Annotated in this window: 48 protein-coding genes and 2 pseudogenes (1 of these 50 only partly in view); 24 read left to right on the forward strand and 26 right to left on the reverse strand. The window is 76.2% G+C overall.

All coding sequences use genetic code 11. The features are described 5' to 3' along the window. Positions 1-1,088: 1,088 nt before the first annotated feature. Both ACI8AD_RS11120 and ACI8AD_RS11125 read right to left on the reverse strand, forming a co-directional pair. The gene (locus ACI8AD_RS11120) at positions 1,089-2,171 is read right to left on the reverse strand and encodes a methyltransferase domain-containing protein (RefSeq protein WP_456870580.1); all 1,083 of its coding nucleotides are present in this window, start codon (positions 2,169-2,171) and stop codon (positions 1,089-1,091) included. Between the two features lie 37 nt (positions 2,172-2,208). Beyond that, complete coding sequence (locus tag ACI8AD_RS11125) at positions 2,209-3,912, reverse strand: LuxR C-terminal-related transcriptional regulator (RefSeq protein WP_456870581.1); 1,704 nt, start codon at positions 3,910-3,912, stop codon at positions 2,209-2,211. 156 nt (positions 3,913-4,068) lie between these two features. Between ACI8AD_RS11125 and ACI8AD_RS11130 the strand changes: the two genes are divergently transcribed. From ACI8AD_RS11130 to ACI8AD_RS11140, 3 genes are all read left to right on the forward strand, one after another. Next, positions 4,069-5,007, forward strand: a complete 939-nt coding sequence (locus ACI8AD_RS11130; protein ID WP_456870582.1) for a LysR family transcriptional regulator — start codon at positions 4,069-4,071, stop codon at positions 5,005-5,007. Between the two features lie 138 nt (positions 5,008-5,145). Further along, entirely contained in the window at positions 5,146-6,129 is a 984-nt protein-coding gene (locus ACI8AD_RS11135; protein WP_456870583.1) for a CPBP family intramembrane glutamic endopeptidase, read from the forward strand. After that, positions 6,126-7,034 (forward strand): dioxygenase family protein, encoded by a 909-nt coding sequence (locus tag ACI8AD_RS11140; RefSeq protein WP_456870584.1) that lies wholly within the window; start codon positions 6,126-6,128, stop codon positions 7,032-7,034. Before ACI8AD_RS11135 ends, ACI8AD_RS11140 begins: the two co-directional genes overlap by 4 nt. A 333-nt stretch (positions 7,035-7,367) precedes the next feature. Here ACI8AD_RS11140 and ACI8AD_RS11145 read toward each other — a convergent pair whose 3' ends face one another. The 3 genes from ACI8AD_RS11145 to ACI8AD_RS11155 form a co-directional block, all read right to left on the reverse strand. Then, positions 7,368-8,276 (reverse strand): universal stress protein, encoded by a 909-nt coding sequence (locus tag ACI8AD_RS11145; protein ID WP_456870585.1) that lies wholly within the window; start codon positions 8,274-8,276, stop codon positions 7,368-7,370. Then, on the reverse strand, positions 8,254-9,366 hold the full coding sequence (locus ACI8AD_RS11150; protein ID WP_456870586.1) for an Acg family FMN-binding oxidoreductase: 1,113 nt from the start codon (positions 9,364-9,366) through the stop codon (positions 8,254-8,256). Before ACI8AD_RS11150 ends, ACI8AD_RS11145 begins: the two co-directional genes overlap by 23 nt. Before the next feature lie 177 nt (positions 9,367-9,543). Continuing rightward, positions 9,544-9,822 (reverse strand): PLD nuclease N-terminal domain-containing protein, encoded by a 279-nt coding sequence (locus tag ACI8AD_RS11155; RefSeq protein ID WP_456870587.1) that lies wholly within the window; start codon positions 9,820-9,822, stop codon positions 9,544-9,546. Between the two features lie 221 nt (positions 9,823-10,043). On the opposite strand from ACI8AD_RS11155, the gene ACI8AD_RS11160 reads away from it, so the two are divergent. Both ACI8AD_RS11160 and ACI8AD_RS11165 read left to right on the forward strand, forming a co-directional pair. Beyond that, positions 10,044-11,078, forward strand: a complete 1,035-nt coding sequence (locus ACI8AD_RS11160; RefSeq protein WP_456870588.1) for an alcohol dehydrogenase catalytic domain-containing protein — start codon at positions 10,044-10,046, stop codon at positions 11,076-11,078. Positions 11,079-11,086: 8 nt separating this feature from the next. Then, positions 11,087-11,509 carry a DUF302 domain-containing protein gene (locus ACI8AD_RS11165; RefSeq protein ID WP_456870589.1) on the forward strand — a complete coding sequence of 141 codons (423 nt, stop codon included), beginning with the start codon at positions 11,087-11,089 and terminating at the stop codon, positions 11,507-11,509. Between the two features lie 208 nt (positions 11,510-11,717). Here the strand turns inward: ACI8AD_RS11165 and ACI8AD_RS11170 are convergent, their stop codons facing one another. Next, complete coding sequence (locus tag ACI8AD_RS11170) at positions 11,718-13,934, reverse strand: SpoIIE family protein phosphatase (RefSeq protein ID WP_456870590.1); 2,217 nt, start codon at positions 13,932-13,934, stop codon at positions 11,718-11,720. Positions 13,935-14,467: 533 nt separating this feature from the next. Between ACI8AD_RS11170 and ACI8AD_RS11175 the strand changes: the two genes are divergently transcribed. Further along, complete coding sequence (locus tag ACI8AD_RS11175; RefSeq protein WP_456870591.1) at positions 14,468-17,452, forward strand: SpoIIE family protein phosphatase; 2,985 nt, start codon at positions 14,468-14,470, stop codon at positions 17,450-17,452. 496 nt (positions 17,453-17,948) lie between these two features. On the opposite strand, the gene ACI8AD_RS11180 is transcribed toward ACI8AD_RS11175, so the two are convergent. After that, the gene (locus ACI8AD_RS11180; protein ID WP_456870592.1) at positions 17,949-18,404 is read right to left on the reverse strand and encodes a DUF6326 family protein; all 456 of its coding nucleotides are present in this window, start codon (positions 18,402-18,404) and stop codon (positions 17,949-17,951) included. 276 nt (positions 18,405-18,680) lie between these two features. Between ACI8AD_RS11180 and ACI8AD_RS11185 the strand changes: the two genes are divergently transcribed. Further along, on the forward strand, positions 18,681-19,814 hold the full coding sequence (locus tag ACI8AD_RS11185) for a sensor histidine kinase (protein ID WP_456870593.1): 1,134 nt from the start codon (positions 18,681-18,683) through the stop codon (positions 19,812-19,814). Beyond that, positions 19,811-20,467: a response regulator gene (locus ACI8AD_RS11190; protein WP_456870594.1), complete on the forward strand. Its 657-nt coding sequence runs from the start codon at positions 19,811-19,813 to the stop codon at positions 20,465-20,467. Before ACI8AD_RS11185 ends, ACI8AD_RS11190 begins: the two co-directional genes overlap by 4 nt. A gap of 75 nt (positions 20,468-20,542) precedes the next feature. Here ACI8AD_RS11190 and ACI8AD_RS11195 read toward each other — a convergent pair whose 3' ends face one another. The 4 genes from ACI8AD_RS11195 to ACI8AD_RS11210 all read right to left on the reverse strand — a co-directional run bounded on the left by ACI8AD_RS11195 (position 20,543) and on the right by ACI8AD_RS11210 (position 24,220). Continuing rightward, positions 20,543-20,671: a hypothetical protein gene (locus ACI8AD_RS11195; protein ID WP_456870595.1), complete on the reverse strand. Its 129-nt coding sequence runs from the start codon at positions 20,669-20,671 to the stop codon at positions 20,543-20,545. 192 nt (positions 20,672-20,863) lie between these two features. Beyond that, positions 20,864-21,880, reverse strand: a complete 1,017-nt coding sequence (locus ACI8AD_RS11200; RefSeq protein WP_456870596.1) for a universal stress protein — start codon at positions 21,878-21,880, stop codon at positions 20,864-20,866. Further along, positions 21,780-22,463, reverse strand: a complete 684-nt coding sequence (locus ACI8AD_RS11205; protein WP_456870597.1) for a CBS domain-containing protein — start codon at positions 22,461-22,463, stop codon at positions 21,780-21,782. Before ACI8AD_RS11205 ends, ACI8AD_RS11200 begins: the two co-directional genes overlap by 101 nt. Before the next feature lie 299 nt (positions 22,464-22,762). Continuing rightward, the gene (locus tag ACI8AD_RS11210) at positions 22,763-24,220 is read right to left on the reverse strand and encodes a serine hydrolase domain-containing protein (RefSeq protein WP_456870598.1); all 1,458 of its coding nucleotides are present in this window, start codon (positions 24,218-24,220) and stop codon (positions 22,763-22,765) included. Positions 24,221-24,376: 156 nt separating this feature from the next. Here ACI8AD_RS11210 and ACI8AD_RS11215 point away from each other — a divergent pair, with 156 nt between their 5' ends. Then, positions 24,377-25,777 (forward strand): wax ester/triacylglycerol synthase family O-acyltransferase, encoded by a 1,401-nt coding sequence (locus ACI8AD_RS11215; protein WP_456870599.1) that lies wholly within the window; start codon positions 24,377-24,379, stop codon positions 25,775-25,777. A 285-nt stretch (positions 25,778-26,062) separates the two neighbouring features. On the opposite strand, the gene ACI8AD_RS11220 is transcribed toward ACI8AD_RS11215, so the two are convergent. From ACI8AD_RS11220 to ACI8AD_RS11240, 5 genes are all read right to left on the reverse strand, one after another. Continuing rightward, entirely contained in the window at positions 26,063-28,486 is a 2,424-nt protein-coding gene (locus ACI8AD_RS11220) for a glycoside hydrolase family 65 protein (RefSeq protein ID WP_456870600.1), read from the reverse strand. Then, positions 28,483-28,848: a DUF5655 domain-containing protein gene (locus ACI8AD_RS11225; RefSeq protein ID WP_456870601.1), complete on the reverse strand. Its 366-nt coding sequence runs from the start codon at positions 28,846-28,848 to the stop codon at positions 28,483-28,485. The genes ACI8AD_RS11220 and ACI8AD_RS11225 overlap by 4 nt, the downstream gene beginning before the upstream one ends. Before the next feature lie 29 nt (positions 28,849-28,877). Next, entirely contained in the window at positions 28,878-29,072 is a 195-nt protein-coding gene (locus ACI8AD_RS11230; RefSeq protein WP_456870602.1) for a hypothetical protein, read from the reverse strand. 122 nt (positions 29,073-29,194) lie between these two features. Next, positions 29,195-30,607 carry a WS/DGAT/MGAT family O-acyltransferase gene (locus ACI8AD_RS11235; protein ID WP_456870603.1) on the reverse strand — a complete coding sequence of 471 codons (1,413 nt, stop codon included), beginning with the start codon at positions 30,605-30,607 and terminating at the stop codon, positions 29,195-29,197. Between the two features lie 34 nt (positions 30,608-30,641). Beyond that, positions 30,642-30,911: a DUF1876 domain-containing protein gene (locus ACI8AD_RS11240; protein WP_456870604.1), complete on the reverse strand. Its 270-nt coding sequence runs from the start codon at positions 30,909-30,911 to the stop codon at positions 30,642-30,644. 202 nt (positions 30,912-31,113) lie between these two features. Between ACI8AD_RS11240 and ACI8AD_RS11245 the strand changes: the two genes are divergently transcribed. Beyond that, positions 31,114-32,640 (forward strand): carboxylesterase/lipase family protein, encoded by a 1,527-nt coding sequence (locus ACI8AD_RS11245; protein ID WP_456870605.1) that lies wholly within the window; start codon positions 31,114-31,116, stop codon positions 32,638-32,640. A 72-nt stretch (positions 32,641-32,712) separates the two neighbouring features. Here the strand turns inward: ACI8AD_RS11245 and ACI8AD_RS11250 are convergent, their stop codons facing one another. Genes ACI8AD_RS11250 through ACI8AD_RS11260 form a run of 3 tightly spaced genes read right to left on the reverse strand, consistent with a single transcriptional unit; the run spans position 32,713 to position 34,210 of the window. After that, positions 32,713-33,279 carry a hypothetical protein gene (locus tag ACI8AD_RS11250; RefSeq protein WP_456870606.1) on the reverse strand — a complete coding sequence of 189 codons (567 nt, stop codon included), beginning with the start codon at positions 33,277-33,279 and terminating at the stop codon, positions 32,713-32,715. Next, complete coding sequence (locus ACI8AD_RS11255) at positions 33,276-33,575, reverse strand: hypothetical protein (RefSeq protein ID WP_456870607.1); 300 nt, start codon at positions 33,573-33,575, stop codon at positions 33,276-33,278. The genes ACI8AD_RS11250 and ACI8AD_RS11255 overlap by 4 nt, the downstream gene beginning before the upstream one ends. A 38-nt stretch (positions 33,576-33,613) precedes the next feature. Continuing rightward, positions 33,614-34,210, reverse strand: a complete 597-nt coding sequence (locus ACI8AD_RS11260; protein WP_456870608.1) for a MarR family winged helix-turn-helix transcriptional regulator — start codon at positions 34,208-34,210, stop codon at positions 33,614-33,616. Between the two features lie 56 nt (positions 34,211-34,266). Here ACI8AD_RS11260 and ACI8AD_RS11265 point away from each other — a divergent pair, with 56 nt between their 5' ends. Next, the gene (locus ACI8AD_RS11265) at positions 34,267-35,250 is read left to right on the forward strand and encodes an ABC transporter ATP-binding protein (protein WP_456870609.1); all 984 of its coding nucleotides are present in this window, start codon (positions 34,267-34,269) and stop codon (positions 35,248-35,250) included. Then, positions 35,247-36,095 carry a hypothetical protein gene (locus ACI8AD_RS11270; RefSeq protein WP_456870610.1) on the forward strand — a complete coding sequence of 283 codons (849 nt, stop codon included), beginning with the start codon at positions 35,247-35,249 and terminating at the stop codon, positions 36,093-36,095. The genes ACI8AD_RS11265 and ACI8AD_RS11270 overlap by 4 nt, the downstream gene beginning before the upstream one ends. Positions 36,096-36,134: 39 nt before the next feature. Here the strand turns inward: ACI8AD_RS11270 and ACI8AD_RS11275 are convergent, their stop codons facing one another. Continuing rightward, entirely contained in the window at positions 36,135-38,717 is a 2,583-nt protein-coding gene (locus ACI8AD_RS11275) for a cation-translocating P-type ATPase (protein ID WP_456870611.1), read from the reverse strand. Continuing rightward, positions 38,714-39,034, reverse strand: a complete 321-nt coding sequence (locus ACI8AD_RS11280) for a 2TM domain-containing protein (protein WP_456870612.1) — start codon at positions 39,032-39,034, stop codon at positions 38,714-38,716. The genes ACI8AD_RS11275 and ACI8AD_RS11280 overlap by 4 nt, the downstream gene beginning before the upstream one ends. Positions 39,035-39,181: 147 nt before the next feature. Here ACI8AD_RS11280 and ACI8AD_RS11285 point away from each other — a divergent pair, with 147 nt between their 5' ends. From ACI8AD_RS11285 to ACI8AD_RS11300, 4 genes and pseudogenes are all read left to right on the forward strand, one after another. After that, positions 39,182-39,610, forward strand: coding sequence for a hypothetical protein (locus tag ACI8AD_RS11285; protein ID WP_456870613.1), 429 nt, complete (start codon positions 39,182-39,184; stop codon positions 39,608-39,610). Positions 39,611-39,933: 323 nt separating this feature from the next. Further along, positions 39,934-41,445, forward strand: a pseudogene (locus ACI8AD_RS11290) (GNAT family N-acetyltransferase); the annotation flags it as partial. Between the two features lie 329 nt (positions 41,446-41,774). Next, positions 41,775-42,461 (forward strand): acetate--CoA ligase family protein, encoded by a 687-nt coding sequence (locus ACI8AD_RS11295; RefSeq protein WP_456870614.1) that lies wholly within the window; start codon positions 41,775-41,777, stop codon positions 42,459-42,461. Then, the gene (locus ACI8AD_RS11300; protein ID WP_456870615.1) at positions 42,458-43,774 is read left to right on the forward strand and encodes a wax ester/triacylglycerol synthase domain-containing protein; all 1,317 of its coding nucleotides are present in this window, start codon (positions 42,458-42,460) and stop codon (positions 43,772-43,774) included. The genes ACI8AD_RS11295 and ACI8AD_RS11300 overlap by 4 nt, the downstream gene beginning before the upstream one ends. Positions 43,775-43,818: 44 nt before the next feature. Here ACI8AD_RS11300 and ACI8AD_RS11305 read toward each other — a convergent pair whose 3' ends face one another. The 3 genes from ACI8AD_RS11305 to ACI8AD_RS11315 all read right to left on the reverse strand — a co-directional run bounded on the left by ACI8AD_RS11305 (position 43,819) and on the right by ACI8AD_RS11315 (position 46,669). Continuing rightward, on the reverse strand, positions 43,819-44,781 hold the full coding sequence (locus tag ACI8AD_RS11305) for a universal stress protein (protein WP_456870616.1): 963 nt from the start codon (positions 44,779-44,781) through the stop codon (positions 43,819-43,821). 454 nt (positions 44,782-45,235) lie between these two features. Further along, positions 45,236-45,667 carry a lipocalin-like domain-containing protein gene (locus ACI8AD_RS11310; protein ID WP_456870617.1) on the reverse strand — a complete coding sequence of 144 codons (432 nt, stop codon included), beginning with the start codon at positions 45,665-45,667 and terminating at the stop codon, positions 45,236-45,238. Positions 45,668-45,769: 102 nt separating this feature from the next. Further along, positions 45,770-46,669, reverse strand: a complete 900-nt coding sequence (locus ACI8AD_RS11315) for an alpha/beta fold hydrolase (RefSeq protein ID WP_456870618.1) — start codon at positions 46,667-46,669, stop codon at positions 45,770-45,772. 362 nt (positions 46,670-47,031) lie between these two features. Between ACI8AD_RS11315 and ACI8AD_RS11320 the strand changes: the two genes are divergently transcribed. The 8 genes and pseudogenes from ACI8AD_RS11320 to ACI8AD_RS11355 all read left to right on the forward strand — a co-directional run. Continuing rightward, positions 47,032-47,850: a DUF6544 family protein gene (locus ACI8AD_RS11320; protein WP_456870619.1), complete on the forward strand. Its 819-nt coding sequence runs from the start codon at positions 47,032-47,034 to the stop codon at positions 47,848-47,850. 5 nt (positions 47,851-47,855) lie between these two features. Next, positions 47,856-48,524 (forward strand): hypothetical protein, encoded by a 669-nt coding sequence (locus tag ACI8AD_RS11325; RefSeq protein ID WP_456870620.1) that lies wholly within the window; start codon positions 47,856-47,858, stop codon positions 48,522-48,524. Next, positions 48,521-49,336: a hypothetical protein gene (locus ACI8AD_RS11330; protein WP_456870621.1), complete on the forward strand. Its 816-nt coding sequence runs from the start codon at positions 48,521-48,523 to the stop codon at positions 49,334-49,336. Before ACI8AD_RS11325 ends, ACI8AD_RS11330 begins: the two co-directional genes overlap by 4 nt. 321 nt (positions 49,337-49,657) lie before the next feature. Then, positions 49,658-50,635 carry a universal stress protein gene (locus ACI8AD_RS11335; RefSeq protein WP_456870622.1) on the forward strand — a complete coding sequence of 326 codons (978 nt, stop codon included), beginning with the start codon at positions 49,658-49,660 and terminating at the stop codon, positions 50,633-50,635. Between the two features lie 131 nt (positions 50,636-50,766). Next, positions 50,767-51,402 carry a hypothetical protein gene (locus ACI8AD_RS11340; RefSeq protein ID WP_456870623.1) on the forward strand — a complete coding sequence of 212 codons (636 nt, stop codon included), beginning with the start codon at positions 50,767-50,769 and terminating at the stop codon, positions 51,400-51,402. Positions 51,403-51,740: 338 nt separating this feature from the next. Next, on the forward strand, positions 51,741-53,243 hold the full coding sequence (locus ACI8AD_RS11345; RefSeq protein WP_456870624.1) for an RIO1 family regulatory kinase/ATPase domain-containing protein: 1,503 nt from the start codon (positions 51,741-51,743) through the stop codon (positions 53,241-53,243). Positions 53,244-53,275: 32 nt separating this feature from the next. Beyond that, the gene (locus tag ACI8AD_RS11350) at positions 53,276-55,663 is read left to right on the forward strand and encodes an HAD-IC family P-type ATPase (protein ID WP_456870625.1); all 2,388 of its coding nucleotides are present in this window, start codon (positions 53,276-53,278) and stop codon (positions 55,661-55,663) included. A gap of 92 nt (positions 55,664-55,755) precedes the next feature. Then, positions 55,756-56,208 (forward strand): annotated as a pseudogene (locus ACI8AD_RS11355) (flavodoxin domain-containing protein); the annotation flags it as partial. A gap of 23 nt (positions 56,209-56,231) precedes the next feature. Here ACI8AD_RS11355 and ACI8AD_RS11360 read toward each other — a convergent pair. Continuing rightward, positions 56,232-57,254 (reverse strand): Acg family FMN-binding oxidoreductase, encoded by a 1,023-nt coding sequence (locus ACI8AD_RS11360; RefSeq protein WP_456870626.1) that lies wholly within the window; start codon positions 57,252-57,254, stop codon positions 56,232-56,234. Next, positions 57,251-57,347, reverse strand: partial view of a hypothetical protein gene (locus ACI8AD_RS11365; RefSeq protein ID WP_456870627.1) — the 3' end only. 143 nt of this gene lie beyond the right edge of the window; 97 of the gene's 240 nt are visible here — the last part of the coding sequence; its start codon lies beyond the right edge, outside the window; its stop codon occupies positions 57,251-57,253. Before ACI8AD_RS11365 ends, ACI8AD_RS11360 begins: the two co-directional genes overlap by 4 nt.

A 57,347-nucleotide genomic window follows, 5' to 3' on the forward strand; every position in this document is an offset into this window, starting at 1 on the left:
ACCTCACCGGCGGACCTGCGAGCTCCCCTCGGCGCCGGTCCCGTCGGTGCACGTCCGCACGCTGCGGTGCGTGGCGGTCCACCCACACACGTCGGTACCGCTCACCAGCACCTCGACCGGGCTGTCGATGAGGAAAGATCGGCGAGCGTGCCGACCCTCCGCATCGCCCAGGACGACGCCGCCGACGAGCTGCTCTCGCGTGACCCGCTCGCGCTGCTCCTCGGCATGCTGTTCGACCAGCAGGTGTCACGAGGAGCAATAGGCGAAGCTGCAAGGGACGTCGCCCGCACGCCGGTGACCGGCCCGAGCGGGACTCGCCGCTGTCGCACGCGCCGGACGGGTGACCAGGGAGGTGGACGACCCGGGACGGTGGTCCCATGAGCAGAAACCGGCGACCGCTGCTCTTCATGGGATGACCCACTGGGGCCGGTGCGCGGCTCGGGTTCGTCGCCAGCGTGAGACCGGTCTGCTGCTGGAGGTCCTCCAGACAGCCGCCGCCGGCATCGAGGTCGTGCTGCCCGCGCGCGGGCCGGCGCGGCGCCTGCTGGACGTCACCGGACTCACCGACGTCCTCCGCGGCAGGAGGCCTCTGCTACCCCGGTGACCGGGACGGGGCGCCGTCGCCGCCGGCCCCTGCAGACCCGTGGACCGTCGGTACGGCCGTCCAGAGTCGTGTCGATGCTCCCGCACGCCACACCGCACGTGGACGAGGTCAAGGACGGTGACCTCCATCTCGCCTCGGTCGACAGTCAGTTCGGCGGAAGGAGTGCCGGCTCTTCCCACTGACCCGAATCACTGCGGTCCGGCGGTGCCCGCCCGCTGACCGACGGTTCATCCCAACCCGCGACGTCGCACGGGGGCGCTCGGGGGCACGCCTGTCGATCGTCCGATGCAGTCCTCCACCGAGGAGGCGAACACGCCTCGCGCCCGCGAGGACGACGCTCCGATCCTGGTCGGCGAGCCCGACGTCGGGGCCCGCCGCGCGGACCTCGGCGAGTACACGGTCGCGTTCCCATCGTTCCGCCGACGTTCACCCGGCCGTGTACCTCCGCGGTCTCTCCACGGACGGTGCGGCGGGTGGTCGGCGGTCAGGCGCGCCTGCGGGCGACGTAGAGGGAGTCGAGCGGGTCGTCGGGGACGTCGTGGACGGTGACGTCGACGAACCCCGCCGCGGCGAGCATCCGCCGGGCCTGCTGCTCGCCCCACAGCGCGCCCAGACCGGCGCCGCCCTCGGCCAGCGAGACGGTCAGGCAGTGCAGCGTGCTGATCCCGTACAGCCACGGTGCCAGCGGGTTGCCGATGTTGTCCTCAAGTGCGCTGGCGGCCCTGATGTCGAGCATGGCGAACACGCCGCCGGGCTCGAGCGCGTCGTGGATGCGGCGCAGCACGCCCGCGGGGTCGGCCTGGTCGTGGATCGCGTCGAAGGCGAAGACGGCGGCGAACGGCGGATCGGTGGGCAGCCGGGTGGCGTCGCACACCTCGAAGGAGGCGTTGGTCAGGCTCCAGTCGGCGGCCTCGGCGCGGGCCCGCTCGATGGCGTCGGCGGCGATGTCGTACCCGGTGAATCGCGACCGGGGGAGGGTGCGGGCGAGCAGGTTGACCGCGTGCCCGGTGCCGCAGCCGACGTCGGCGACGCGGGCGCCGGCCGCCAGCCGGTCGGGCAGCCCGTCGACGAGGGGCACGATGCCCTCCAGCAGCTGGCCGTCGAACAGCCCGCGGGAGGCCTCGTCCATCACGTCGGTCAGCTCCGGCCGGAACGCGCTGTAGGGCACCCCGCCCCCGGTGCGGAAGGCCTCGGCCACCTCGCCGACGTGCCGGGCGAGCAGCGCGGTGACCCGGCTGAGCGGGGCGAGGTTCAGCGATCCCGGCCCGGACAGGCACACGGCGTGCTCCGGCGGCAGCGTGTAGCCGGCCGTGGCGGGGGAGTAGTCGACGATGCCGGCGGTCACCAGCCCGCCCAGGCACTCCCGGACGTAGCGCTCCGCCAGCCCGGCCCGCTCGGCCAGCTCGGCGCTGGTGCCCGAGCCGGCGGCGAGTGCCTCCAGCAGCCCGGTGCGGAAGCCGAGGTCGATCAGCAGCGTGACGACGCTGTCGGTGTAGGTGGCGAGCAGCCGCCCAGCGAATGCCTCGGTCCGGGCCGGGTCGAGCTCGCGCTCCACGGTGGTGGACATCCTCGTCTCCTTCGGTCGTCGGGACGACGAGGGGACGCTAGGAGCGCGGTCGGCTGCCCGGCATCGGACGGGCGCCCCAACTCGCACGGGCTCCCGATGGGTCGTTCGACCCAGCCAGCCCGTGCTCGTGTGCCCAGGCCGCGGCGGCGGTGCGGGTGCCGACGTCCAGCTTGGAGAAGATGTTGGACAGGTGCCGCGCCACGGTCTTGGTGCTGATGACCAGCTGCTCGGCGATCTGGGCGTTGGTCCGCCCGGCGGCCAGGCAGGCGAGGACCTCGGCCTCCCGGTCGGTCAGGCCGCCCGGGAGCGCAGGAGCCCCCCGGAGCCGCGCGACGATGGCGGCGTCGGGTGTGGCCCCGAGCCGCTCGAAGACCTCGGCCGCCGCGGCGAGCTCCAGCTCGGCGGCGTCGGCGTCGTCGAGGTCCCGGTAGGCCGCGGCCAGCAGCACACGGACGCGCGCGCAGTCGTAGGGGGCGTGCAGGTCGCGCCACGACCGGCACGCCGCCGACAGCACCGGGAGCGCCCGGCCAGGGTCCCCGCAGGACAGCAGGAGCGCGCCCCGCCACTGGCGGGCGGACGCGGTGAAGCAGGGGCTGGCGAAGCGCTCGGCGGTGTCGCTCAGCTCGACGACGGCGTGCTCGGCGGTGGCCCGGTCGTCCACGGCCAGGGCGATCTCGGCCTGCCCGGTCAACAGCCGGGCGCGCACCAGCGGGTTCGCTGTCTCGGTCAGCAGCGCGGTCCGCACGGAGGCCGCGGCGGCGTCGAGGCGGCCCTGCTGCAGGCGGAGCAGCGCCAGCCCGGGCTGCGGGTCGCGCCCCAGGTGGTGGGCGCGGCGGTAGGACTGCTCGGCCGCCGTCGCGTGCCCGCGGAGCCGGGCGAGCTCGCCGAGCTGGTAGTGCCCCTCGCCGGCGGCGAGGCAGGCGATGCCGTCGAGGTCGGTGCAGACCCGCGCCGCCTCCGCCTCGCTGCGTTCCCACTCGCCGGCGGCCTGCAGCACCTGGGAGCGGTGGACCCGGCAGATGCCGGTGAACAGCACCGCCGCGGGGAGGGTCGCGAGCCACGCCTCCGTCGCCTGCACCCAGGCCCGGGCGCGACGGAGGTCGCCGAGCTCGTGGCTGGCCGACATCAGGTGGCAGTACATGTCGCCGGCCCAGTCCGGCAGCACCTCGCCGGCGGCGACCGCGGTCATCGCCTGGTCGAACCGGGCCATGCCGTCGCGGACCCGCCCCTGGCGCACCAGGACCCGTCCCTCGCCTACGAGGCCGGCGGCCATGAGCGTGGCGTCGCCCAGCCGCCGGCCCAGGTCGCCGACCCGCCGCGCGGCGGCCAGCACCGGCTCCGGGTCGGGGCCGTCGAGAGCGCCCTGGACCTCGACGAGGTAGGCGAGGAACCCCTGCTCGGCGCACTCCGGCTCCTCGGCGAGCAGCGCGGCCGCCCGGCCGACCCAGCCGGAGCCGGCCACCTCCTCGCCGCGCATCAGGTGGTTGATCCCGACACCCATGGCCGCCATCGCCGCAGGCCGGGGCCGCTGCTCCCGGACGAACGCCTGGAACGCCCGCTCGCCGGCCGCGATCGACTCCTCGACCCGACCCATCCACCAGGCGCAGTCGGCCAGCGCCGCGAGGTCGTCCGCGGACAGCGGCGTCGTGCCGACGGCGGTGAACGCGGCGTGCGCGTCGTCCCACCGCCGCCGGGCGTACGCCGTCCGGGCGGCCGCGAGCCGCGTGCCGGGGTCGTCCATCCCTGGCCTCCGCGGGGTGCGAGGGGACCAGCGTAGTGCGCACCCGGCGGCCTGCGGACCCGTGTCGTGCACCGTCGGCCACCAGGCCTGGGGGCGTGGCCCTGGACCTGCGACGGCCGCCCGCGGCAGGCTCCGGGACACCGTCCCAGGAGGGTGGTGCCTGACACCGTGGACCTGCGCCAGCTGGAGTGCTTCCTCGCCGTCGCCGAGGAAGAGCACTTCGGCCGCGCCGCCCGGCGGCTGCACGTCACGCAGCAGTCGGTCAGCGAGCGGGTGGCCCGGCTGGAGCGCGAGCTGGGCGTCCCGCTGTTCGAGCGCACCAGCCGGCGGGTGCGGCTCACCCCGGCCGGTGAGGCGTTCCGGCCCGAGGCGCGCCGGGTGCTGGCGCAGGTCCGGCACGCCGCGGAGGCGGCCCGGCGAGCCGGTAGCCAGGACGGCGAGCTGCGGCTGGGCTACGCGCCCAACTCCGGGCCCCACCTGAGCCGCGTCCTGCTGCCGGAGCTCGCCCGCCGGGACCCCTCGCTGCGGGTACTGCCGATCCCCGCCTACACCGTGGAGCTGGTCGACCAGTTGCGCGCCGGGCACGTGGACGCGGCACTGGCCTGGCATCCCGAGCTGACCGGCGACCTCGACGGCGCCCCGCTGTTCGGCGTCCCGGTGGCGGTCGCCGTGCCGGCCAGCAGCTCCCTGACCACCCCGGACCGGCTGCCGCACGCCGACGTCGCCGCCCGGCCGCTGGTGGTGCTCGTGCCCCGCGCGGTCCACCCGCGGCTGCACGAGCACCTGCTGGCGCGGATTGCCGAGGGCCCCGACGGCGCCGCCCTGCCGGTGACGGTGGTGGCCGAGGAGCCGTCCATGGACCGCATGCTGCCGCTCGTGGTGGCCGGCGTGGGCCTGGGCATCACCTTCACCAACCTCGTCGACGACCGCGTGTCCGGCGTGGTCTACCGGCGGCTGGAACCACCGGAGCCGACCTCGCGCTGCTGGCTGCTGTGGCGCCGGGAGGAGACCCGACCCGCCGTCGCCGCGCTGGTGCGTGCGGTGCAGGACATGGTCGACGACGGCGTGTTCGACCAGGAGGCCCCGGCGGGCTGACCGGGTGGCCCGCTGCCGGCCGGCCGACCGACCGACAACCCCTGCTTGTCGTCCCACCACGGATCGCTTCTCGATCGGGGACGGCGGCCGGCGTCCAATCGACCGCATCGGCATCCCGCGGCACCCGGAGGTGTCCCCGTGATCTCCTCAGCACCGCCCGTCGACCCCGCCACCCGCGCCGCCGCCCGCAGGGGGGTGGCGCTCTTCCTCACCGTCCTGGTCGCCGTCTCGGCGCTGACCGTGCCGGTCCTGCTCGCCACCGGGAACCCGGCCGTCGGCCTAGTCGCGCTGTGCGCGCCGGCGCTGGCCGCGGTGGGCACCCGGCTGGTCCGCCGCGAGGGCTTCGCCGACGTCTCCTTCCGCCTCGGCGGACGGCGCGGGCGGCGGGCCCTGGTGTGGGCCGTCGTGCTGCCGCTGCTCATCGCCCTGGTCAGCTACGGCGCCGCGTGGGCAGCCGGCTTGGCCGGATTCGACCCGCCCGCCGGCCTCGGCCCGCTCGGCGGCGACGTGACGGACTCGGCCGCCGCGTCGTTCGCCCTGCAAGTCCTCCTGGCGGCCGTCGTCACCGGTCTCGGCCTGTCGATCGTCGCGATCGGCGAGGAGGTCGGCTGGCGCGGCTATCTGCTTCCCCGGCTCATCGACACGGGGCTGCCCCGGCCGGTGCTGGCGCACGGGCTGATCTGGGCGGCTTGGCACCTGCCGCTGGCCCTGGGCGCCGGGTACGCCGCCGGGAGCTCCCTGGTGGTGTCGGTGCCGCTGTTGGTCGTGCAGATCACCGCCGCCGGCTTCGTTCTGGCCTGGCTGCGGCTGTCCAGCGGCAGCGTCTGGCCGGCGGTGCTCTTCCACGGCGTGTGGAACGCCGTCGTCCAGACCGCCTTCGACCCGGCCACCACCGGCGCCGCCGCGACCACCTGGGTCGGGGAGTCCGGCATCCTGACCACGCTGGCCGTCATCGGCGTCGCGGTGCTCCTCTGGCGGCGCTCGCCGACGAGCCGGGCGCAGACCGTCGCCCCCGCTCCGGAGGCCACGCGGACCCCGCTGGGTGTCCGTGACCTGACACGCGCCCCGGTGGTCCCGGCCGCGCGGGGCGCCACGCGACCCGACCAGGAGGTCTCGCGGTGAGCACCGTCGAACGGCTCCGGGGGCACGAGGCCCAGCGCGATCCCGCTGCCGAGCAGATCTTGACCGACGCAGTCGTGGCCAGCTTCGCCGACACCCCGGACCCGCGGCTGCAGCAGGTGCTGCAGGCCGTCGTCGCCGCGGTGCACCGTGTGGCCCGCGAGCTCGGCATCACCGAGTCCGAGCTGCACGCGGCGCTGGACTGGCTCTCCGGCGCCGCCGGGGACGACCGCGCCGCGGCGCTCGTCGAGCTCACCGTGCTCTCTGACGTCACCGGCCTGTCGTCCCTGGTCACGACGATGACCCACGCCGGTGTCGGGACCGCCACCGCCGCCACGGTCGAGGGCCCCTTCCACCGACCCGGCGCTCCCGAACGGGCTCGCGGCGAGTCGATGGCCCTGATCGACGAGGGCGAGCCGCTGGTGCTGTCCGGGAGGGTTTGCTCGACGTCCGGTGAGCCGGTGCCCGGCGCCGTCCTCGACGTCTGGCACAACGCGGCCAACGGCCTCTACGACCTGCAGGACCCCGGCGCACCGCCGTTCAACTGTCGCGGCCGGTACCGCACCGACGGGGCGGGCGCCTTCCGCATCGTCACGGTCCGGCCGGTGGCCTGTCCCGTCCCCGCCGACGGACCGGCCGGAGCGCTGCTCCGCGCCACCTCGCGCAGCCTCCTGCGCACCGCCCACCTCCACGCCATCGTCTCCGCGCGCGGCCACGCGCCGGTCACCACGCACGTCTTCGACGCCGACGACCCCCACCTGCACTCCGACGCCGTCTTCGCCGTCTCCGACGGCCTCGTGCACCGCTTCGTGGCGCACGACGACCCGGTGTCCGCAGCAGCGCTCGGTGTCCGCAACCCTTACACCACCGTCGACGTGGACTTCGTGCTCGCTCCGCTGACCGGCTAATCGGCGGAGGTCCGGTCACGGCCGAGCGTGGTCCGGGTCTGTCACCGGCGACGGCGAGGGCAGACGGCGATGCGGCAGGTCCCGTGCGTGCCGATCCTCGGCATCTCCCAGGACGCCCGTCGCACCGGCGAGCACCCAGCCGCCGCTGCCGCTGCAGCCCACCCGGGAGCAGTTGGCCTTCGCCCGCGCACCGACATCTCCCGGCGGCACCCGGCGCTCCACGGCCTCGACGGGATGACCTGCCGACGGTGCTACGGCCTGTCGCTGCGCCGGTCGCTGACCGTCCGCACCCGTCGATCCCCGCGACGACGACCCGACCCCGCGCCGCCCCGGTCACGGCCGCCGCTGCGCAGGCAGACGGAGGTCCCGGGGCCGGGGGATCCCCGGCACGGGCCCGGCGGGTCGGTGCCCCGGCTGGGGGACGACGAGGACCGGACAGCGGGCCTCGCCGGCGACGGCGTCGACGACAGCCGAGTCGGCGGCGCCGGCTCCGCCGAGGACGAGCAGCCCGGCCTCGCGGGAGAGGTGAACCAGCACGGACGCGGGGTCACCCTCGCGCACGTCGACGGTGACGGGGACCGTCGGCCACCCGTGACGGACCCGTGCGACGTGCTCCTCGACGAACCGCCGCTCGGCCTCGGCGACGGCCTCTGCGACGGCGGGGGAGACGGCGCCCGGGGCGACGCCGCCGGGACGGTGCCACGTGTGGACCACGCGAAGTGCTCTGCCGTGCGTGCCGGCTTCGAGGGCCGCTGTGGCGAGCACCGAGGTGGTACCGGCGGTCCCGTCGACGGCGGCGACCACGTCGCCGCCTCCGGCGCCGTCCGGCGGAACGAGCAGCACCGGGCAGGGTGCGGTGCGCAGCAGGTCCCGGGCCACCGGGCCCGTGGTGCCGGGGACGGTGCCGGCGCCGACGACGAGCAGCGCCGCGCCGGTGGCCTCCTCGCGCAGCACCTCCGCCGGGTGCCCGGCCCGCACGATGCTGCGCACGGGGGTGTCGGGAGCGGACGCGCCGAGGTCCCCGCGCAGCGCGTCGAGGCGGCCCAGCGCCCGATGCCACGGCCCGTCCTGCGCACGGCCGGCGTCGTGCGCGGCCTCCACCGCGGTCACCAGCTCCAGGGGGCGCAGTTCGCGGTGGGCGCGGTCGCGGCGGCCCTCGCCACGTGCCGCGTCGCCCGACCGCCGTCGACACCGGCCACGACCGGCTGCCGGACGGCGGTCACACCCACGTCGTCCCCCCACGGCCGTCGGAGACCGGACGGGCGGCCGGCCGCGGCCAGCCGGTCGCCGTCGGCCTGCCGCGGACCGGGCGCTCGCCGGGGGAGGCGCTGTTCTCGACCACCGTCCCCCTGGGACGGCGCGGCGTCGGTGACGTGGCCGGCGCGCGGCCGATGCGCAGCACCGACTGCGGGTAGGTGTCCCAGGTGAGCGCCGAGCGCAGCTGGGTGCGGGTGACCGGCACCTCGACGGCCTGGGTGAGCGGGCCGGCGACCCAACCGCGCACGGTGAGCTCCAGCAACACCCGCTCGATCGCCTCTCCGCACCGCAGCCAGGCCAGCGGGTCGTCCTGGTACGTCGCCAGCAGCACCAGGGTCTGGGCGGTGCCCGAGCCGGTTTCAGCCGGGAGCTGCCCGGCGCCGATGGTGTCGAAGTCGCGGACGGGCAGCGGGTCGTGCTGGCGGCCGTCGACGTGCGGGACGACGCTGGCCGGCACGCCGTCGCCCGTGCCCGCCTCCCGGTTGGTCCACCGGCGCAGCTCGGCGCGGTAGGCGGGGTCGGCGTTCTGGATGCGGTCCGCCTCCTGCAGGAGCCTCGCGAGGAGGAGGAGGTCCTGCTCGCGGGTCACGGGGACGAGGACGGAGTCCTCGGCGGCGGCCGCGGTGACGAGGACGCGCAGCACGTCGTCGGGGACCCGTCCGGCGTCGTACCGGCGGCGGTTGGTGCGGCGCCGGCGCACGGCGGGGGAGAGGGCGGCCAGCGCGGTGTCCGGGAGGCCGTCGACCGGGCGCAGCACCGCCAGCAGCGACGGGTCGGCGGGGTCGGGCAGCCGGTCGACGCGCACGGCGGCTCCGGCGGCGGCCAGCGCGACGCGGGCGTTGAGCAGCGCCGCGCCGACGCTCTGCGTCAGGGCCCGGCCGGCGGGGTCGAGGACGGTCAGCTGCCGGGTGCGGTCGGCGTGGATCTCCAGCCGGTCGGGGTGCAGCCGGATCCGCCAGGGCTGGGTGTTGTGCACCGAGGGCGCCAGCACCGCGGCGTCGGCGGCCGCCTCCAGCGGGGAGGTCGGTGGGATCCGGGTCGGGAGGCCCTCCGAGGAGGTGGTGCGGCGGGTCATGTCGACTCCTCCCGGACGGTGGATGCCCTGAGCGTCGTCTCCTCGGGCGGCCTCGTCCTGGGCCCCCGGTCACCGGTAGCAGCGACCAACGTCCCCGCCGGACGTGCCCCATCGCCATCGGGTCGGCGGCAGTGCACGGATTCCAGGCCGGTGGCGATGGATCGCGGGCCCGGCCGTTCAGCGGCGGCGGCCCCAGCGGATCCAGGCGAGGGGGCCGATCCAGTTCACGGCGATGACCGCCGCCCAGACCGCCTTCCGGCCGTGGACCTGGTCGGGGCGGCGGCGGGCGAGGTCGGTCCAGGCGGCGACCGCCAGCGACAGCTGGACCGACCCGAGGGCCAGCACCAGACCCTGCTGGCGCGGGCTCAGGTCGGCCCAGCGGCGCGGACGGCGGGACCGCGTCCTCGCCCGGCCGGCGGCGGGTCGACGGGTGCGGGCGCTCCGGGTGGACGTCATGGCCGGGCCTCCTCTGCCGCGGGGTGCGTCCCGTCCAGGCTCCGGGGCGGGCGGTCGTCCGGGCAGGGCCCGAGGCACCACCGGACGGGGCCCTCGGTCCCGCTCGGGCCTCCGGGCGTCGGCAGCGGGCGGTGCGTCCCTGGCAGCGCAGGACGTTCGGCACTCCGGCCCCGCGGGACGGGCGCGCTGGACTGGACGCTCCGACAGCGGGAGGAGAGGTCATGGAGGCGCTCGTCTACCACGGTCCGGGCAAGCGGTCGTGGGAGGTCGTCCCCGATCCGCGCATCGAGGACCCCGAGGACGCCGTCGTGCGGGTCGACGGCTTCACCATCTGCGGCACCGACCTGCACATCCTCAAGGGTGACGTCCCCGAGGTGCCGCTCGGGACGATCCTCGGCCACGAGGCGGTCGGCACGGTGACGGAGGTGGGCCAGGGCGTGCGCACCGTCGGTCCCGGTGACCGGGTGCTCGTCTCGTGCATCACCGCGTGCGGCCGGTGCCTCTACTGCCGGGAGGCCCGGTACGGGCAGTGCCAGGGCGCGGGCTGGGTCCTCGGGCACACCGTCCACGGCGTGCAGGCCGAGGCGGTGCGCGTCCCGTTCGCAGACGGCTCCGTCCACCGGCTGCCCGAGGGGGTGGCCGACGAGGCGGCGCTGATGCTGGCCGACATCCTGCCCACCTCCTACGAGGTCGGTGCGCTCAACGGCGGGGTCCGGCCGGGGGACACCGTGGTGATCGTGGGCGCCGGCCCGATCGGGCTGGCCGCCGTCATGACCACCGGCCTCTACACCCCGGAGCGGATCGTCGTCGTCGACCCGGTCGAGGCCCGGCGCGACGCGGCCACCGCGCTCGGTGCCGACCTCGTGCTCTCGCCCGACGACGACGTCGTCGGCACGGTGCGCGCGCTGACCGGCGGGCTGGGCGCCGACGTCGGCATCGAGGCGGTCGGCATCCCGGCGACCTTCGACCTCGCGGTGGAGGTCGTCCGGCCGGGCGGCCGGGTGGCCAACATCGGGGTGCACGGCAAGCCGACGACGCTGCACCTCGAGGACCTGTGGATCAGGGACGTCACCATCACCACCGGGCTGGTCGACACCCGCACCACGCCGATGCTGCTGCGGATGCTGCAGGCCGGGAAGCTCGACGCCGGCCGGATCGTGACCCACCGCTTCGGCTTCGACGAGGTGCCCGCCGCCTACGACGTGTTCGCCGACCCGGTCGCCTCCGGTGCGCTGAAGGTGGCCGTCCTCCGATGAGCGGGACGGTGACCGAGCGACCGGTCGCGGACGGCCCGGGGTACGGCATGGCGGTGGAGGTCGACCTCCCGTTCGACGAGGCGCTCACGCGGACCCGGGCCGCGCTGGCCGGCCAGGGGTTCGGCGTGCTCACCGAGATCGACGTCGCGGCCACGCTGCGGGCGAAGCTGGGGGCGGAGGTGCCGCCGCAGGTGATCCTGGGCGCCTGCAACCCGCCACTGGCCCGCCGGGCGCTGCAGGCCGAGCCGGACATCGGCCTGCTGCTGCCCTGCAACGTCGTCGTCCGGGTCGACGAGCAGGGGGCCACCCGGGTGGCGGCGATGGACCCCGGCGTCATGGTCGCGCTGACCGGCCAGGCGGCGCTGGTCCCCGTCGCCGCCGAGGCGCGCGACCTGCTCGCGAGCGCGCTCGGTGAGGTCGCCGACGGGTAGCCGCGTGCCGACCACCGCCAGGTCCGGGCGGACGACGAGCCCGCGCCGCCGCTTCGCCGACCGAGGTGGCCCGGCCACCGCCGTGAGCGCCGGGTCGTCGGCGATCACCTGGCTGACGCCGCGGCGACCTCGTCCGTTCGTCGAGGACGAGCACCCGCACGGCATCGTCCTACCTCATGGCCTCTGCTGAACGCCTCACGACCGCCCCTCACGTGACGTTGCCCGTCGCTCCAGGACGATCGGATCGGCGGACCGCTGGTCGTGTCGGGTCGGGTGCTGACCCGCGGGGGTACAGCGCGGACAGGTGCGGACGGGCCGGGGCGGATGACTCGTGCAGCGGGGACCACGTCCCGTCGGCCGCCGGCGACAGCGTCCGCGGGACGGCGGTGTCAGGAGGGGACGGCTGCAGCCGCAGGCAGATGAGCACGACGTCGTCGTGCAGCCGCTGGCCACCGGTCAGCTCGTCCATCACGACGTCGCACCAGGTCCGGGGGTGGGCGCCGTCGAGCCGGGCGGCGATCGACGCCAGGTGGCCCAGCCCGGCGTCGAGATCGGCGTCGCGCCGTTCGACGAGGCCGTCCGAGTACCAGAGCAGCATCGAACCGGGCGGGACCTCGACCTCGGCGTCCGTCCGGGCCTGGTACGCGGCCGACAGCGGCCGGGACCGGCCGCCGGTGAGGAACCGGGCGTCGTGGTCGGTGACGAGCAACGGCGGCGGGTGGCCCGCACAGGCGTAGCGGAGCCGGCACGTGGCCGGGTCGTACTCGCCGTAGCCGATGGTGGTGAGGCCCGCGCCGGCGATGGTCGACGACGCCCGGTCCAGCGCGTCGAGGACCTCGGCCGGGCCGTCGTGCGGGGCGGCGGCCAGGGCGCTCAGCGCCGCGTGCAGCTGTCCCATCGCCGCAGCGGCCCGCAGGTCGTGGCCGACGACGTCGCCGACGGCGAACCCGACGCGGCCGCCGGGCAGGGGAAAGGCGTCATACCAGTCGCCGCCGATGTCGTGGTGCTGGTCGGCCGGGCGGTAGCAGCCGGCGAACTCCGCCCCCGGCAGCTCGTCGGGCACGACGGGCAGGAAGGACTGCTGCAGTTGATGGGCGGCCTCCCGTTCCTCCTCGTACAGCCGCGCCCGGTGCAGCGCGGGGGCCATGAGGTCAGCGAGCGTCCGGGACATGGCGGTGACGTCCTCGTTGATCGAGTGATCGTCCGTGAACCGGAACTCCAGTGCCCCGAACGCGGTGCCGGCGGCCCGGGCCGGCACCGCCAGCGCCGAAGGCGACCAGGTCCGGACGGGGGCATGGCGCCGGACGGCGGTCGCCAGGGGTGAGGGGTCGCCCAGCGGCAGGTCGGCCACACCGTGCCCGTCCGTGGTCCAGACCCGCAGCCGGCCGCTCTCCCGGTCGACCACTCCCACCGCGCCGGAGTCGGCGAGCAGGCCGATGCCGGAGCGGACCAGCACCTCGGCGATGTCGTCGGTGGTCGCGGCGGTCCCCAGCCCGGCGGTCACCTCCTGGAGGGCCTCCACCCGGCGCCGCGCGGCGGTCTCCTGCCGGGACACCGACCGGGCCCGTTCCCGCCCGGCGATCTCCACGGCCAGCAACCACGCACCGAGGACGGCCACGGCGATGAACAGCTGCAGGAGGGCGGCCTCCACCCGCGGGGTGTCGCCCAGCGGTGCCCACGGGCCGCGCCCGACCACGGTCATGACGTTGGCGGTGACGGCGACCACCAGGCCGGCCTCGGTGACGACCGCGACCCCGTACCGGACGGCCAGCCAGAACAGCCAGGGGATCGTCAGGTACGCCAGCGGGAGGACGACCGGCCAGAAGACGGCCACCGTCACCCCGGCGGTGCCCAGCAGGAGCAGTGCACGGCGGACCGGTCCGGGGGCGCCGGGCCGGTCCCGGTCGAGCTGCCAGGTCAGCACCGCGCCGCCCACGACCAGTACCCCGAGCCCGTCGCCGGCCCAGAACGGGAACAGACGGTCGAGCACGGCCGGCCCCTGCGACCACTGGATGGTCAGCGAGCCGATCACCCCGCCCACGAACGGGCCGGCCAGCACACCGCAGAGTAGGAACGCCGTCAGGTTGCGGCGCCGGCTGAGGTCGGGGTGCGGGGCGAACCGGCGCAGCAGGATGGCGCCCACGAGGGGCTCGACGGTGTTGGCCACGGCGAAACCCCAGGCTGCGACCGGTCCGATGCCCTGGGTCCGGTCGATGAGAACCTCGACGAGCGCGGCCGTGGCCAGGATCCACGGCCACCGGCCCCGGTCGTTGAGCACCAGGGCGGACAAGGTGACCCCGGCCGGCAGGAACAGCACCGCGCCCGTGCCCGACGACTCGAACAGCAGGAACGAGGTGATCGACCCGACGGCATACCCCGCGGCCACGGCGAGGACCAGTCGCCACGGCACTGGCAGGCGCCTCATCCCGACCTCCGGCACTCAAGGGCCCGCGCGCCTGTTCGACGAGACCAGCTCGGCACCAACCCCGGCAGGCGCCCACCCACGGGGAACGGAGGCCAGACGGATTGCACGGAGGCGGGCTCAGCGGCCGGAACGCCGTGCAACGCACCGCGGTGCGGACCGGCTTCCCGGCGCAGTTCCGGAAGGAGGGCGGCTCGCCTCTGCTGAACGGCGGCCCAGCGGCCCGCGTTTTCGACCGCTGCGCCGGGGTACGTCCGCGGTGCCACCCACGGACACCCACACCGTGCGCAGCCTGCCGGCAGGTCGGGCGACGCACGGTGCCCGCTCAGGACGATCACTGCTGACCGCGAACGCAGTCTAGGCGCGCTGCTCGCGTGCCCACCAGGTTCGCGGAAGCTCCCCGCGGCGGCCGTCGGGCGACATCCCGCACCGGACCGTTCGCGGGGCCGTCAGGCAAGGGGCCAGCGGTGGCGTCAGAGCACGATCCCGGAGCGCACGCGACCGGCGCAGCCGCTCCACGGGAGTCCGCCGGTTCCGTGGTCCGCGCCCAACTCGCCGATGCCCGCGAGGGAGCCGAGCGGGCCCGCCGGGACGCCGACGCCGCGCAGGCGGCCCGGCGGGCCGCCGAGGCGAACGCGGCCCGCATGCAGGCGATGGTCGCCGGGCTGAACGCCATCGTGTGGGAGCGCGACCCGCTCACCTGGCGTTACCGCTTCGTCAACGCCCGCGCCGAGGAGGTGCTGGGCTACCCCGTCCGGCAGTGGCTGGACGACCCCGGCCTGTGGCAGCGGATCCTCCACCCGGACGACGCCGACGAGGTGCTCTCCGCCGTACGCGCCGCGATCGCCGGCGGCGAGGACCTGTCGCTCACCTACCGCGTCCGGGCGGCCGACGGGCGGTGGGTGTGGCTGCAGCACCTGGCGCACGTCGCCCGTGACGAGGCCGGCACGGCGACCGCCATGCACTCGGTCCTCATCGACGTCACCGAGCCCAAGCGGCGAGAGCTGGCCGCGGCGCTGCTGGCCGCGGCCGGCCGGGTGCTCACCGGTCCCGGCAGTGTGGAGGACCGGCTCGCGACGGTCACCGGCCTGCTGGCGCCCGACCTGGGCGACTGGGCCGCGGTGTGGCTGCGCGGCGACGACGAGCGGTACCGGCCGGTGGCCGTCACCCCCGTGGGCCTGACGGACCGGGTGCGGGCGCTGGGACCGATGCGGGTGCCCGACGAGTTCGCCGCGGAGCTCCGCGCGGGGCGCGCCTTCACGGTCCCCCGAGTCACCGAGGAACTGTTCCGCGCCGCCACCATCGACGAGGACCAGTTGGCAGCGCTCACCGCGATCGGCGGCGAGAGCTGGCTGGCCGCGCCGCTGACCATCGGCCGCGCCGCGGTCGTCGGACTGCTCACCCTCACCGCTGCGGCACCGGACCGGTACGACGAGGCCGACGTCGCCCTCGCCGCCGACCTGGGACAGCGCCTGGCGGCGATGGTGGCCGCCGAACGGCAGGCCGCCCGACGCGAGCAGCTGCACGAGATCACCGTGGCGCTGGCGGCGGCCGGCACGGTGGCCGAGGCCGCTGCCGCCCTCACCACCGGGCTGCGCGACGTCCTCGGCGCCTCCGTGGTCGCCGTCTGCACCCTCGGCGACGACGGCCAGCTGCACACGATCGACGTGGTCGGAGATCCTGCACGGCGCTGGGAGCCGTACACCACCATGCCGCTGACGCCCGCTGTGCCGCTGCCCGACGCCGCGCTCACCCGCCGTCCGGTCTGGCTGCCCGACCGGGCGGCCACGGTCGAACGCTATCCCGCCGTGGCGGGCAGCACGTCCGAGCAGACCCAGGGCATCGCCGCGCTCCCGCTGCTGGTCGGCGACCGACTGGTCGGTGCACTCGCGGTCACCTTCCGCACGCCCAGGTCCTTCGATGCCGACGAGCGCGCCCTCCTGCTCACCGTCGCCGACCAGGTGGCGGTGGCCTTCGAGCGCGCCGCGCTGGCCGACGTGCGCCGGGAGATGGCCGACACCCTGCAGCGCAGTCTGCTGCCCGGCGACCCGCCGGCCGTGGAGCGGCTGGCGATCGCCGCCCGCTATCTACCTGCGGTGCAGGGCACCACCGCTGGGGGCGACTGGTACGACGTCCTGCCGCTGGACGGCGGTGCGGTTGCGGTCGTCGTCGGCGACGTCGTCGGCAACGGGGCCCCCGCTGCCGCGGTGATGGGCCAGCTGCGCAGCGCGCTGGCCGGCCTCCTGCTGGCCGGATTCCCACCCGCACAGGCGCTGGAACTCCTGGATCGCTTCGCCGGCTACGTCGCCGGAGCCGGGATGAGCACGGTGGCTTGCCTGCGGCTGGAACCGGACACCGGCCGACTCACCTACAGCTCCGCCGGGCACCCGCCGCCGCTGCTGGTCGACGCGGCCGCCACCGGCGACGGCGCCACCGGACGGCGCGGCGGGTACCTCGACGGCGGGCTGGGCCCCGCGCTGGGCCTGCGCGCTCCCGGGCCCCGCCCGGAGGCCACCCTGACCCTCTCGCCGGGGGCCACGCTGGTGCTCTACACCGACGGGCTGGTCGAGCGCCGCGGTGAGGACCTCGACGACGGCTTCCGGCGGCTGGCCACCGCAACTACCGCGCGGCGGTACGCCGCACTGCCGGCCCTCGTCGACGGTGTCCTGGGCGAGCTCGTGGACGGGGACGGCGGCACCGACGACGTCGCGGTGGTCGCCGTCCGGCTGCTGCCCGCTCCGCTGCGGCTGGACCTGCCCGCGGACCCCGTACGACTGCCCGAGGTGCGGCGGGCGGTGCGGCGATGGGCTCCCGAGGCGGCCCTGCACCCCGATGCGATCGAGGACCTCCTGCTGGCGCTCGGCGAGGCCACCGGCAACGCCGTCGAGCACGCCTACCGCGACGCGGGCGTTCCCGGCCGGATGCTCGTCGAGCTGGACCTGGACGGCGACGGCGACGTGGCCGTCAAGGTCGCCGACACGGGCACCTGGCGCCCGCCCCCGGCCGACCGCGGCTTCCGCGGCCGCGGGCTGCAGATCATCGCCGCACTCGCCGACGACGTCGACCTCGCTCCCGGGCCCGCCGGCACCACCCTGCGGTTCGTGTCGCCCTCCGGGGTCCCTCCATCGGCGGTGGCCGAGCGCCAGGCGGATCTGCAGCGGCTCCCTGTGGCACAGCGCCCGGACGAGCAGCCGGCCACCCTGGAGGTCACCGACGTCCAGGGCCGCCGCTGTCTCGCGTTGATCGGGGACCTGGACCTCGCCGGGACCACCGGGGTCCGCGAGCAGCTCCTGACCCAACTGGCCGGCGACCGGCCGATCACCCTCGACCTCACCCGGCTCGGCTTCGTGACGAGCGTCGGCGCCGGGCTGCTGCTCGAGGTCGCCGACCGCGCCGGACCCCACGGCGAGCTGGACGTCCTGCTCCCGGCGACCGGACCGGCCCGCCGGCTGCTGGGCCTCACCGGACTCGCTTCGGTCCTCCGACCCGGAGCCGACCGCCGGGGATCGCGGGGCGGATGACCGTGGCCGGCATGAAGGGTCGGCTCGAGGCCCATCGCACCGTGGTGCACCCGGTCATCCGGTCGGCTGTCCGGAGCGGCCGCCCAGGATGCCGCCGGATCCGGTCGCTGAGCGCCGCTCGGTCGCGGGCCAGGCGTCGTCTCGGTCGCGGGCCGGGCGTCGTCGCCCCGGCGCGACGCCTCCAGCGGGCACGCTGCAGCACGCGCTGTTGCCCGAGCTGCCCTGCGTGGACGGCATCGAGGTCGCCGCCCGGTGCCTCGCCGGCGTCGACGAGCTCGACGTCGGCGGCGACCACCATGGACGCGCTGCGCTTCGCCGTGCGGGCCCACCTCGCCGTGTGCGACGACATCGCCGCCGTCGCCGCCACCCTGCGCCCGCTGGTGCACGTCGACACAGGCCGCCGGTTCGCCACCGTGCTCCTCGGCGAGCTCGACGCCGGCGGACTGCGGCTGGTGCCCACGATCTCGTCGTCGACGAGGGCCACCAACGTCTCCGGTCAGTACAGCTGGTCACCAGAGCTGCTGTCACCGGCAACGGGCACCGGGCCTGCCTTGAGCGTCACACCCGGGCCTGGGTGAGATCGCGGCTGGCGGTGGCTCGAGTGGTCCCGGGGCCACGTCCATGCGGCGCGCAGGACGAAGGCCAGGAGGAGCACCTCGAGTCCGATGGAGAGACCGTAGAACCAGGAGTAGCTCCAGGACTCCTCGCCGGCCACGTTGTAGATCGAGACCGGGATGTAGAGCGCCGCCACGACGAGGTTGGTGGCGCGGGCGGCACGGGCGGGCAGCGTCGCGGAGAGCACGATCATGAGGATCGGGACGGCCACGAGCGTGAGCGCGAGGGCGACGAAGGTCGGGCCGGTGTCGAACTCGTGGACGACGCCGACCAGGATCTCGTCGAGGCTCCCGGGCTTGTACAGGTGCAGGTAGTCGACGTAGACGTAGAGGAACATGAAGCTCGTTCAGGCGGCTGCGAGCTCCGCCCGGACCGGGAGCCGCGCGTCCTGGAGTGCACCGGCGGTCGTGCTGGTTCGGGCCATCTCTTCTCCTGTGTCCTGACGGACCGGCCGGGGCGGCTCGGTCGGTGTCCTCACGATGACGAGCGTCCACGGGCGCCACATCCGCCTGCGGGCTCCAGCCGTCCTGGCCGCGGGGACGGGACATCCGCCGTACTTTCGGCCGATCCGCCCGGGCGGCGGCCCCTCTACGTTGGCCGCGAGGGAGGGGACGTGCTTGCTGGGGTGTGGGCCGAGCCGCGCCCGCCGCGCCCGCCGGGGCGGGTCTGGCGGGACTGGACGCTCTTCTTGGGTCTCGTCGCGGTCTCGCTGCTCGAGCTGCTGCTGCGCGACGACAGGGCCTGGGCGCCGGTGGTGGTCGGGGTCAGCGTCGTCGTCGCGGCGTGCACCCTGTGGCGGCGCACGCATCCGCTGGCCGCGGTCGCCGTCGCCTTCGGCACCGTCCTCGCCTTCGACATCGCCAGGATCGTGGCCCTCGATGCCACCGGCCTGCAGAGCATCGCCGGGCTGCTCGTGCTGCCCTACGCCCTGCTGCGCTGGGGGTCAGGTCGCGAGGCCGTCCTCGGGCTCGGCATCGTCCTCGTCTGGCTCCCCGTCACCCTGGTCGCGAACCCGGCCACACCCGCGGAGATGGTGGCAGGCTACGGCTTCTTCCTGTTCTCGGCCGCACTCGGCGCGGCGGTGCGCTACCGCACCAGGAGCCACGACCGCGAGATCGAGCAGGTGCGGCTGCGGCAGCGCAACGAGCTCGCCCGCGAGCTGCACGACACGGTCGGCCACCGCGTCTCGGCCATCGCCATCCAGGCGCAGGCAGGTCGCGCGCTGTCGGCGGCAGATCCGGAGCGCGCGCTGGCCACCCTGATCACCATCGAGGAGGAGGCGTCCCGGACGCTCACGGAGATGCGAGCCCTCGTGGGCGTGCTGCGTGACGGGACGGACGCCGACCTCGCCCCCCGGCGAGGGGTGGTGGACGTCGAACGACTCGCCCGCCCCGGCGGCGAGGTGCCCGGCGTCCGCGTGCAGGTCGTCGGTGACGTCGGGGCCATCGACCCGGCGGTCAGCACCGCCCTCTACCTGATCGCCGCCGAAGCGGTCACCAACGCGACCCGGCACGCATCCGGGGCCACCCAGGTCACCATCGACGTCGCCGCATCCCGCGGCCACGTGCGCCTGCGGGTGCACGACGACGGCGCGGCAAGTACGGCCGGATCTGCTCCGGCCGGCTTCGGGCTCCGCGGCATGGCGGAACGGGCGAGCCTCCTCGGAGGCACCCTGCGGGCCGGACCCGACCCGGGCGGCGGCTGGAGCGTCGACGCCTCGCTGCCTCACACGGTGGGTGCGTCATGACCATCCGGGTGCTCGTCGCTGACGATCAGGACATCGTCCGGGCGGGGCTGTGCATGATCCTCGACGCCCAGCCAGGCATCACCGTCGTGGGCGAAGCCGCCGACGGCCGACAGGCGATCGCCATGGCCCGTTCGCTGCGCCCCGACGTGTGCCTGCTGGACATCCGCATGCCCGACGTCGACGGGATCGAGGCCACCCGGCAGCTCGCCGGGCCCGATGTCGTCGAGCCCCTGGCCGTCGTCGTCATCACCACCTTCGACCTCGACGAGTACGTCTACGGCGCGCTCAAGGCAGGCGCCCGGGGTTTCCTGCTCAAGGACGCCGGCGTCGAACTGCTCACCCAGGCCGTGCACGCCGCCGCCCGTGGCGACGCCCTGATCGCACCCACCATCACCGCCAGGCTCCTGTCCTCCTTCGCCGACAGCCGCTCGCGCCCCATGCCACCCGAGCCTGTTGAGCCGCTGACCGCTCGCGAGGAACAGGTCCTGCTCGCCGCCGCTCGAGGGAAGACCAACAGCGAGATCGGCAACGAGCTGTCGATCAGCCTCAGCACCGTCAAGACCCACGTCGCCGCCCTGATGCGCAAGCTGAACGCCCGCAACCGCGTCGAGGTCGTCATGTGGGCCTACGAGACGCACCGCGTCGACACCTGATCGGCTCGCTGGGCCGGTGGTCGACCTCGCCGGGCGCCATCGCGCCCGTGGTCGTCGCACCAGGAGTCGGCTCGGTCAGGGGTCCTGTGGACGCTGCCGGCGGCGGACGTCGCCGCCGATGCCGCGGCCGTCGTCGACCACCTCGAGCACCAGACCGTCGCTGACGTCGAGGGGGACGGTCCCGTGCGAGCGCTCCTTCGGCACCTTCAGGAATGGCGCCTCGAACGCTCGGTCGGCCGCTCATGCTGAGGCGTACCCAGCTAGGAGCTCACTGGACCTCCGTCTCGGGCGGATCGGGGACCGGACACGGCGAGGTGGCAGGGCCCGGGGGGCCGATGGCGGCTCGACCGGTTCAGCGGGGGCGCGGTGTTCAACCGCGTGGAACGGACCCTCCACTCACCGGGCAGCGCCACGGCGCTCGTCCTCGACCGGGACCACCGCCACCGGCCCGGTCGCGCGGTGGACGACCGCGTGGGCCGTGGAGCCCAACCGGGCCAGCCCGCGGTGCCGGCGCCTGCCCACGACGAGCGGCTGGGCGGTCAGCCCGGCCGCCAACAGTGCGCGGGCCGGTCGCTCGCGGACGAGGGCCTCGCGGATCGGCACGTCCGGTTCCTTGTCGTGCCAGCCGGCCAGCGCCTCGGCCAGCACCCGCTGCTCATCGGCGAGGACGCCGGCCCAGTCCACGAGGGGGCCGGTCGAGAGCACGGCGGTCTCGAGGGTCACGTCCCGCCAGGCGTGCACGGCCAGCAGCTCGGTTCCAGGCATCGCGGCCTCGGCGAGGGCGAACGTCAGGACGGCCTCGTCACCGGGTTGGTCCTCGAGCCCCGCGACGACGCCGGTCCGGGGGCGGACGACCGCGCCCGTCGGGTCGGGGAGGAGGAGCACCGGGCACGGCGGGAAGAGGAGGACTGCGGCCGCGGTGGAGCCGAGCAGCAGGCCGGCGACACCGCCGACGCCCCGGCTGCCGATGTCCAGCAGTTCGGCGATCCGAGCGGCGTCGATCAGCGCGGACGCCGCGTCGCCGGGCTCGATCGACCAGCGGACCCGGTCGGTCCCGAGCACGTCGGCCGCGTCCCCGGCGGCCGTACGCAGGGCGGTCTCGGCGGCGGCGTGCAGCAGACTGCCGAGCTCCGGCACGTCGGCCGGGCGGGTTCCACGCACGGGCGCCGCGACGGAGGGCCAGGACAGCGCGTGCGCCAGGTGTAGGACGCAGCCGCTCCGACGGCCTCCTCGACGGCGGCCGCGGTGACCTGCTGTGTCGCCTCGAACCTGTCGACGCCCGCGACGACGACCCGTCCCCCTGGCGCATCGCTCACGGCCCGCTCCGTGGCACCGGGGCCGACAGCGGCCGGTCCGGCCCGGTGCCCGCCGTCGCCCTGGGGGCGGCCAGCACCCGGACGGCAGTGATGCCACCGACGGTCCGGGCCAGGGCGGTCAGCGTTCGCCACTCGACCTCCTCGGAGCCCTGCGGCTCGCCGCGGAGGCGCCGGATGGTCGCCGCGCCGTCGCGCACGGCGACGTCCCAGGCGTCGACGTCACCGGTGTAGCCCTCGACCAGCCGCAGCAGCTCCTCTCGGGCGTGGTCGTCGGAGCGGATCAGCAGACGCAGCAGGTCGCGGCGGCTGACGATGCCGACCAGCCGGCCGCCGTCGGTCACCGGCACGCTGCGCAGGCCGGCGTCGACGAACAGGCGGGCGACGTCCCCGACGTCCGCGGTGACGTCGACGGCGCGCACGTCCCGGGTCATCACCTCGTCCACCCGGGACGGTGTGGGCGGGGTGCCGGGGTCGTCGCGGAGCGCGTGCAGCCGCGGGTCCTCGTGGATGCGGGAGCGGAGGAGGTCGGCCTCCGCGACGATCCCCACCAGCCGCAGGTCCTCGTCGACGACCGGGAGGGCGGCGAAACCACGATCGGCCATCACCTCCGCGGCGTGGCGCAGGGTGGTGTGCGCCCCCACGACCACCACGGCGCGCGTCATGACGTCTCTGGTCTGCACGGCTCCTCCTCCGGTCGATGCCTGGACGCTAGGCAGATCAGCGAACGCGTCCCCAGGGTCGGGCGCCGCTGGGGACAGGGACGGAGGTCACGGGATCCCGGGCCCCTCGCCCCGGGTCCGCCCGGGCCGGTGCGGGGCGCAGCCGCCCGGCGCTGGTGCGCCCGTCGTCGGGCCCACGAGCAGGTGCCGGGACGAGCGGCGCCGGGCGTCACCGGTGTGAGCCCAGCTCGAGCGACGGGCCGGGTGGGGGAGGAGCCCCGCTCACCGGAGGTGATCTCGCACCCGGCGTCCGGACGACGTCAGACGCGTGCCCGCGCGCCGGGCACGCGCGGTGGCCGGGGCTGCCTGAAGAGCGACACCGGCATGAGACCCAGGTGCAGGGCGGTCGTCCCGCCGTCCCGGCTGAACACGATCGGCACGCTCCCGGTCCCGAACGACGAGAAGTCCACCCGGAAGGCGTAGGGGTCGGCGGGGTCGTCCGGGTGCAGCGCGAAGCCCCGGAGGAGCGGGGCCACCGGCGTCAGGAACCGCAGCCGCAGTTCACCGGCGCGCACGTGCACCTCGGCGCCGGCGCCGACGAAGCCCCGCATCCGTACGTCGGTCAGCGGCCCCGGTAGCCGGTACCGGCCGCACAGGTCCCCCCAGGTGTCGGGTCGCTGCGGGACGTCGGTGCGGATCGCCGGGTGCGGCACGCCGATCAGGTCGTCGAGCAGCGCGCCGAGCTCGGTCGGCAGCCAGAAGGACCCGCGGCGGGCGCCGTTGGTGAAGGCCATGACGGCGACGCCGTCGTCGGGCGCGACGAAGACCTGCGAGTCGAAGCCCGGCAGGATCCCCTGGTGCTCCACCACCGGGTGCCCGCCGGCGTCGACCCGGAAGAACGCCAGGCCCAGCCCCGGGATCCGCGGGTCGGGCTGGAACTGCGGCCGGAACATCGTGGCGAGCGTGTCCGGCGCGAGCACCCGGCCGTGCTCGTTGGCGCCCCCGCCCAGCAGGGCGGCGAGGTAGCGCGCCATGTCCCGCGGCGAGGAGCACACGCCCCCGCCGCCCGCGGTCACCACCTCCCGGTCGGGCACCGGCTCCGGGCCGCTCCTGCCGAGGACGTACCCGGTGGCCAGCGCCGCCCGGATCCGGTCGGAGCGCACCAGGTCCGTGCTCGTCATGCCGAGCGGCTCGAACACCCGCGCGCGCAGGTAGGCGTCGAACGGCTGCCCGCTGACGTCCTCGACGATCTGCCCGACGGTCGTCGGGCCGTGGTCGGTGTACCGGAACCGGGTGCCCGGCTCGGCGATCACCGGCAGGCCGCCGCGGTAGTACCGGGCCGGGGTCGGCACGCGGCCCGGCGGGAAGCTCTCGCCGAAGTCCCGCCGGCCGAGGTCGCGCCAGGAGGTCTCCTCGCCGAGACCGGCGGTGTGGGTGAGCAGGTGGCGCACGGTGGCCGGCCGCCAGTCCGGCCGGCGGAGCACCAGCCGGTAGGCGCGCAGGTAGTGGTCGGCGGGCGCGTCCAGGTCGACCAGGCCCCGCTCCACCAGCTGCATCACCGCGACCGCGGTGAACGTCTTGCTGATCGAGGCGACGCGGAAGACGGTGTCCTCGGTGACCGGCCGGCCGGTCGCGAGGTCGGCGAGCCCGTGCACGCGGAACTCCGCCGGCGCGCCGTCCCGGACGGTCCCGACGGCCAGCCCCACCGCCGGGCGCCGGTTGAGGAGCTGACCGGTCCAGCGGTCCAGGTCCACCTCGTCCATCGTCTGCACGGTCATGGCTGCACCTCCCGGGGAGAGCGGGACGGTTCCAGCGTGCGCGGGAGGGCCGCGGAGAACACGAGGCGACCGGCCCCGTCCGGGCGGGTCCCACGTCCCTGTCCGGCGGCGGCTGCCGGGTCGACCCTGGCGCCGCTGCCCTGGGGAGGAGGCGTCGTGGACCGGGTGACCGTCGAGGACCAGCTGGTGTTGTGGCCGGACCAGCGCTGGCCCCAGGACGTGGGCGCCGTCGTGCTGCTCGACGGTGCGGGCATGCTCGAGGAGGCCGGGCGCTTCCGGATCGAGGCCGTGCGCGCCGCCGTGGCCGGCCGCCTGCACCTCGTCCCGCGGTTCCGGCAGCTGCTCCACACGCCGCGCCGCGGGCTGGGACGGCCGGTGTGGGTCGACGACCCCGCCTTCGATCTAGCCGCGCACGTGCAGGAGAGCGAGGTGCCGGCACCGGGTGACGACGCGGCGCTGCTGCGTGAGGTGGAACGGCTGCGCCGGCGGCGGCTGGACCGGTCCCGGCCGCTGTGGAAGATGTGGTTCCTGCCCGGCCTGGCGGAGCGGCGCGTCGGGGTGTTCGTGCGGTTCCACCACGTCCTCGCCGACGGGATCGCCGGTGTCGCCACGATGGCCGCATTCCTCGACGCCGTCCCCGGCGCGGCCGCGACGCCGGCGCCGCTGTGGACGCCGGCCGCAGCCCCCACCTCGCGGGACCTCCTGTTGGACCGCCTGCGCTACTCCGCCGCCCGCGTCCGCCGCGCCGGCGCCGTGCTGCGATCCCCGGGGGACGCGGTGCGGCGGGTCCGGAGCGCGTGGCCGGCGGTGCGGGAGCTGGTGGTCGACGACCGCGTGCAGCCGACCAGCCTGGACCGGCTCGTCGGTGCCGAGCGGCGTCTGGGCCTGCTGCGGTGCGGGCTGGACGAGGTCCGCGCCGTCGCCCACGCGCACGGCGCGACGGTGAACGACGTCCTCCTGTGCCTCGTCGCCGGTGGGCTGCGCGCGCTGCTGCGCGGCCGGGGGGAGCCCGACGACGTGGTCGTCCGGGTGTACGTGCCGGTGTCGCTGCGCGCGGCCGACCAGCGCGCGACCGCACGCGGCAACCTGATCTCGCAGATGGTGGTGCCGCTGCCGCTGGGGATCCCCTCACCGGAGGCCCGGCTGGAGCGGATCGTCGCGGAGACCGCCCGGCGCAAGGCCCGGCCCCGCCCGTCGCTGGGCGCGCTGTTCGCCAACCGGTTCGTCGGCCCGGTCGTGCTGGCGCTGCTGCGACGCAACCCGGTGAACGTGGAGACCGCCGACGTCCCGGGCCCGGAGCAGCCGGTGTACCTCGCCGGCGCCCGCGTCGTCGAGGTCTTCCCGGTGCTCAACCTGATCGGCAACGTGCCGCTCGGGATCGGGACGCTGTCCTACGCGGGGCGGCTCGGCGTCCTGGCGATCGCCGACCGGGAGGCCGTCCCGGACCTCGACGTGCTCGTCGACGGCGCGCGAGCGGAACTGCGCGCGCTGACGGCGACGCTGCCCCCGCGCGTGGCCGCGGCGGGTGCCAACACCGGGGGACGTGACGGGCCGTAGGTCCCGACGCCGGGACCTGTCGCCCCCCTGCTCCTGCGGCCAGCGCGTGACCAGCGTGACGCTCGATGCTGGCCGGATCGTCACCCACCGGTCGGGTTTCTCCGAGGTGCCTGCGGCCTACGACCCGTTCGAGGACCCGGGAACGGTGTCATCGAGCGCTGCCGGACCGGACGTCCTCCGGGGGCACCGCCGCGGTGCCGCGGGCCGGCCCGTCCGGCAGAGCGGAGGGCGCTCCGGGCGTGCCGAAGCCCGCCGCCGCGCTGGGGACGGCCCGCAGGTGACCAGTCAGGTGCTGCGGCCGTTGCGTCGTCGGGACAGCGGCACGCGCAGGCTGCCGCGCGGGTCCAGCCGGTGGTCCTGGTCGCGGACCCGCAGCGGCAGCACGGCCGCCCGGCGGGGGTCACCGCCGACGACGACTTCGTCGTGCGTGATGTCCACCTCGACCTCGGGATGGTCCCGGTACCGCAGCCGGAAGCGCATGCCCGTGAGCGCGTCCGGCAGGTACGGGTCCAGTCCCAGCACGTCCCCCCGCGTCTCCAGGCCGGTGAACGCCCGCTGCAGCAGGTCCACGGTGCCGGCCATGGCGCCGAGGTGGACGCCCTCGCCGGTCGTGCCGCCCTGCACGTCGGCGATGTCGCTCTCCAGCGCCTCCAGCCAGTGGACCCAGGCACGGCGCCGGTCCCCCCGCGCCAGCACCCAGGCGTGCACCACCTTCGACAGGGTCGAGCCGTGGCAGGTGCGGTCGAGGTAGTAGCGGACGGTGCGCGGGATCGTCTGCCGGTCGTGGGGGTAGCCGAGCCGGTCCAGGACGGCGTAGAACTCGTCGGCCGTCAGCAGCTGGAACAGCATCAGGACGTCGGCCTGCTTGGAGAGCCTGTAGCGGTTGGTCGAGTCGCCCTCGGCCTCGAGGATCCGGTCGAGCCGGCTGATGTCGCCGTAGCGGCGGCGGTAGCCCGCCCAGTCGAACTCCTCGAGCCGGTCGTAGTCGCGGAACTGGCTGAGCACCCCGTCGTCGTGCCAGCACAGCCGCAGCTTGCGGGAGACGTGCTCCCACCGCTCGAGGTCGGCACGGCCCAGGCCCAGCTGGTCGAGCAGTTCCGCCTGCCGCCGCGGGCCGAGCAGGGCGAGGCAGTCCTGGGCCCGCGCCAGGGTCCAGGCGGTCATGACGTTGGTGTAGGCGTTGTCGTCGAGCCCGGGCCGGTCCCGCCACGGCAGTGCGTCGTGGTACTCGTCGGGCCCCATGACGCCGCAGACGTCGTAGCGGTCGTCGCTGCGGTCGTAGGTGGCGAGGTCGGCGAAGAACGCCGCGACCTCCAGCAGCATCTCCGCGCCGTGGGCGTCGAGGAGACCGGTGTCGCCGGTGGCCTCGTAGTAGCGCCAGGTGTTGTACGCGACGGCCAGACCGATGTGCCGCTGCAGCGCCGAGTTGTCGGGCAGCCAGTGCCCTGACCGCGGGTTGAGGTGCAGCGTCTGCGACTCCTCGCGACCTGTCGAGCCGCTCTGCCAGGGGAACATCGCCCCGCGCCGGCCGGCCGCCCGGGCGGCGGCGCGGGCCTGCGGCAGCCGGCGCCAGCGGTACAGCAGCATCGCGCGGGCCACCTCGGGCAACCGCAGCGTGAGGAAGGGGAGCACGAACAGCTCGTCCCAGAAGACGTGCCCGCGGTAGGCCTCGCCGTGCAGTCCCCGCGCGGGGATGCCCACGTCGAGGTCGACGCTGTGGGCAGAGACGGTCTGCAGGAGGTGGAACACGTGCAGCCGCAGCACCAGCGACGCGCGCGGCGGGCCGTCGATGACGACGTCGCACCGGTCCCACAACCGCCGCCAGGCCTGCTCGTGACGGGCCAGGACGCCGTCGAACCACGGGGCGCGGGTGACCTCGTCCAGGGCCGCGGCGCCCGGTTCGTCGATCGCGCGGTCCCGGGAGGTGCACAGCGCGGCGACCTTCTCGACGGTCACCACCCGGTCGGGGACGACGTCGAGGACGAGCTCCGCGCCTGCGTAGGCGTCGCCGTCCACGACGGGGACGGCCGGGACGTCGCACGGCTCGCCGTCCACCAGCACCCGGTGCCGGGCGGCCAGCCCGACCCGGACGTGCGACGCGCTCGTCTCGGTGATCAGCCGCAGCACGCAGTCGTCGTCCACGGCGGCCTCCCGGGGCACGAGGTGCCGCCCGCTCAGGTGTCGGTAGCGCGCCACCCCGGCGTTCTCCACCCGGCCGTCGAGACCGGACCGGACGACGACCCGTCCCTCCCAGTTCTCCGCCACGACCGTGGTGTCCAGCGCGGCCAGGAGAGGGTCGGCCATCGACACCAGCCGGCGCTGGGCCACCCGCGTCGTCCGGCCCTGCCCGTCGGTGACCCGGTACCGGCGGGTGAGCACACCGCGCCGCAGGTCCAGCTCCTGCACGTACGCGGTGACGGTCCCGGCCTCGGGTCCGAGGTCGGGACCCTCCGCGACCCGCAGGGTCAGTGACTGCCAGTCGGGCAGGTTGACGATGCTCTCGTTCTCCACGCGCTGCCCGTCGAGCTCGTCGGTCAGCCGGTTGAACACCCCCGCCGCGTACGTCCCGGGGTAGTGGCAGCCGCCGGCGCGCGCCTCCGGGGCGGCGCCCCGGGTGGCGAAGCGGCCGTTGCCGAGGGTGCACAGCGCCTCGCGCAGCGGTTCCCGTGCCGGGTCCAGGCCCTCGTAGCGCAGCAGCCAGCCGGTCACCGGGGGACTCCTGGGGCGCAGGCCCGCGCCGCCGCCTCGCGCAGCCAGGAGGCGACCTCGTCGTCGACCTCCGCCGGGTCGTGGACCTCCATGTGGTGCACCCAGTGGCGTGGTGAGGGGTGCACGACCTGCTTCCACCGTGGTGAGGGGTCCGGCCGGCCCAGGGCGACCGACAGCACGACCTGGGCCGTGGGTCCCCGCAGGTACCGGCCAGGCCGCCAGAGCCAGGCGAAGCCGCGCCGTTCCCGCAGCGCCACCTGGCTTCGCGACACCCGCACCTCGCAGGCGGGGAGCAGCGCGCGTACCCGGTCGTACACCGCCGCGCCGAGGGGAGACCCCGCGAAGAACTCCTCCGGTGTCACGGCACCGATCCCACTCGGCCGGCCGCCGGTCAGACCCGGGTCCGGACCAGGTCGTTCCACCGGTCGAGCAGCCGGTCGATCAGGCGCATCGCCTCGACCACCCGTTGCCGGGCCACGGGAGTGTCCTCGGCCTGCCGCGCCCGCCGAGCCTCCCCGAGCTCGACACGGGCCAGGTCGAGCTGCACCAGCAGGTCCTCGTCCACGTCGGTGTGCAGGACGTCCATGGCGACCTCCCACTGCCTTCCGGACCGGTGGTCTGCGTCGAGCCCTCATCGTCGGCCGACCGCGCGTCCTCCGCCGCGGCCGGAGGACCGGCCACCAGGAGGACTTCCGACCCCGGTGGGGCTCACCGCCCGGACCCGGTCACGAGAGCGCCGCTCGCGGCGGCGCCGGCCGAGGCGACCAGCTCGGCGAGGCCGGTCTCGATGCCGCGTGCGAGAGTCCAGATGTCGGCCGCGGACTCCCGGTCGCCGGTGACGCCGAAGGTGAGCCGGTCCCGGTAGCTGAAGATCGCGACCCCGGTGCGCAGCCGCGAGGCGATGGGCACGTACGGGATGATCTCGAGCAGCTCGCGACCGAGCGCGTAGAGCGGCTGCCGCGGGCCCGGCACGTCGGTCGTCACGGTCACGACCGAGCGCTGCGGCAGGTGTGCGGCGAGCCGCACCGGCGAGGCGACTGCGGGGAAGGCCTCGAGTCCCGCGACCCGGAGCAGCGCGGCCCCGGCCTCCGCCTCGTGCTCGGCCTTGAGCCGGGTCATCTCCCCGCGGACGGCGAGGAGGCGCTCGACCGGGTCGGCGAGGTCGACGGGCAGCTCGGCGAGCATCAGCGAGATGCGGTTGTCGCGGATGCCCTCCTCGCCCGGGGCGCGCGCGTTCACCGGCACCAGGGTCCGCACCAGGTGCGGCACCGGCCGCTCGCCGCGGCAGAGCAGCAACGTCCGGAAGCCCTTGCTGACCGCCGCCAGGACCACGTCGTTGAACGTCCCGCCGAGCGCGTGCCGGACCGCAGAGACGTCCGCCACCGAGCCACGGGCGAAGGCGAACCGACGGTGCGCCGAGACAGGACCGGAGAGCGACGAGCGGGGCGTCGGCAGGAGCGCGCCGGCCAACGCCCGGGCCCCGCGGACCGTGGTGCCCACCTGCCGGGCCAGTTCCACCGGACGGCGGACCGCCGAGGCCAGGGCCCGGGCCTGGTCGAACGGCAGCCGGGCCAGCCGCGTCACGGCCTCCGCGGCCAGGACCGCTGCCGGCGGCTCCGGCCGCGGGCGCCAGTCGTCGGGCACCGGGGGCCCGGGCTCCGGCGTGGCGTCCAGGACGACGCGGTAGAGGTCGGTGCCCGAGATCCCGTCCACCATGCAGTGGTGGACCTTGGAGACGAGTGCCCACCGGTCCCCGGACAACCCCTCGACCAGCCAGCACTCCCACAGCGGGTGGGCACGGTCGAGTCGGCTGGACACGACCCGGCCCATGAGCTCGGCCAGTTCGGCGTCCCCGCCGGGAGCGGGGAGCGCGGTGCGCCGCACGTGGTAGGAGAGGTCGAAGTCCGGGTCGTCCACCCACACCGGGGGTCCGAGGTCGAGGGGGACCTGGCGGGCCTTCTGTCGGTAGCGCGGGATGAGCGGGAGCCGACCGGCCAACGCGGACTCGAACTCGCCCGGTCCCGGCACCGGTCCCTCGAAGACGGCGATCGACGCGATCGCCAGCGAGACGCCCGGCTCCTCGTCCTCGCCCTGCAGGAAGGCCGCGTCGAGCGGGCTCATGCGCTCCATCAGCCCGTCCGCTCCCGTCGGCGCGTCACAACGCCAGCTGTGCGTGCTCGCCGGTGACCTGCTCGACGTCCTCGGTGGCGGTCTGCAGCAGCCGGTGGGCCAGATCGGACAGCTCGCGGACGGCGGCGATCTCGTCACCGATCTCGGGGACGTCCCGGTCGTCGGGGGCCAACCGCGCGAAGCCGACCCCGGCCACCTGTTCGCTGTCGCGGGTCTGCAGGTGGGCCACGGCTCGCGTCCGGCCGTCGTGCTCGCCGATGTCGATCCGCACCGTCCAGGTCTTCACCGCGTCCACGTCGGCCTCCTGGTCGTAGGCGATGGGGTCGCCACCGACGGTGCGGCCGCGGCGCGCCGGGCGACGCGGCCGGAAGGCCGTACCGCGCGGGACCTCCGGCCCGGGGTCGCACGGCCCGGCGCATCCGGGCCCGCGGCCCCTGGGGCGCGGCGGGCGGCCGGCGCAGGATCCCGGACGACCCACTCGAACGCAGGAGGCCGTCATGGACCCCGTCGTCGAGACCCGGTACGGGCGGGTGCGCGGCACCGCGGCCGGCGGGGTGTGCTCCTTCCTCGGCGTCCCCTACGCGGCGCCGCCCGTCGGGGCGCTGCGGATGCGCCCACCGCAGCCGGTGCAGCGGTGGGCCGGGGTCCGCGACGCGACCGTCCTGGGCCCCGAGCCGCCCCAACCGCGCTTTCCCCGGGACGACCCGACCGGACTGCTGTACGACCCCGCTGAGATGGGTGACGACTGCCTGAACCTCAACGTCTGGACGCCCGACCCGGGCGCGGCCGGGCTGCCGGTCATGGTGTGGAGCCCGGGCGGCGCCTTCCGCTACAGCTCCGGCGGGAGCTACGACGGCAGCCGGTTCGCCCGCGACGGCGTCGTCTGCGTGACCGTCAACTGGCGCACCGGCGCCGACGGCTTCCTGTACCTCGGTGAGGACGACGACGGCGCCGACCTGGGCCTGCTCGACCACGTGGCGGCGCTGCGGTGGGTGCAGGAGGAGATCGCCGCCTTCGGCGGCGACCCGGGCCGCGTCACCGTCTTCGGCGAGTCCGCCGGGGCCATGTGCATCGGCGACCTGCTCTCGATGCCGGCGGCGGAGGGGTTGTTCCGCCGTGCGGTCCTGCAGAGCGGCGCGGCGCACCAGGTCGTCCCGGCCGTGGAGGCGGCCCGCATCGGCGCCCGGCTCGCCGAGGTGCTCGGCGTCCCGGCCACCCGCGAGGCGGTGGCGCGGGTGCCGGTCGAGCGGCTGCTCGAGGCACAGGCGCAGATCGACACCGAGGTCATGACCTGCCCCGCCCCGGCGCGCTGGGGTACCGAGGTCGTGGCCAGCACGATGCCGTTCCACCCGGTCGTCGACGGCGACGTCCTCCCGGCGCCGCCGATCGAGCGCATCGCCGCCGGGGCCGGTGGCGACGTCGACGTGCTGGTCGGCACCAACGCCGACGACTGGCGGTTCGGCCCGGTCCTGGGCGGCTTCATCGACCAGGTGACCGACGAGGCCCTGGGTGGGCCGGTGGAGCGCTGGGGCTCCTGGAGCACCGCCGCGTTCGGGTTGGACACGGAGACGGCGCTGCGGCACTACCGCGCCGCCGACCCCGGCCGCACCCCCGGCGACGTGCTGGCGGCGGTCATGACCGACTGGTGGGTCCGCGTCCCGGCGATCCGGCTGGCCGACGCGCACGCCCCGCAGCCCGGGGCCACCTACGCGTACGAGTTCGCCTGGCCCTCACCGATCCTCGGCGGGCGGCTGGGTGCCTGCCACGCCCTGGAGATCCCGTTCGTCTTCGACACGCTGGACCTGCGGACCCGGCAGATGATGGGCGGCGCGCTCGGCGACGACCCGCCCCAGGAGCTCGCGGACACCACGCACCGCGCGTGGGTCCGGTTCGCCTCCGACGGCGACCCGGGCTGGCCGCGCTACGACCTCGACCGGCGGGCCGTGATGCGCCTGGACGTCGCGCCGGCGGTTGTCGAGGACCCCTATGCCGCCGAGCGCGCCCTCTGGGCCGGCGTGCGCTGAGCCGTGGCCCGCGGGCTGGGCTCCGGTGGTGGCGAGCCGGGTTGCCGGTGTGGCATCCGGCGACGACGCCGGTCAGTCCTGCGCCGGCAGGGTCACCCTGAGCGAGACCAGCACGTCCCCGCGGCAGTCACGGCCGGTGAGCTCGACGCCGACGGTGTCCCCGCCGTCGTCAGTGACGGTGACGGTGCCGAACTGCCCGGCGCCAGGGAAGGCGCCCTCGCCGTAGGGGCCGCCCTTCAGGGTGGCCGGCGAGTCGAGCGCGGCGGCGTGCAGCAACGGGAAGCCGGCGCCGCCGGTGGCGCTGTAGTCGGTGTTGGCCCCGTCGTCGGCGGCGACCATGTGGGCGTCGCCGCTGACCATCAGCAGGTCGTCGAGGCCGGCGGCGGCGAGGGTGTCGGCGATCCGCCGGCGCTCGTCGGCGTAGCCGCCCCAGTCGTCGCGGCCGGGCTCGTCGGGCGCGATCCACGGGTCGGGGTCGACCCAGATCACCGCGGCGTGCGCGCGGCTCGCGGTCACCCGCTGCACGAGGCGGTCCAGCGACGCGCCCTTGCCGCCGAGCTGGTCGGGCGGCGCGGGCGTGCCGGCGGTGAGCCGGGGGACGGCGGTCGCGGCCGGTGCCCGGCCCGTCGCGGTGGTCACGGGCGTCCGGCCGGCGTCCCGGTCAGCTCAGCCCGATAGGCGGCGACACAGCGGTCGGCGAGCCGCTCCACCGGCTCCCCGGTGGACGCCGACTGCTGGTGCAGCCAGCCCGCCAGGTCCGGCCGCAGCGCGACCGTCGAGCGCCCGCGAGCCCGGGCTCCCAGCGCGGTGAGCTGCAGGAGCACCACGGCAGCCAGGAGGAGCGCGAGGTCGGTGTCGGCGCCGCGCAGCGCGTCGACGAGGGCGACGGCGACGCCCAGCAGCGCCACCGTCTGGAGGACGACGGTCCAGGGCACGACGGCCTCCGACGGTTCGGGATCAGGTGCCGACGACGCTAGGGAGACGCAGGCCCGCTCGGCCCCGGTCCAGCGACCCCGGCACCAGGGACCTTCGGCGCTCCGCACGGACGTGGGTGGCCGCCGCCGTGTAGGGGCCCACCGCCTGAGTCGGCCGACGGCGGCGGGACGCCGGCGGCAGCGGTGTCGGCGGTGGCCGCCTCGGCCGCGTCGGTGCACGCGCGCAGGAACTGCTCGACGACCGCCGCCTCGTCGGGGCGCAGGTCGCCGACCACCGCACGGAGCCGGGTGCCGAGGGGGCCGAAGGCGGCGGCGGTCAGGTCGCGTGCCCGCTCGGGGAGCACCAGGACGCTGCTTCGCCGGTCCTGCGCGGACGGGACGCGTGCCACGTGGCCGGCGCGCTCGAGGCGGCCGATGAGCGCCGAGGTCGCCGGTGCACTCAGCGACAGGGCCGCCGCCAGGCGGGTCGGGGTCAGCGGCTCCTGGCGCACCTGACCGGCCCACAGGTGCCCCAGCGCCTCCAGGTCGGTGCGGTGCAGCGCGTGCCGCCGGGCGACGACGTCGGCGAAACGGTCGCTGGCCAGGGCGAACTCGCGCAGCAGCGCCACGAGCTCGCCGGCACGTTGCGCATCCACGCGCCGGATGCTACTACTTCCATCATGGAAATACCCTCGCCGGCGGGTCCCACCCGGTGATCACGGTCGACGGGCTCGTCAAGCACTACGGGCCGACGTGCGCGCTGGACGGCCTCTCCTTCACCGCCCGGCCCGGGACCGTGACCGGTTTCCTCGGCCCCAACGGCGCGGGCAAGTCCACGGCGCTGCGGATCCTGCTCGCGCTGGACCGGGCGGACGCCGGAACCGCGACGGTCGCCGGCGTCCGCTACGGGGACCTGCGCGCGCCCCTGCACCTGGTGGGCAGCCTCCTCGACGCCCAGGCGGTCGCGCCCCGCCTGAGCGCCCGCGCCCACCTGTCGGCCCTCGGGCGCAGCAACGGCATCCGCGCCGGCCGCGTCGGCGAGGTCCTGGCCACCTGCGGCCTGGAGGAGGTGGCTAGCCGTCCGGTCGGCGGCTTCAGCCTCGGCATGAGCCAGCGCCTGGGCCTGGCCGGCGCCCTGCTCGGCGACCCGGCCGTCCTGGTCCTCGACGAGCCTGTCAACGGCCTGGACCCCGAGGGCATCATCTGGATCCGGGGACTGCTCCAGGACCTGGCCGCCGAGGGCCGGACGGTGCTGCTGTCCTCGCACCTGATGAGCGAGATGGCCATGACGGCGCACGACCTGGTCGTCATCGGCCGCGGGCGGCTGCTGGCCCAGACCACGGTCGCCGAGGTCACCGCCCGCGCGGAGGGCACCGGGGTGCGGGTGCGCACGCCCGATCCGCAGACCCTCGCCGACCTGCTGCAGGCCCGCGGCCTGGAGGTCACCGCCGACGGACCGCGCGTCGACGACGGCGGGGACGCCCTGTGGGTGCGGGCCGGCAGCACCGACGAGGTCGGCCGGATCGCCGCCGAGCACGCGGTGACCCTCCTCGAGCTCAGCGCCCGCCAGGGGTCGCTCGAGGACGCCTACCTGCAGCTCACCGCCGACGCGGCGCAGTACCGCGGCCGAGCCGCGGCATCGGACGTCACCGGCGTCGCGCCGGCTGCCGCGACCGGCCGGCGGGCCGCCGCGTGAGCGCACACCACGCCGGCCCGTCCGCCGGGGCCGCCCTCCTCGCCGACCGGCTGGCGCGCACCGCGCTCGGGCGGCGCCGCCAGCTGACCCGGGCCGTCTCCGCCGAGTGGGTCAAGGCCCGGTCGCTGCCCTCCACCTGGACGGCGCTGGGGACGTTCGTCGGCATCATGGTCAGCCTCGCGGTGGCCATCCCGCTGACCCGGGACGCCGGGTCGCTGCCGCCGGCCGAGCAGGCCCGGATCGAGCCGGTGGCCGAGGCCCTCAGCGGCGTCTTCATGGGCCAGGTCGCACTCTCGCTCCTCGGCGCCCTGCTGGTCACCGCCGAGTTCTCCTCCCGCGCGATCACCGTCACCGCCCTCGCGGTGCCCCGGCGGCGGGTCCTGCTGGCCGCCAAGGCGCTGCTCCTGCTGGGCCTCGCCGTGCCCGCCACCCTCGTGGCCACCACCGTCGGCGCCGCCGTCGGGCTGGGCATCCTGCGCGGGCGGGGCCTGACCGTGGGCCTGACCGACCCCGGCGTGCTCCGGGCGGTCGTCGGCGCGGCCGGCTACCTGGTCCTCGTCGCGCTGCTCGGTCTCGCCGTGGGGACGCTGCTGCGCTCGACCGCGGCGACCGTCGTCCTCCTCACCGGCGCACTGTTCCTCCTGCCCGTCCTGGTCGGGCTGCTGCCGGCGGACGTCGCCGGGACGGTCGGGCCGTGGCTGCCCAGCCAGGCGGGTCAGGCGGTCATCCAGCTCGACCGACCGCCCGGCTACCTGCCGCCGGTAGCGGGGGTCCTGGTGCTGGCCGCCTACACCGCCGTCCTCCTGGCAGCCGCGGCCCGGGCGATCGGACGCCGCGACCTCTGAGCCCGGGGTCCTGCGGGCCGGCGGCGTGGCGCCGGGAGCTCACGGGCGACTGCGCCGCCGGTGCGTGGCGGGCGCCAGGCCCTTGTACGCCGTGTCCGCCAGCAGCACGGCGGGCACGGCGAGCAGGGCGACACCCAGACCGAGGAGCGTCGGCAGGGCCTGCCCCAGCAGGTCGGCGACCGGCGGGACGGCGAGCACCGCCGCGAGCAGCAGCAGCTCGACACCGATGGCCCACACCAGCAGCGGGTTGCTCCGCGGGTCCAGCCGCCAGAACGGCCGGGTGGCGCTGCGGCAGGCCCAGGCGTTGGCCGCCTGGCCCAGGACGACGGCGGCGAAGGCCGCACCGCTGGCCGAGGCCAGCACGCCGCCCGGGACGTCCCCACCGAAGGACCAGCCGGCACCGGTCAGGACCACGAGGAAGGCGAGCATCGACGCCGCGGCCTCCACGGGCCCGAGGACGCCGAAGGCGCGCCGCAGGACCGCTGCGTCGACCAGCCGGCGCCGCGGTGGCGGGCCGTCGAGGACCCGGGCGGAGGCGGGCTCGGCGCCCAGCGCGAGGGCCGGCCCCTGGTCGGTGACGATGTCGAGGCAGAGGATCTGCAGCACGCCGAGGGCGAGCGGGATCGCCCCGGCGGTGACGGTGAAGACGACGAACGGCGTCAGCTCCGCGACGTTGTCGGTCAGGTGGTAGGTGAGGAACCGCCGGATGTTGGCGAAGGTGGCCCGGCCCTGCCGCACCGCGGCCACGATGGTGGCGAAGTGGTCGTCGAGCAGGACGAGGTCGGCGGCCTGCCGGGCGACGTCGGTGCCGCTGGCGCCCATGGCCACGCCGATGTCGGCCGCGCGCAGCGCCGGCCCGTCGTTCACGCCGTCGCCGGTCATGGCGACCACGTGGCCGCGGGCCTGCAGCGCCTGCGCGATGCGCAGCTTGTCCTCCGGCGCCACTCGGCAGACGACCGTGCCGTCACGGTCGAGCAGCTCCCCGAGGGCCGCGGGGTCGGCCGGCAGGTCATTGCCCTCGACGACGACACTGCCCGGCCGCGACAGGCCGATCTCGGCGGCGATCGCCGCGGCGGTGGCGCCCGAGTCGCCGGTGATCATCGCGACCGCGATCCCGGCCCGGCGGCACTCGCCCAGCGCCTCGGCCACGTCGGGGCGGGGTGGGTCCTCGATGCCGACCAGGCCGAGCAGCTCGAGGTCGCGCTCGGCGGCGTCGGCGTCGGCGACGGCGGCGGCCGGCAGGTCGACGGTGCGGCGGGCGACGGCGAGTACCCGCAGCCCACGGGTGGCCAGGGCATCCGCGGCGGCCTGGGCGTGGCCGCCGGCGAGACAGCGGGGCAGCACGCTCTCGGGGGCGCCCTTGACCGACAGCTCACCGCCGGTCCAGACCGACATCCGGCGGCGGCGGGGATCGAAGGGGAACCGGCGGGCGCCCTCGGGTACACCGGCCGCCGCGCCGGGCCGCCCGAGCCGCCGGGCCAGGGCATCCAACGCCGCCTCCATCGGGTCGCCGACCGCCGTCCAGCTCCCGCCGTCCTCGCGCACGTGCCCGGTGGAGCAGCGCACCGCCGTCCCGGCCAGGGCGCGGGCGGTGTCCACCGCTGCTGGTGCGCCGACGATCTCGGCCGTCGGCTCGTAGCCGATCCCGTGGACGATGACCGTCCCCTTCGGGGTCCAGACCTCGACGACGGCCATCCGGTTCTGGGTGAGCGTGCCGGTCTTGTCGGTGCAGATGAACGTGGTGGAGCCCAGCGTCTCCACCGACTCCAGCCGCCGCACCAGCGCCTTCTGCCGGGCGAGCAGCTGCGCGCTGCGGGCCAGCGACAGGGTCACGGTGGGCAGCAGCCCCTCGGGGACCAGCGCCACGGTGACGCCGACGGCGAACAGGAAACCCTCGCCGAGCGGCAGCCCGATGAAGAACCCGGCGCCGAAGCAGAGGACGCCCAGGCCCAGCGCGGCCACGCTGACGAACCGGACGACCCGGTCGAGTTCCTTGGTGAGCGGCGTCTTGGCCCGCTCGACGGTCCGCGTCATGGTGGCGATGGAGGCCAGGCGGGTGGCCCCGGCGATCGCGACGACCTCGGCCGACGCCTCGCCCTCGACGACGAAGCAGCCGGCGTACGCCGGGTCCCCGGCCTCCTTGTCGACCGGCACGCTCTCCCCGGTCAGCGTGGCCTCGTCCACCCGCAGCCCGTGCACGTCGAGCAGCCGCAGGTCCGCGGCGATCCGGTCCCCGGCCTCCGGCAGGACCAGGTCGCCGACCACCAGGTCGACGGCGTCGACCTCCTGTCGGCGGCCGTCGCGGACGACGGTGGCGCGGTGCGGCACCAGGTCACGCAGCGCCTCGGCCGCCTTGTCGGCCCGGTACTCCTGCACGAACGCGAACACGCCGTTGAGGACGACCACCACCACGATGGCGACCGCCAGCGTCGGCATGCCGCCGACCAGCGCGAGGACCGCCGCCCCCCACAGCAGCAGGGCGAAGAAGTGGACCAGCTGGCCGACGAGCAGCCGCACCGGCGAGGGGGGCCGTTCGACCGGCAGCCGGTTGCCGCCGGGGGGTCGGCGCCGGGCGGCCTCGCTGCCGGACAGGCCGCCGGCGGTGGCGGTGGTCGCGGTCACCGCCGCTGCGCCAGGCGGTCCATCTCGCGGGCGACCGCGGTCTCGTCGATCGGCCGGCTCGGCGGGCCGAACGCCGACCAGGCGTGGAACGCCAGGCCGATGCCCCAGCCGGCCATCGGGAACAGCGGCCAGGGGAACGTGGCGCCGCCCGCCAGCGCGATGATCGCCCAGACGGCCCACAGGGCCCCGTTGACGATCAGGTAGGCCACCAGGTGCTGGGTGAACTCGCGCCTGCGGTGCAGTCGCCTGACGGCCAGCGCGCGCAGGTCGGGGGGCGCAACCAGGTCGCGGTCGGCGGTGGTGTCGTCGGTGCTCATGGTGGCCTCCTGCTCCCGGCCTCCGGGTCCTGTCTCGACCCGCCCAGGGTCGCCACGCCGCCGGGGGGCCGGCGGCGTCCGTACGTCCCGGATCGCCAGCGACCTTCGGCCCTCAACCGGGAGCGCCGGTGTCCCCAGCATCGGGACATGACAGACCTGCGGACCCGCTCCCCGTCGACCACCGGGCGCCGCAGCGGCGCCCTCGCCGCCGCGCTGGTCGACGGAGTCCTCCTGATGCTGATCCACGTCTGGCCCGGGTGGGAGGTCGTGCCCTTCCTGACCGACGACACGACCCGGGTGCTGCGCTACGTCGACGCCGCGCTGATCGCCGGGATCGCGGTCGCCCTCCTGCAACTGGTTCGCCCCGGGGGAGCGGCGATCCCGGCGGGGACGGTCCTGACGACGGCCTTCGGCCTGGCGGCCACGGTGCGGGTGCTGCAGGTCTTCCCGTTCGACCTGGACCCCGGCTGGGAGGTCGTCGTGCGCGTCGTCCTGTGGATCGGCGTGGCCGGTGGCGTCGTCGGGATCCTGGTCGCGCTGGTGGCGCTGCTCCGCCTGCGCCCGGCCCGGCGGTAGACGGCCGTGCCGGACACCTCCGCGCCGGCCGACGAGGAGGCGGTGCTCGACCGGCTCGCCCGCGGCGTGGTCGCCGCCGTCCCCGGCGGCCGCAGGCTCGCCGTCCCGCAGCGGTGACCGCCACCACCCCGGCCCGGGAGCACCCACCGGCCGGCGCCCGGCTCCGGCCGGCCCGGGCACTGCTGCGGGACGGCACCCCCGTCGTGCTGGCCCCGCTGACCCCCGCGGACGGCCCCGAGCTACTCGCCCTGCACGAGGGGCTGGTCGAGCGGGACCGGTGGCTGCGCTTCGCCACGCTGCACCCGGCCGACCTCCCCGGGTACGTGCGCCGCAGCCTCGAGCCCTCCGGCGGGTCCGTCGGACTCGGCGCCCGGGTCCGCGGCCGGCTGGCCGGCGCGGTCCAGCTCTTCCCCCTGGGAGACGGCGCCGCGGAGATCGCCGTCGTCGTCGACGGTCACGAGCGGCTGGCAGGCGTGGCGACCGCACTGCTGGAGCAGGTCGCGGCCGAGGCCACCCGGCTGGGGATCGGCCGGCTGGTCGCCGAGGTGCTCGCCGAGAACGGCCCGATGCTGCGGGTGCTCGCCGACCTCGGCCTGGCCGTGCGACGGCGCACCGAGGGCACCGTCGTCCACGCCGAGGTGACGCTGCACCCCGATGCCCGCTACCTCGAGGCCGTCGAGGACCGGCACCGGCAGGCGGCTGCTGCCGGCCTGCGCGCCGTCCTCCGGCCACGGGCGGTCGCCGTGGTCGGGGCCGGCCGGGCGCCGGGGTCGGTCGGGCGGGCGGTGCTGCGCCAGCTGCGCGAGAGCGGCTTCCCGGGACCGGTGACCGGGGTCAACCCGGCGGCGCGCGAGCTCGAGGGGGTGCCGTGCGTGCCCTCGGTCACCGTGCTCCCCGAGCCGGTCGACCTCGCCGTCGTCTGCGTGCCGGCCGCCGCGGTGCCCGCAGTCGTGGCCGACTGCGGCAGGCACGGCGTCCGGGCGGTGCTCGTCCTGAGCGGTGGGCTCAGCGGGGTCCCCGGCCTGGCCGGGCAGGTCCTCGACACCGTCGACCGGTACGGGATGCGGCTCGTCGGCCCCAACAGCGTCGGCGTCGCGTCGCCCGGTGCACCGGCCTGGCTCGCCGCGGGCTTCGGCGGTCCCGTCCCGCCCGGCGGCGACGTGGCGTTGGTCGCCCAGTCCGGCGGCGTGGTGATCGCCGGCGGGCAGGTGCTCGGCCGGCTGGGCCTGGGCGTCTCGGCCGCGGTGTCGATCGGCGACGCCTGGGACGTCGGTGCCCGTGACGTCCTGGCCTGGTGCGACGAGGACCCGGACATTGCCGCGGTCGTCCTCTACGCCGAGTCCGAGCCCGACCTGCGCGGCCTGGTGCGGACCGCGGCGCACCTCGCCCGCCGGGTCCCGGTGCTCACGCTGCGCACGGCCACCTCCGCGGCCGGCGCGCGGGCGGCGGCCTCGCACACCGCGCGGTCGGCCACCCCCGACCGGGTGCGCGAGGCCGCGTGGGCCGCCGCCGGGGTGCAGGTGCTGCCGGACCTGACCACGCTGGCGGCGGCCACGGCGCAGCTGCGCCGGCGCCCGCCGCTGCGCCCGGGAACCGTCGCGGTGCTGACCAACCTGGGCGGTGCCGGGGTGCTCACCGCGGACGCGTGCGTGGCGGCCGGACTGCCGGTCGACCCCCTGCCCGCGCACCTGCAGCGGCGGCTGAGAGAGGTGTTGCCGCCGCTGGCCGTCACGACCAACCCGGTCGACACCGGCGCCGTCGTGACCCCCGGGGACTTCGCCGTCGCCCTCGGCCGGCTGCTCGACGACCCGGCCGTCGCGGCGGTCGTCACCGTCACCGCACCGACCGGGGTCGGCGACCCCGGCCCGGGTGTGGCCGCGGCGGTCGCGGCGGCCGCTGACGACGCGGTCGCGGTCGTCGACGTGCGGCCCGGGCGGCCGACGTCACTGGAGCGGCTCGCCCCGCCGCGGACCGGGAGGCTCGCGCTCGTGTCGGTCAGCGAGCCGGCCGTGGGGGGGGGGGGGGGGGGGGGGGGGGGGGCGGGGGGGGGGGGGGGTGGGGGGGGGGGGGGGGGGGGGGGGGGGGGCGGGCCGGCCGCCCCCCCACCGCGCGCGCGGCCTGGCTGGCCGCACCACCGGCGGTGTCCGTGCCGGAGGGGGTCGACGTGCGGGCGGCCCGGTCGGTCGCCGCCGCGGTCCTGGACCGCAGACCGGAGGGGGACTGGCTGGAGCCGGACGAGGTCGCCGGGCTCCTCGCCGCGGCCGGCGTGCCCCTGGTCCCGACGCGCGCGGCCGGCACGGCGGAGGCGGCGGTCGCCGCGGCCCGCGAGCTCGGGTGCCCGGTGGCGGTCAAGGGCCGGGTCCGCGGGCTGGTGCACAAGGCCGACGCGGGGCTCGTCCGGCTCCCCGTGCACGACGCCGGCGAGGTGGGCCGCACCGTCGGCGGCTGGGCGGCGGCCGCGGGTGCGGACTGGCTGGGCGCGGTGGTGCAGCCGCTCGTCCCGCCCGGTGACGAGCTGCTGCTCGGTGCGGTCCGGGACGCCGCGGCCGGCCCGGTGGTCGCGATCGGCCCGGGTGGCCGGGCCGCCGACGCGCTCGCGGGCCGCGTGCACCGCCTGGCGCCGCTGGACGCCTGCGGTGCCGAGCAGGCGGTCGACGCAACGGGCCTGTTCGCCACGGCGCACGGCCGCACGCTCGACCGCGCCGCCGTCGCCGACCGGCTGCACCGCTTGGCCTGGCTCGCCGACGCCGTGCCGGAGCTGGCCGAGCTCGACGTCAACCCGCTGGTGGTCGGCTGCTCGGGCGCGCAGGCACTCGACGTGCGGGTGCGTGTGGCCCCGGTGCGCACGTGACCGGCTCCGTCCACCGCGCGAGCGCGGAGGACCTCGGGATGGCCGCGCTCGGCCGCGGCGGCGTGCCGATGCAGTTCGGTGCGGTGCTCGTCCTCGGCCCGGGCGACGGGGAGCTCGCCCGCCTCGTCGCCGAGCGGCTGGGCGGGGTGCGGCGGCTGCGGCAGCGGCTGGTGCGGGTGCCGCCGGGCGCCGGCCGGCCGGTCTGGGTGGACCAGCCGGGGTTCGACCCGGCGGCGCACGTCCGCACTGTGCCGTGCCCCGGGGATGCGCAGGCCCTCCTCGACCTCGCCACGGACCTGGTGGCCGGACCGCTCCCGGAGGACCGGCCCGGCTGGGCCGCCGTCGTCGTCCCGGACCTGCCCGGGGACCGCAGTGCGGTGGTCGTCGCGCTGTCGCACGTGCTCGCCGACGGGATCGGCGGGCTGGCCCTGCTGGCCTCCCTCGCCGACGGGGGGCCGCCGCCCGACCGCACCCCGCCGGGGCCGCTGCCGCCCTACCGGGTCCTGGTGGCCGACGCGTGGCGCCGCCGCGCCCGGGCGCCGGCCCGGCTCTGCGGCGTGGTCGGGCTGCTGCGGGACGCGGGCCGGGCGGCCGGCGGACTGCGCCCCGCCCGCGCCGCTCCGTGCAGCCTGCTGGCCCCCACCGGGTCCCGGCGGCGGACGGCGGCGGTGCAGGTGCCGGTCGAGCCGCTGCGGGCGGCGGCGCACCGGGCCGGGGGGACGGTGAACGACGCGCTGCTGGTCGCGGTCGCCGGGGCGCTCGGCGCGCTGCTGGAGAGCCGCGGCGAGTCGGTGGACCCCGTGGCGGTCACCGTCGTCGTCTCCGGGCGGCGGGCGGCGGGGGTCACCGAGCTGGGCAACGCCACCACCCCGCTCGTGGTCGCCGTGCCGGTCGCGGGGGAGCCGCAGGCGCGGCTGCGCCGGTTCGCCGGCACGGTCCGCCGGGCCCGGGACACCGCCGGCGGCCCGCCGCTGACCGCGCTGACGGGGTCGCTGTTCGGCCTGCTCGCGGCGACCGGCGCCTACCGCTGGTGGCTCCGCCGGCAGCGCCGCTTCCACGCCCTGGTCAGCAACGTGCCGGGGCCGGGGACCCCGCTGACCCTCGCCGGGCGGCGGGTCGAGCAGGTGCTGCCGGTGGCCTCCGGCGAGGCCGGGAACGTCACCGTCTCCTTCGACGCGCTGTCCTACGCCGGCACCCTGACCGTCACCGCCGTCGTCGACCCCGACCGGGTGCCCGACCTGCCGGTCCTGATCGCCGCGCTGCACGCGCAGTTCGCGGCGCTGGTCGGTGCCGGGCCGACAGGGTCGCGCTGAGGGGGGCCGGCGGGATCCCCGCGCCGGTTCGGTGTCCGAGAGGGTCAGCCGGCGGCAACCGCGGAGGTGGCGTCCGCGTCGGCGGGCACGTGCAGCGGTACGACGAGCACGGGACACCCGGCGCGGTGCACGACCGCCGAGGTCACGGAGCGGAGCGGGCGCCCGAGCGGTCCCCGGCGCCGGTGCCCGACGACCAGCAGCTCGGCGGTGAACGAGGCGGCCAGGAGGGCGTCGGCCGCCCGGCCCTGCCGGACCGCCGTGCGGACGGGCACGTCCGGCCACCGGTCGCGGACCGGCTCCGCGCGCGCCAGGAGGTCGTCCAGCCGGGACTCCGCCCGGCGCTGTGCCGCGTCGTCGTCGACCAGGCGGTCGGTGGCCGGCAGCGGGAACAGGGACCCGTGCGACCACGCGTGCACGGCGAGCAGCCCGGTGCCGCGCAGCGCCGCCGCGTGCAGCGCCTCGGCTAGTGTCACCTCGGACCCGGGCCCGCCGTCCAGGCCGGCGACCACGCCGCTGCGGCCGGCGGACCAGCGGCTGCGCAGCGGGACGACGGCGATCGGGCACGAGGCGGACCGCACGACGGCGGCCACCGTGGAGCCCAACAGCAGGTCCCGGGCGCTCCCGGCGCCGGTCGTGCCCACACACAGCAGCTGCGCGCCGGCCGCCGCCGCGGTCAGCACGTCGACCGGGTCACCGTCGACCAGCTCGGGGACGACTTCCAGGCCGGGGCAGGTGTGGCGCAGCTCCGCAGCGGTCGCGTCCAGGACGAGACCACCGGCGGTGCGCAGCACCTCGACGGCGTCGAGTACCCGGTCCGGCGCCGGCCTCCGACCGCCGGCCGAGGGGACGGCGAGCAGCAGCCGCAGCGTCGCCCGCCGCCTGCGAGCCTCCTGCGCCGCCAGACGGGCGGCCACGAGCGCATCGCGGGACCCGTCGACGCCGGCCACCACGGGGCGGCCACCCCGGGCCATCGCGCCCGTGGTCGCGTGGGGGGTCGGCTCGGTCACGGAGGCCACGGTTCCTCCCGTCGGCGCGGTCGTCCGGTCCGTCCCACCCTCGGCCGGCAGGCCTGCGGGACGCCGGTGCCGCAGGTCCCCGCCGCGAGGGACCTGTGGCACCGGACCCGCGCCGGGGGACGTGCGGACGACCCCTGCCCGGACCTCCGGCTCTACGGAGCCGGCCGAGGGCCACGGACGCTGCCCGGGTGAGTACCCCGACGCTGCCCGCGGCGGCCCTCTCCCGCAGCCGTCCCTCCGGCCTGGCCCCGCGGCCGGGCTTCTGGCGGCGCGGGCTGCTCGTCGTCACCGTGGACGAGGCGGCCGGCAGCTGCGGACTCGCCTGGTCCTGCTGTACCGGTTGCAGGACGGCCGATGTGCCGAGCTGCACGAGTACCCCTGCGTCGAGTTGCCACCGTCGGCATGACTGCGCTGAGGTGGTGGCGGCGCGACGTCCCTGCGGCCCTCAGTCCTCGCGGCGCCACCGCAGCTCGTGCGTGAGGCGCCGACCTCCGACCTCGACCGGTGGCGGCTGCAGGACCAGTTCGCCGTCCTCGAAGCGATACCGCCGCACCTGCTCGGTGCCGAGTTGGTTGGGCCACAGGCTCATCTCCAGTTGGAGGACCACGAGGTCCTGGCGCACCTCGTACCTCGCCACGTAGGCCAGGTAGGTGGCGTAGGCCTTGGCCTGCTCGCTCTCGGGTGCGCCGAACGGGTCGGTCCCACTCATGGTCGGCCGGTCGGTGGCTGCGATCTGAACCGCCGCCCATCCGTCCGGCAGGAACACCGCAGAGCCCCGAGGTCGGTCTCCGGCGGGATGCTCGACCCGCCCTCCGTCGTCTCCGGCGGTCCACGAGACGAGCCGCCATCGCCCGACGAGCCGCGGTGCGTCATCCATGACCGCCTCCGGGGATGGATCCCTCCTCCGTGCGCGGTGCGCGGACACGACGGAGGACGTCGACAGCAGGGGTTGGTCCGCGACCGCAGGGGCTGAGTGTGCTCATCGAGCTGTGACGTCCGTGGCGCGATCGGCGGTGCGGACGACGGCGTCGACGATGGTGGGCCACAGTTCACGCGGCAGGGAGTGGCCCATGCCCTCCAGCACGAGCAGCTCGGCGTCCGCGACGGCCTCGGCGGTGGCGCGGCCCCCGGCGACGGGGACGACCGGGTCGGCCTCGCCGTGCACCACGAGCGTCGGCACCCGGATTGCGCGCAGCTGCTCGGTGCGGTCACCGGAGGCCATGACGGCCAGCAGTTGGCGCAGACCACCGGCCGGGTCATGGGCACGGTCGTAGGACCGGCCGGCGACGTCGGCCAGCCATGCCTCGTCGCCGCGATACCCGGGTGACCCGAGGAGCCGGAACATCTGCAGCACCTGCTCGACGTACTCCTCCCGGCTGTTGGCGGGTCGCCGGGCCTCCACCGCCTGCCAGTCCACCGGCAGCACCGGGGCCGACATGATCGAGGTCAGGCTGCGCACCCGGTCGGGGTGCCGGGCGGCGAACGTCTGCGCCACCATCCCACCCAGCGAGGCACCCGCGACGTGCGCGCTGTCCAAGCCCAGCGCGTCCAGCAGCCCGGCGACGTCGTCGGCCATGTCCTCGAGGGTGTAGGCCGCCGAGGACAGGTCCCCGGCCGCGGCGGCCCGCACGTCGGGCACCGCGTCGTGCAGGTGGGTGGACAGTCCCGCGTCCCGGTTGTCGAAGCGGACCACGAAGAAGCCTCGGTCGACCAACGCCTGACACAGGTCCTCGTGCCAGGCGATCATCTGCATGTTCGCGCCCATGACCAGCAGCAACGGCCGGGCCGATGGCTCACCGAAGGTCTCGTACGCGATCTCGATGCCATTGGCCTGCGCGATCTGCACGTCCGTGCCAGCCGCGGTCTCCGATGTGGCCATCTCGTCCCTCCCCCAGAAGTGGCCCGCCAGGCTGACCACGGTTCCGCGCGGCTTGTGCGCTGGCCCAGAGTCGAACTGCCCCTCACGCGGGTCGCCCCGGCCCTGCCCACCGACTCTCCTCGTGCCCGCCATGCGGGGACCCGCCGCACCGGGCAGACGCCGCCACGGTCCTGCCCGGCGCGCACGGCGGCCCGAGACCGTCGTCGGAGCAGGCCCGCCCGCCGAAGGCCTCCGGCCCTCCTGCCGGTGTCCTTCGTCGGTGCGCCGGCGGGTGGCGCCGCCCTAGCGTCGGGCTCGTCGTCGTCCGCGAGGACGGCGACCGGGACGCGTCCCGCATCGAGCCGAGTTCCCGAGGGAGACCGATGACCGCCTCGACGAGGCAACGGCCGCACACGCCGGCGCGGCCGCCGCGCGCCTTCACCCGGCGGCTGGCCGCCGCCGGCCTGCCGACCGGTCCGGCGTCCGCGGAGCCCGTCACCGAGGCCGACCTGGCCGGCCTGCCATCGGCCGCCGTCCGGTACATGGAGGCGATGGGCGTGGTCGGTGAGCCGCGCACCTGGTCGTTGCGGGCCCACTGGCGCGGCCGGTTCCGCCGCCGGGTCGACGGGCCGTGGATGCCTTGCGACGCGTGGCAGCACAACACCGTTGCCGAGATCGCGCGGCTGTACCGGATGCGGCTGCTGGTCGGCCGCGTGGTGCCCATGTGGGGCTGGGACACGTACCGGCACGGCACCGGGCGGATGCTCGGCAGGGCCCTCGGCCTGGTCACGGTGGCCGACGGGTCGGGCCCGGAGTTCGACGCCGGTGAGCTGGTCACCTGGCTCAACGACGCGGTGCTGCTGGCCCCGTCGATGCTGCTGCACCCCCGCACCCGCTGGGAGGACCTCGGCGAGGACCGGTTCGGCGTCTCGGTGACCGACGCCGGGCGCACCGTCGGCGCGGTGGTGTCGCTCGACGGCGACGGCCGGCCGGCGGACTTCTGGACGGCCGACCGGTGGGCCGACCTGCCCGGCGGGCCGGTGCGGACGCCCTGGAGCACCCCGGTGCGCGGGTGGACCGTCGTCGACGGGCGGCTGCGCACGGTTGGCGGCGCGGCCGTCTGGCACCTGCCCGACGGTGACGTCACCTACGGCGAGATGACGCTGGCCGGTCTCGACCTCGACGTCCCCCCGGGGCGGTGAGCCCCGTGCTGCGCGGACTGCTGCTGGCCGCCGGCGCCGCGGCGGCCGGCCTGGAGCTGTTGCACCGCCGGCGCCACTGGGGCGCCACCCCGGCCGAGGTCGCCCGCGTCCTGCCCGGCGACGACCTCGTCCCGGAGCCGGCCACGCAGACGACGCTCGGGGTGACCGTGGCCGCGCCTCCCGAGGAGGTGTGGGCGTGGCTGGTCCAGATGGGCGCCGACCGCGGCGGCATGTACAGCCACGACCGGCTGGAGAACCTGATCGGCCTGCACATCCACACCACCGACGAGATCCGCGAGGAGTGGCAGTCCCTCGGCGTCGGCGACCGGGTGGTCGTCGTCCCGGCGGGGTGGGGGCCGCTGCCCGACGGCTACGCCTTCCGGGTCGCCCTGGTCGACCCGCCCCGGGCGCTCGTCCTGCGCCAGGCGCCTCCGGAGCACCCGTGGAACGGGGTGTGGTCCTTCCACGTGCTCGAGGAGGCTCCGGGGCACTGCCGCCTGCTCGCCCGATCGCGCACCGAGGTCGATCCCCGCCGCGCGGCCCGCGTCGCCGGCCGGGTCGTGGAGCCGGTGGTCCTGGTGATGACCCGGCGGATGCTGCACGGGATCCGCGACCGCGCCGAGCGACACACGGGCCGGTCCGCCGCGGTGCTGCCCGCCGGGGGAGCGGCGTGAGCGGCCGACTGCGCCGTCCGGCCGCGCTCTCACTGGACGCACCCCGGGAGGTCCTCGCCGGGCAGCCGGTCGAGCTGACCGTGCGCTGTGCCGACGGCCGTCCCGTTCTCGGGGGGACGGTGGAGCTCGTGCGACAGACAGGTCTCACCCGCACCGTGCGCCAGTGGGGCGGGATCGCGACCGCGGTCGCCGACCGGACCAGCACGGTCGTCGCCCGGGCGGACCTGGACGCCGTGGGCCGGGGCCATCTGACCGTCCCGGACAGTGAGGCCACGGTGGCCGGGTACCTGGTACAGCGCGAGTACGTGGTGCACGTCCGGGCGCACACCACCCCGTCGTGCGTCGGCGAGGGCGCCGTCGCCGTGCGGGTGCACTCGTCGGCGGGCGCGCCTCCACGCGCGGGGGACGCCCCGCCGGCCGCCCTCACCGTGGGTGAGCTGTCCGGGCGGGAGCTGCGTCCCGACGCCGTCGTCACCGGGGTGGTGACCGCCCGCCCCGGGACCACCGCCCGCGGTGTCCGGGTCGAGCTGGTCCTGGACGAGCTCGTACCTGCACGGCCGGATGAGCCGACCGAGGAGGACCGGGCGTCCACCACCGTCGTCGCCACGGAGCGACTGTCCGGTCCGGTCAGGGCCGGACCGGGGGAGCAGCTGCGGTGGTCCTTCCGGCTCCGCGCCCCTGACCCGCTGCCCGCGCCGTCGGTCAGCACGGACGAGTACACGCTGCAGTGGCTGCTGCGCGCTGTCGCCGACCGGCCCCTGCGGCCGGATGTCGTCACGGCGGTCGAGATGGAGGGGAGGACCGCACCGTGAGGAGATCCGGGGGACCGCGCAGGCACCTGCGCTGCCTGCTGGGCCTGCACTCCTGGGTTCGCCGCCACCCGCCTGGCGAGCACTACGAGGGACCCGACCACCGGGTGTGCCGCCGCTGCGGGAAGCAGAGCGGGCCGTGGGACCCGCCGCCGGGCGCCTTTCTGCCGCCTGGCGGCGGGTGGACGCCCTGAGCCCGAGCCGAGGGGCCGGGACGAAGGACCCGCTCAACGGGGACGTCGGCCCGCGTCCTCTCGTCCGTGGACGGCGCAGGGTCGGATCGGAGCCCGGCAGGTGACCGGACAGAGGGCTGGAGGCGGACCCGTGACGACGCAGCAGAGCACCAACCACCCCCTGCGACCCGGACGCGTGGTCGTCGGGGTGGACGGCTCGCCAGGGGCGCGGTCAGCGCTGACCTGGGCGCTGGCTGTCGCGGCCCGGTCCGGCGCCCCGCTCGAGGTGGTCAGCGCCTACCCGGTCGACTTCTACTGGGCCGACCCCTACCTGCTCGACACCCGCCGGCTCGACGCCATCCGGGCCGACACCGAGCAGCGGGTCCGCGACTTCCTCGCCGAGGTCCGCCGGGACCCGGCCGTGGCCGCCGTCCCCGGCACCGCGGAGGTCGAGGCCGACGTCGTCGTCGCCGGCGGCGCCCCGCTGGACCACCTGGTGGCCCGGGCGGAGGGCGCCGACCTGCTCGTCGTCGGCAGCCGCGGTCGCGGTGGGGTGCGCAGCACCCTGCTCGGCTCGGTCGCGCTGCACTGCGTGGCCCACGCGCCCTGCGCCGTCGTCGTGGTGCACCCCGGCGCGGTCGAGCCGCCGCCGCGGGTGGTGGTGGGGGTGGAGGACTCACCGGTGTCCCGCGCCGCGCTGCGCCGGGCGGCGGAGGAGGCCCGCCGGCTGGGCGCGGCGCTCGAGGTGGTCGCCGGCTTCCAGCCCGAGGCCTACTGGAGCGACCTCTACGCGCTCACCGCCCCGACCGTGTCGGAGATCGAGGAGCATGCTCGCGTCCGGGTCGGCGCGATCGTGGCGGAGGTGCTCGGCCGGGAGGCGCAGGCCGACGTCCGCGTGGTGGAGGGCAAGCCGGGGGAGGTCCTCGTGCAGCGGGCCGACGGTGCCGCGCTGCTCGTCGTCGGCAGCCGCAGCCGCAGCCGGGTCCTGGGGATGGTCCTGGGCTCGGTGGCGCTGCACTGCGCGGTGCACGCACCCGGCCCGGTCATGGTCGTGCACCCCGACCCGGTCGCCGCGGAGGCGGCTGAGGTGACCGCTGCGGCGGACGGGGTACCGGCCCACGCGGGCTAGATGCTGCGTCACCACAGCCGGTCGGGGGGCACGACGGTACGGGAGACCTGCCAAGTGACGGCACTCCTGGACCGTCGCGACCCCTCGCTCCAGACTGGAACGCTCCTGCGGAGGGTGAGTGGGGCCTCGTCATGGGCACGTCAGGCCGATTCGTCCGTCTCCCGTGGCGTGCCGAGCCACACACGACCCCGGCGGAGGAACGGTCGAACGGGTCCTCCGCTCCCGAACGGGCCCTGTCTGCGAGAGAGAACGCACTCCGTGAGGATCTCGGCAAGGAGTACTACGCGATCCTCGGAGTCATCACCGAGTACGACAAGCAGCTCGTCATCGTCAAGGGGTGGTCGGTCACCCTGTCGCTGGCTGGTCTCGGCCTCGGGTTCCAGCAGGAGCACTACGCGCTGTTCGCACTCGCGGCGGCGAGCGCGCTGGCGTTCTGGTACGTGGACGCCCGGATGAAGGGCTTCCAGTTGCACTACTACTGGCGCATGCGGGACATCGAGGTCGCGGCCTGCCAGATCAACGCGGTGCCCCTCGACGGCCTCGGCCTCCAGTCGGCGCCGAGGATCGACCTGAGCTGGGGCTATGACGGCAAGCGGCCGGAGCCGGTCCTGGAGCGCCGAAGCGCGAAGAACGTCCGGGACCTGCTCGGGCGGCCGTGGCGGATGGGGCAGGTGCTGCTGCCGCACGCGGCCGCCGTCGTCATCGGTGCCGGCTTGTTCGTGGCTGCGCTCCTCGACGCGCCGGGCCTCGCCGACCTGCAGCCGTGAGACCGTGACTCCCTGGACGCTGCGCTCGGTCACCCGGCCCGTGCAGCCCTGCCGCGTGCCCGCTGGGCAGGGCCCTCCGGCCCGGCCGGACGTGCCACCCGACCCCGGCGCGTCGGGGACCGAGGAGCGAGCCTGGACCGGTGACCGACGCCGGACGGGGCGCGCCCGTGCTCGAGGGGCGCCCACAGGCGCACCCACCCGCGGGCCCGGCCGTCCGTCCGCGGCGCCCCTCCTGGCCCGCCGGCTCCGCGCTTTGGCGGCCCACGGGCCAGGAGCGGCTGCCGCGACGGGTACCGCCGACGGTCTGGGCGTGGGCGGCGGTTCTCGTCGCCGCCGGGGTGCTGCTGATCCTCGCCGACCGACCCGGCGGCCTCTTGGGGCTGGACCGGGCTGTCGCCGACGTGGCCGGCCCGCCGGATCGCCATCCCGGGGCGGCGGACCTCGCGCGGGTCGGCGCGGTGCTCGGCTACCGCGCGCTCTGGTTGCCCACGGCCCTGGTGCTGGTCTGGACGGCGCGGTGGCGGCACCTGCTCGTGTACATCGGCACCGTCTCGGTGGTCGCCGCGGTCGCGCAGGTGGCCGCCGGCGAGGGCGTGTTGGTGCGCGTCCTCCGTGCTGAGGTCGTCGGCACGGAGGCTGCCGTGGAGCTCTCCGCCTGGCCGGTCGTGGTCCTGGCCACGGTGTCGGTGGCGACCCTGTACGTGCTGACCCCCTCGGGCCGTGCGCGGCGCTGGGGCTGGGTGGCCGTCGCAGCCCTGCTGACCACCGCTGTCGTGCCCCGCGCCTCCCTCGGGCTGGACGGCCCCACCGTCGCCGTCCCGGCCGCCCTCGTCGGCGCCTCCGCCGCGGCGCTGGTCTGCACGGTGCTCGCGCCCGAGGACACCTTTCCCGTCACCTGGCGCCGGCGCGTGGCGGCCCACCTGACGCTCGACGAGGCACGGACCGCGCGCATCCGCGCCGCGGTCCTCGAGCAGCTCGGTGTCGACGTCGCGGCGGTCGAGCCCTTCCGGCTCGACGGGTCGACCGGATCCACACCGTGCCGACTGGTCATCGCCTCCGGCCCGGCCCTGTTCGGCAAGCTCTACTCGGCAACCCACCTGCGGTCGGACCGCTGGTACAAGGTCCTGCGCGTGCTCCGGTACGGCCGGCTGGAGGACGAGGCGCCGTTCTCCTCCGTGCGGCGGCTGGTCGAGCACGAGGACTACATGCTGCGGCTGCTGCGCGACGGCGGGGTGCGAGTACCCGGGCCGATGGGCGTCGTCGAGGTGGTGCCCGGTCGCGAGTACCTGCTGGTGACCGAGCTCGTGCCCCGCACCGTCGAGATCCGGCGCTCGCGAGTGGACGACACCGTCATCGACGGCGTGCTGCGCCAGGTGCGGCTGCTGTGGTCGGCCGGGGCAGCGCACCGCGACGTCAAGCCCTCCAACGTCCTCGTCCAGGACGAGGAGCGCGTGGTGCTCGTCGACGTGTCCTTCGGTGAGCTGCGGCCCAGCCGCTGGCGGCAGGCCGCCGACCTCGGCAACGCGCTCTTGACCTGCGCGCCGGTCGCCGGGCCCGAGCGGGTGCTCGCCCAGGCCCGCCTGCAGTTCACCGACGCGGAACTGGCGGAGGCGATGGCCACGACGTCCTCGCTCACGCTCCCCACCCAGTTGCGCCGGATGCTGGCCGCCGACGGTCGCGACCTGGTCGAGCGGCTCCGCGAGCAGCTGCCGCCGCACCCGCGGATCCGGGTGCAGCGGTGGAGCGCCCGGCGGGTGCTGCTGGCGCTGGCCACCTGTGGCGGTGCGGTCCTCACGCTCGTGCTCGCGGCGTTGAACCTCCGTGCCGGGGGACTGCTGTGACCACCGGCCCAGCTCCTGCGGCCCCACCCGCCATGACGGAGGCCGCGTCCCCGGCAGCGGCGGGCGGCCTGACGTCGGCCCAGGTGGCCGAGCGGGTGGCGGCCGGGCGGGTCAACACGGTCACGACCCGGACCAGCCGGACCGTCGGGCAGATCGTCCGGGCCAACGTGCTCACGTTCTTCAACGGCCTGCTGGCCGCGCTGTGGGTGACCATGGTGCTGGCCGGGCGGTGGCAGAACGCGCTCTTCGGCGGGGTGGTCGTCGTCAACGCCGTCGTGGGGATCGTGCAGGAGCTGCGCGCCAAGCGGACCCTCGACCGGCTGGCGGTCCTGCAGACGCCCCGCGCCCGGCCGGTGCGCGACGGCGCCGAGCGCGAGGTCCCGGTCGCCGAGGTGGTCCTCGACGACCTGCTGGTGCTGCGCGCCGGCGACCAGGTGCCCGTCGACGGCGTCGTGCGCGCCACCCGAGGGCTGGCCGTCGACGAGTCGCTGCTCACCGGCGAGGCCGACGCGGTGGCCAAGGAGGTCGGCGACCCGGTGCTGTCCGGCTCGATCGTGGTGGCCGGCAGCGGGCGGGTGCAGGCCACCGCCGTCGGTGACGACGGCTACGCCGCCCGGCTCGCCGCGCAGGCGCGGGTGTTCACCCGCACGCACTCGGAGCTGGTCGCCGGGACCACCCGGCTGCTGCGCTGGATCGCGCTGGTGCTGCTGGTGGTCGGCCCGGCGGTGCTGTGGAGCCAGTTCCGGTCCCCGGAGAACGACGGCTGGCGGGACGCGGTCACCGGCACCGTCGGGGCGCTGGTCGGGATGGTCCCGGAGGGCTTGGTCCTGCTCACCACCCTGGCGTTCCTCCTCGGTGCCGCGGGCCTGGCGCGGCGGTGGACCCTGGTGCAGGAGCTGCCCGCCGTCGAGGGGCTGGCCCGCGTCGACGTCGTCTGCCTGGACAAGACCGGCACGCTGACCCACGGCGACCTCGCCTTCGACCGGCTCGAGCGGCTGCGCGGGGACCCCGGGACCGACGGGGCGCTGGCGCTGCTCGCCGCCGCCGACGCGGGCAACGCCACCGCGCGCGCCCTGGCGGCGGCCTTCCCGGACCCGGGCGGCCAGGAGGCGGCCGGCGCCGTCCCCTTCGACTCGGCGCGCAAGTGGTCGGCCGTGCGCACCGCCGGCGGCAGCACCTGGGTGCTCGGCGCGCCGGAGCTGGTGCTGCCCGCCCCGGCCGGGCCGGCCGACGCCGCGGCCCGCGACCGCGCCGACGCGCTGGCCGCGGAGGGCCGCCGGGTGCTGCTGCTGGCCTGCGCGGCCGCGCCGTGGACCGCGGACGGCGGCACCCCGCGGCTGCCCGCCGGGCTGGTCCCCGTGGCGCTCGTGCTGCTCGCCGAGCGGGTCCGCGAGGACGCCGCCGAGGTGCTGCGCTACTTCACCGAGCAGGGCGTGGCGCTGAAGGTGCTCTCCGGGGACAACCCGCGGACCGTCGGCGCCGTCGCGGCCGCGGTGGGCCTGCCCGGGGTGTCGGGCGCGGCCGACGCCGTCGACGCCCGGACGCTGCCGGAGGACCCCGACGCGCTGGCCGGCGTGCTGGAGTCGGCGTCGGTCGTCGGCCGGGTGACCCCGCAGCAGAAGCGGGCCGTGGTGCGGGCGCTGCAGCGCCGCGGGCACGTGGTGGCGATGACCGGCGACGGGGTCAACGACGCGCTGGCGCTCAAGGACGCCGACGTCGGCGTCGCGATGGGCAACGGCTCCCCGGCGACCCGCGCGGTGGCGCAGCTCGTGCTGCTCGACGGCCGCTTCGCCGCGCTGCCGCACGCCGTGGCCGAGGGCCGGCGGGTCATCGCGAACATCGAGCGCGCGGCCAACCTGTTCCTGGTCAAGAACGTCTACAGCCTGGTGCTCGCGCTGGTCACCGTGGTGACGCTGACGGCCTACCCGCTGGCGCCGGTGCAGCTGACGCTGGTGTCCGCGGTGACCATCGGCGTGCCCGGCTTCGTGCTGGCGCTCGCCCCGGGCGGGCGCCGCTACCGGCCCGGCTTCCTGCGCCGGGTGCTGGCCTTCTCCGTGCCCGTCGGCGTGGTCACCGGCGGGGTCTCCTACGCCGCCTACGCACTGACCCGGGCGCTGCAGCCCGAGGGCGGGGTGGCCGCGGCGCGGACGGCGGCGCTGCTCGCGGTGGTCGTGACGGCGCTGTGGACGGTGCTCGTGCTGGCCCGGCCGCTCACCGCGGGGCGGGTCGCCCTCGTGGCCGCGATGGCCGCGGTGGTCGTCGTCGTGCTCGCCGTCCCGGTGCTGCGCGAGGACGTCCTGCTGCTCGATGTCACGTGGAGGACGCTGCTGCTCGGCACGGGCCTCGGCGCGGCTGGTGCACTGTTGGTCGAGGCCATTACACGCATGCCGGGGCCCAGCTGCCGCGGGCGGGGACGGTAGCGGGCACCGCGACGGAGCAGGGGTGATGACCGCACCCCGGGTTCTCGTCGCGGTGGCCAGCCGCACGGGGGTCGCTCGGCGTCGCCGAAGCGGTAGCCGATGGGCTGCGCGAGGGACTCGGGTCCGACACTGGCGTCGATCTGCGGCCAGTGGCCGGGGTCGACGACGTCCGGGGCTACGACGCCGTCGTGATCGGCAGTGCCGTCTACCACGGGCACTGGCTCGAGGCGGCGCTGGACATGGTGCTCCGCTGCGCCATCGACCTGTTCGACCGCCCGGTGCGGATCTTCTCCAGCGGCCCAGTCGGGGACCACGGATGGCCGCCGGAGGAACTGCTGGAGGCCGACGAGGTGCTGGTTCAGACCCGCGCCCGAGAGCACCAGGTGTTCGCCGGCCGGCTCGACCGGGCCGGACTCCGACCTGCCGAGCGCGTCGTCTCGGCAGTGCTGCTCCTTCGGGAGGCGAACCGGCGCGACCCCGCCGGCGCCCAGGGGTGGGGGAGGACCATCGCGGTGCCCCTTACGACCGGGCTGCCGGGGCGGTGAACCGCCACGGCAGCCCCTGGGCGTCACGACCGGGAAGCGTCGAGCCGGTCGATGGTGTCGTCGACCGGGCGACGCCCGGTCAGCGAGATGGGATCGGCGCTGACCGGTGTCCAGCCCAACCGCAGCAGCATCTGGGGCGTACCGGGCGCGTCCGGGGAGATGTCGGCGCACAGGTCCGCCAGGCGCACCCGGGTGCCGGGCACCTCGAGCGGCTGGCTCACCGGATCGGTGGCCAGGCCGATCGCGGTGGCGGTGAGCAGCACCGAGCTCAGTGCCTCACCAGCCCGCAGCTGGTCCATCGGCCCGTCGCCGGCGGTGGTCAGCACGGCCAGGAGCGTGCCGTCCGACTCACCCATCCCCAGCCGGTTCTCACGGAGCGAGCCGCCGGCGAAGGAGCGCACCGGGATCGCCGCCTCCGGTCCGGCAGGACCGGCGTGCACGGGCACGTTCGCCGCCGGGACACCGTCCGCGGCACCGCGGGGCCGCCCGGTCCAGGTCGCGACCTCGTGCGCCAGTCCGGGGGTGACGGCCTGCTCCAGGGCCGCGGTCTGGACCAGCCGCACCACCTGGTACCGGGCGCCAGGGGCCAGGACCGTCAGCCGGGCGCCCTCCTCGGCCGCGGCGCGCACCAGGTCGGCGACCAGCTCCGGCGGGACGGGCCAGGTCGAGAAGACCCGCCGGTCGCTGCGGCGGTCCTCGATCGCCCGGGCGATCACGAGGTCATCCGGTCGGGGCTCGGAGAGGGACACCTCGACCGCGGCCAGGTGCTCGAGGTGGGCCGGGTCGGGCAGCCGGTGGACCCGGGAGGACAGCCCGGCCGCGCGGAGGGCCACCCGGAGGTGGTGCAGGGCGGCGCCACAGCCGATCAGGAGGTCTCGGCTCTCGGGGTCGGTGGCCGGCAGCCCCCGGGTTGGGTCGGCGAACAGGTGGACCGAGGTCCGGCCGATCCGCCAACGCCAAGGCTGGGTGTTGTGCAGCGAGGGCGCGCGATTGGCCAGCCCGATGGCGGCGCGAGCCGTCGTGCGGTCGAGCAAGAACGTGGTCACGACTCCTCCTGGGTGACGGCGCCGGGGAGCGGGACGGGTAGGGGCCCGGCTGACGTCTGGCCGCGCACCAGGCACGTGGCGCCCGCGACAACC

The organism is Geodermatophilus sp. SYSU D00766, from assembly GCF_054049915.1.

Bases quoted from the DNA above. Each gene is read 5' to 3' on its own strand.
- ACI8AD_RS11350 (WP_456870625.1), top strand. From the start codon at position 53,276: ATGACGGAGGCCGCGTCCCCGGCAGCGGCGGGCGGCCTGACGTCGGCC.
- ACI8AD_RS11230 (WP_456870602.1), bottom strand. From the start codon at position 29,072: ATGGACGTCCTGCACACCGACGTGGACGAGGACCTGCTGGTGCAGCTC.
- ACI8AD_RS11320 (WP_456870619.1), top strand. From the start codon at position 47,032: ATGACCGCCTCGACGAGGCAACGGCCGCACACGCCGGCGCGGCCGCCG.
- ACI8AD_RS11210 (WP_456870598.1), bottom strand. From the start codon at position 24,220: ATGACCGTGCAGACGATGGACGAGGTGGACCTGGACCGCTGGACCGGT.
- ACI8AD_RS11340 (WP_456870623.1), top strand. From the start codon at position 50,767: ATGGGCACGTCAGGCCGATTCGTCCGTCTCCCGTGGCGTGCCGAGCCA.
- ACI8AD_RS11315 (WP_456870618.1), bottom strand. From the start codon at position 46,669: ATGGCCACATCGGAGACCGCGGCTGGCACGGACGTGCAGATCGCGCAG.
- ACI8AD_RS11120 (WP_456870580.1), bottom strand. From the start codon at position 2,171: ATGTCCACCACCGTGGAGCGCGAGCTCGACCCGGCCCGGACCGAGGCA.
- ACI8AD_RS11150 (WP_456870586.1), bottom strand. From the start codon at position 9,366: ATGACCCGCCGCACCACCTCCTCGGAGGGCCTCCCGACCCGGATCCCA.
- ACI8AD_RS11180 (WP_456870592.1), bottom strand. From the start codon at position 18,404: ATGTTCCTCTACGTCTACGTCGACTACCTGCACCTGTACAAGCCCGGG.
- ACI8AD_RS11170 (WP_456870590.1), bottom strand. From the start codon at position 13,934: ATGAGGCGCCTGCCAGTGCCGTGGCGACTGGTCCTCGCCGTGGCCGCG.
- ACI8AD_RS11245 (WP_456870605.1), top strand. From the start codon at position 31,114: ATGGACCCCGTCGTCGAGACCCGGTACGGGCGGGTGCGCGGCACCGCG.
- ACI8AD_RS11310 (WP_456870617.1), bottom strand. From the start codon at position 45,667: ATGGATGACGCACCGCGGCTCGTCGGGCGATGGCGGCTCGTCTCGTGG.
- ACI8AD_RS11155 (WP_456870587.1), bottom strand. From the start codon at position 9,822: ATGACGTCCACCCGGAGCGCCCGCACCCGTCGACCCGCCGCCGGCCGG.
- ACI8AD_RS11280 (WP_456870612.1), bottom strand. From the start codon at position 39,034: ATGAGCACCGACGACACCACCGCCGACCGCGACCTGGTTGCGCCCCCC.
- ACI8AD_RS11160 (WP_456870588.1), top strand. From the start codon at position 10,044: ATGGAGGCGCTCGTCTACCACGGTCCGGGCAAGCGGTCGTGGGAGGTC.
- ACI8AD_RS11285 (WP_456870613.1), top strand. From the start codon at position 39,182: ATGACAGACCTGCGGACCCGCTCCCCGTCGACCACCGGGCGCCGCAGC.
- ACI8AD_RS11235 (WP_456870603.1), bottom strand. From the start codon at position 30,607: ATGAGCCCGCTCGACGCGGCCTTCCTGCAGGGCGAGGACGAGGAGCCG.
- ACI8AD_RS11190 (WP_456870594.1), top strand. From the start codon at position 19,811: ATGACCATCCGGGTGCTCGTCGCTGACGATCAGGACATCGTCCGGGCG.
- ACI8AD_RS11125 (WP_456870581.1), bottom strand. From the start codon at position 3,912: ATGGACGACCCCGGCACGCGGCTCGCGGCCGCCCGGACGGCGTACGCC.